Origin of the sequence: Paenibacillus phoenicis (assembly GCF_034718895.1) — a bacterium.
In the GTDB taxonomy this organism is placed as follows: domain Bacteria; phylum Bacillota; class Bacilli; order Paenibacillales; family Paenibacillaceae; genus Fontibacillus; species Fontibacillus phoenicis.
On sequence record NZ_JAYERP010000001.1, the window covers coordinates 4,491,714 to 4,549,082 of the forward strand.

53 protein-coding genes and 1 pseudogene (2 of these 54 running past the window's edge) are annotated in these 57,369 nt (G+C 54.8%); 42 read left to right on the top strand and 12 right to left on the bottom strand.

Annotation, left to right across the window (positions count from 1 at the left end; all coding sequences use genetic code 11):
• The 3 genes from U9M73_RS20985 to U9M73_RS20995 all read left to right on the top strand — a co-directional run.
• A protein-coding gene (locus U9M73_RS20985; protein WP_323078973.1) for an MDR family MFS transporter crosses the window boundary here: on the top strand, positions 1-516 show its final stretch. Its footprint begins 1,008 nt before the window's first position; 516 of the gene's 1,524 nt are visible here — the last part of the coding sequence; the start codon falls outside the window, past its left edge; it ends in the stop codon at positions 514-516.
• A gap of 155 nt (positions 517-671) precedes the next feature.
• Complete coding sequence (locus U9M73_RS20990) at positions 672-1,013, top strand: hypothetical protein (RefSeq protein ID WP_009224084.1); 342 nt, start codon at positions 672-674, stop codon at positions 1,011-1,013.
• Positions 1,014-1,038: 25 nt separating this feature from the next.
• Positions 1,039-1,212, top strand: coding sequence for a hypothetical protein (locus U9M73_RS20995; RefSeq protein WP_260071806.1), 174 nt, complete (start codon positions 1,039-1,041; stop codon positions 1,210-1,212).
• A gap of 161 nt (positions 1,213-1,373) precedes the next feature.
• On the opposite strand, the gene U9M73_RS21000 is transcribed toward U9M73_RS20995, so the two are convergent.
• Positions 1,374-1,841: a MarR family winged helix-turn-helix transcriptional regulator gene (locus U9M73_RS21000; RefSeq protein WP_009224086.1), complete on the bottom strand. Its 468-nt coding sequence runs from the start codon at positions 1,839-1,841 to the stop codon at positions 1,374-1,376.
• A gap of 266 nt (positions 1,842-2,107) precedes the next feature.
• Here U9M73_RS21000 and U9M73_RS21005 point away from each other — a divergent pair, with 266 nt between their 5' ends.
• The 9 genes from U9M73_RS21005 (at position 2,108) to U9M73_RS21045 (ending at position 12,536) form a co-directional block, all read left to right on the top strand.
• Positions 2,108-3,448 carry an MFS transporter gene (locus U9M73_RS21005; RefSeq protein ID WP_260071805.1) on the top strand — a complete coding sequence of 447 codons (1,341 nt, stop codon included), beginning with the start codon at positions 2,108-2,110 and terminating at the stop codon, positions 3,446-3,448.
• 10 nt (positions 3,449-3,458) lie between these two features.
• Positions 3,459-3,839, top strand: coding sequence for an ATP-binding cassette domain-containing protein (locus tag U9M73_RS21010; protein WP_260071804.1), 381 nt, complete (start codon positions 3,459-3,461; stop codon positions 3,837-3,839).
• A gap of 336 nt (positions 3,840-4,175) precedes the next feature.
• Positions 4,176-6,038 (top strand): 3D-(3,5/4)-trihydroxycyclohexane-1,2-dione acylhydrolase (decyclizing), encoded by a 1,863-nt coding sequence (gene iolD / locus U9M73_RS21015; protein ID WP_323078978.1) that lies wholly within the window; start codon positions 4,176-4,178, stop codon positions 6,036-6,038.
• Between the two features lie 28 nt (positions 6,039-6,066).
• Entirely contained in the window at positions 6,067-6,984 is a 918-nt protein-coding gene (gene iolE, locus U9M73_RS21020) for a myo-inosose-2 dehydratase (RefSeq protein WP_323078979.1), read from the top strand.
• On the top strand, positions 6,981-7,997 hold the full coding sequence (gene iolC, locus U9M73_RS21025) for a 5-dehydro-2-deoxygluconokinase (RefSeq protein WP_009224091.1): 1,017 nt from the start codon (positions 6,981-6,983) through the stop codon (positions 7,995-7,997). Before iolE ends, iolC begins: the two co-directional genes overlap by 4 nt.
• A 48-nt stretch (positions 7,998-8,045) precedes the next feature.
• Positions 8,046-9,497: a CoA-acylating methylmalonate-semialdehyde dehydrogenase gene (locus U9M73_RS21030; RefSeq protein WP_323078980.1), complete on the top strand. Its 1,452-nt coding sequence runs from the start codon at positions 8,046-8,048 to the stop codon at positions 9,495-9,497.
• Between the two features lie 29 nt (positions 9,498-9,526).
• Positions 9,527-10,576 (top strand): inositol 2-dehydrogenase, encoded by a 1,050-nt coding sequence (iolG, locus tag U9M73_RS21035; RefSeq protein WP_009224093.1) that lies wholly within the window; start codon positions 9,527-9,529, stop codon positions 10,574-10,576.
• 4 nt (positions 10,577-10,580) lie between these two features.
• Positions 10,581-11,417 (top strand): 5-deoxy-glucuronate isomerase, encoded by an 837-nt coding sequence (gene iolB, locus U9M73_RS21040; protein WP_009224094.1) that lies wholly within the window; start codon positions 10,581-10,583, stop codon positions 11,415-11,417.
• Positions 11,418-11,507: 90 nt separating this feature from the next.
• Entirely contained in the window at positions 11,508-12,536 is a 1,029-nt protein-coding gene (locus U9M73_RS21045; protein WP_323078982.1) for a LacI family DNA-binding transcriptional regulator, read from the top strand.
• 117 nt (positions 12,537-12,653) lie between these two features.
• Here the strand turns inward: U9M73_RS21045 and U9M73_RS21050 are convergent, their stop codons facing one another.
• The gene (locus U9M73_RS21050; RefSeq protein ID WP_323078984.1) at positions 12,654-13,922 is read right to left on the bottom strand and encodes a BaiN/RdsA family NAD(P)/FAD-dependent oxidoreductase; all 1,269 of its coding nucleotides are present in this window, start codon (positions 13,920-13,922) and stop codon (positions 12,654-12,656) included.
• A 129-nt stretch (positions 13,923-14,051) separates the two neighbouring features.
• Between U9M73_RS21050 and U9M73_RS21055 the strand changes: the two genes are divergently transcribed.
• The 3 genes from U9M73_RS21055 to nadE all read left to right on the top strand — a co-directional run bounded on the left by U9M73_RS21055 (position 14,052) and on the right by nadE (position 17,420).
• Positions 14,052-15,749, top strand: a complete 1,698-nt coding sequence (locus U9M73_RS21055) for a two-component system sensor histidine kinase NtrB (protein WP_009224097.1) — start codon at positions 14,052-14,054, stop codon at positions 15,747-15,749.
• A 143-nt stretch (positions 15,750-15,892) separates the two neighbouring features.
• The gene (locus tag U9M73_RS21060) at positions 15,893-16,327 is read left to right on the top strand and encodes a BrxA/BrxB family bacilliredoxin (protein ID WP_009227056.1); all 435 of its coding nucleotides are present in this window, start codon (positions 15,893-15,895) and stop codon (positions 16,325-16,327) included.
• A gap of 283 nt (positions 16,328-16,610) precedes the next feature.
• Complete coding sequence (gene nadE / locus U9M73_RS21065) at positions 16,611-17,420, top strand: NAD(+) synthase (RefSeq protein WP_009227057.1); 810 nt, start codon at positions 16,611-16,613, stop codon at positions 17,418-17,420.
• A gap of 679 nt (positions 17,421-18,099) precedes the next feature.
• Here the strand turns inward: nadE and U9M73_RS21070 are convergent.
• Positions 18,100-19,017, bottom strand: a complete 918-nt coding sequence (locus U9M73_RS21070) for an IS1595 family transposase (RefSeq protein WP_323078985.1) — start codon at positions 19,015-19,017, stop codon at positions 18,100-18,102.
• Positions 19,018-19,629: 612 nt separating this feature from the next.
• On the opposite strand from U9M73_RS21070, the gene U9M73_RS21075 reads away from it, so the two are divergent.
• From U9M73_RS21075 to U9M73_RS21090, 4 genes are read left to right on the top strand one after another with little or no spacing between them, the layout of a single operon-like run.
• A complete protein-coding gene (locus U9M73_RS21075) occupies positions 19,630-20,265 on the top strand; it encodes a YIP1 family protein (RefSeq protein WP_157273559.1) in 636 nt (211 codons plus the stop codon).
• A gap of 29 nt (positions 20,266-20,294) precedes the next feature.
• Entirely contained in the window at positions 20,295-21,362 is a 1,068-nt protein-coding gene (locus tag U9M73_RS21080; RefSeq protein WP_260071312.1) for an efflux RND transporter periplasmic adaptor subunit, read from the top strand.
• Positions 21,359-22,048, top strand: coding sequence for an ABC transporter ATP-binding protein (locus U9M73_RS21085; RefSeq protein ID WP_009227061.1), 690 nt, complete (start codon positions 21,359-21,361; stop codon positions 22,046-22,048). The genes U9M73_RS21080 and U9M73_RS21085 overlap by 4 nt, the downstream gene beginning before the upstream one ends.
• Entirely contained in the window at positions 22,045-23,241 is a 1,197-nt protein-coding gene (locus U9M73_RS21090) for an ABC transporter permease (protein WP_260071313.1), read from the top strand. The genes U9M73_RS21085 and U9M73_RS21090 overlap by 4 nt, the downstream gene beginning before the upstream one ends.
• 82 nt (positions 23,242-23,323) lie before the next feature.
• On the opposite strand, the gene U9M73_RS21095 is transcribed toward U9M73_RS21090, so the two are convergent.
• Positions 23,324-24,229, bottom strand: a complete 906-nt coding sequence (locus U9M73_RS21095; protein WP_323078988.1) for an AraC family transcriptional regulator — start codon at positions 24,227-24,229, stop codon at positions 23,324-23,326.
• Positions 24,230-24,507: 278 nt separating this feature from the next.
• On the opposite strand from U9M73_RS21095, the gene acpS reads away from it, so the two are divergent.
• Complete coding sequence (gene acpS / locus U9M73_RS21100) at positions 24,508-24,915, top strand: holo-ACP synthase (RefSeq protein WP_260071314.1); 408 nt, start codon at positions 24,508-24,510, stop codon at positions 24,913-24,915.
• Positions 24,916-24,927: 12 nt separating this feature from the next.
• The gene (mutY, locus tag U9M73_RS21105) at positions 24,928-26,157 is read left to right on the top strand and encodes an A/G-specific adenine glycosylase (protein WP_260071315.1); all 1,230 of its coding nucleotides are present in this window, start codon (positions 24,928-24,930) and stop codon (positions 26,155-26,157) included.
• A gap of 931 nt (positions 26,158-27,088) precedes the next feature.
• On the opposite strand, the gene U9M73_RS21110 is transcribed toward mutY, so the two are convergent.
• Together U9M73_RS21110 and U9M73_RS21115 are read right to left on the bottom strand one after the other, a co-directional pair.
• A complete protein-coding gene (locus tag U9M73_RS21110; protein ID WP_260071316.1) occupies positions 27,089-27,301 on the bottom strand; it encodes a hypothetical protein in 213 nt (70 codons plus the stop codon).
• Between the two features lie 35 nt (positions 27,302-27,336).
• Complete coding sequence (locus U9M73_RS21115) at positions 27,337-27,951, bottom strand: superoxide dismutase (RefSeq protein WP_260071317.1); 615 nt, start codon at positions 27,949-27,951, stop codon at positions 27,337-27,339.
• 355 nt (positions 27,952-28,306) lie between these two features.
• Here U9M73_RS21115 and U9M73_RS21120 point away from each other — a divergent pair, with 355 nt between their 5' ends.
• The 7 genes from U9M73_RS21120 to folE all read left to right on the top strand — a co-directional run bounded on the left by U9M73_RS21120 (position 28,307) and on the right by folE (position 33,222).
• Complete coding sequence (locus tag U9M73_RS21120; protein ID WP_009227068.1) at positions 28,307-28,747, top strand: GNAT family N-acetyltransferase; 441 nt, start codon at positions 28,307-28,309, stop codon at positions 28,745-28,747.
• A 116-nt stretch (positions 28,748-28,863) separates the two neighbouring features.
• Positions 28,864-29,475, top strand: coding sequence for a signal peptidase I (gene lepB / locus U9M73_RS21125; protein WP_397376628.1), 612 nt, complete (start codon positions 28,864-28,866; stop codon positions 29,473-29,475).
• 24 nt (positions 29,476-29,499) lie between these two features.
• Positions 29,500-29,940, top strand: coding sequence for a ribonuclease HI (rnhA, locus tag U9M73_RS21130; RefSeq protein ID WP_009227070.1), 441 nt, complete (start codon positions 29,500-29,502; stop codon positions 29,938-29,940).
• Positions 29,941-29,993: 53 nt separating this feature from the next.
• Positions 29,994-31,184, top strand: a complete 1,191-nt coding sequence (queG, locus tag U9M73_RS21135; protein ID WP_323078995.1) for a tRNA epoxyqueuosine(34) reductase QueG — start codon at positions 29,994-29,996, stop codon at positions 31,182-31,184.
• A gap of 27 nt (positions 31,185-31,211) precedes the next feature.
• A complete protein-coding gene (locus U9M73_RS21140) occupies positions 31,212-32,246 on the top strand; it encodes an HD-GYP domain-containing protein (protein ID WP_009227072.1) in 1,035 nt (344 codons plus the stop codon).
• A 97-nt stretch (positions 32,247-32,343) separates the two neighbouring features.
• On the top strand, positions 32,344-32,586 hold the full coding sequence (locus U9M73_RS21145; protein ID WP_009227073.1) for a YneF family protein: 243 nt from the start codon (positions 32,344-32,346) through the stop codon (positions 32,584-32,586).
• A gap of 42 nt (positions 32,587-32,628) precedes the next feature.
• A complete protein-coding gene (gene folE, locus U9M73_RS21150; RefSeq protein WP_009227074.1) occupies positions 32,629-33,222 on the top strand; it encodes a GTP cyclohydrolase I FolE in 594 nt (197 codons plus the stop codon).
• Between the two features lie 185 nt (positions 33,223-33,407).
• Here folE and U9M73_RS21155 read toward each other — a convergent pair whose 3' ends face one another.
• Both U9M73_RS21155 and U9M73_RS21160 read right to left on the bottom strand, forming a co-directional pair.
• Complete coding sequence (locus U9M73_RS21155; protein ID WP_323078997.1) at positions 33,408-34,850, bottom strand: Fe-Mn family superoxide dismutase; 1,443 nt, start codon at positions 34,848-34,850, stop codon at positions 33,408-33,410.
• Between the two features lie 68 nt (positions 34,851-34,918).
• Positions 34,919-35,950, bottom strand: a complete 1,032-nt coding sequence (locus U9M73_RS21160) for an alpha/beta hydrolase (RefSeq protein WP_009227076.1) — start codon at positions 35,948-35,950, stop codon at positions 34,919-34,921.
• Between the two features lie 238 nt (positions 35,951-36,188).
• Between U9M73_RS21160 and U9M73_RS21165 the strand changes: the two genes are divergently transcribed.
• Entirely contained in the window at positions 36,189-36,929 is a 741-nt protein-coding gene (locus tag U9M73_RS21165; RefSeq protein ID WP_009227077.1) for an IclR family transcriptional regulator, read from the top strand.
• A 907-nt stretch (positions 36,930-37,836) separates the two neighbouring features.
• On the opposite strand, the gene U9M73_RS21170 is transcribed toward U9M73_RS21165, so the two are convergent.
• The 3 genes from U9M73_RS21170 to U9M73_RS21180 are packed head-to-tail and all read right to left on the bottom strand — an operon-like array spanning position 37,837 to position 40,991.
• The gene (locus tag U9M73_RS21170) at positions 37,837-39,459 is read right to left on the bottom strand and encodes an alpha/beta hydrolase family protein (RefSeq protein WP_323078999.1); all 1,623 of its coding nucleotides are present in this window, start codon (positions 39,457-39,459) and stop codon (positions 37,837-37,839) included.
• 35 nt (positions 39,460-39,494) lie between these two features.
• The gene (locus tag U9M73_RS21175) at positions 39,495-40,598 is read right to left on the bottom strand and encodes a DUF1648 domain-containing protein (protein ID WP_009226931.1); all 1,104 of its coding nucleotides are present in this window, start codon (positions 40,596-40,598) and stop codon (positions 39,495-39,497) included.
• A 6-nt stretch (positions 40,599-40,604) separates the two neighbouring features.
• Complete coding sequence (locus tag U9M73_RS21180; RefSeq protein WP_036646601.1) at positions 40,605-40,991, bottom strand: GntR family transcriptional regulator; 387 nt, start codon at positions 40,989-40,991, stop codon at positions 40,605-40,607.
• A gap of 145 nt (positions 40,992-41,136) precedes the next feature.
• Between U9M73_RS21180 and U9M73_RS21185 the strand changes: the two genes are divergently transcribed.
• Positions 41,137-41,463 (top strand): GNAT family N-acetyltransferase, encoded by a 327-nt coding sequence (locus tag U9M73_RS21185; RefSeq protein WP_323079000.1) that lies wholly within the window; start codon positions 41,137-41,139, stop codon positions 41,461-41,463.
• Between the two features lie 189 nt (positions 41,464-41,652).
• Here the strand turns inward: U9M73_RS21185 and acnA are convergent, their stop codons facing one another.
• The gene (gene acnA / locus U9M73_RS21190) at positions 41,653-44,370 is read right to left on the bottom strand and encodes an aconitate hydratase AcnA (protein ID WP_009226934.1); all 2,718 of its coding nucleotides are present in this window, start codon (positions 44,368-44,370) and stop codon (positions 41,653-41,655) included.
• 234 nt (positions 44,371-44,604) lie between these two features.
• Here acnA and U9M73_RS21195 point away from each other — a divergent pair, with 234 nt between their 5' ends.
• The 12 genes and pseudogenes from U9M73_RS21195 to U9M73_RS21250 form a co-directional block, all read left to right on the top strand.
• Positions 44,605-45,609: an amidase domain-containing protein gene (locus U9M73_RS21195; protein ID WP_036646604.1), complete on the top strand. Its 1,005-nt coding sequence runs from the start codon at positions 44,605-44,607 to the stop codon at positions 45,607-45,609.
• Positions 45,610-45,663: 54 nt separating this feature from the next.
• Positions 45,664-46,758, top strand: a complete 1,095-nt coding sequence (locus U9M73_RS21200) for a D-alanine--D-alanine ligase (RefSeq protein ID WP_036646606.1) — start codon at positions 45,664-45,666, stop codon at positions 46,756-46,758.
• A 55-nt stretch (positions 46,759-46,813) separates the two neighbouring features.
• Entirely contained in the window at positions 46,814-47,134 is a 321-nt protein-coding gene (locus U9M73_RS21205) for a hypothetical protein (protein WP_323079002.1), read from the top strand.
• Between the two features lie 20 nt (positions 47,135-47,154).
• Positions 47,155-47,364, top strand: a pseudogene (locus tag U9M73_RS21210) (UV DNA damage repair endonuclease UvsE); the annotation flags it as partial.
• Positions 47,365-47,467: 103 nt separating this feature from the next.
• The gene (gene fabI / locus U9M73_RS21215) at positions 47,468-48,238 is read left to right on the top strand and encodes an enoyl-ACP reductase FabI (protein WP_016313531.1); all 771 of its coding nucleotides are present in this window, start codon (positions 47,468-47,470) and stop codon (positions 48,236-48,238) included.
• Between the two features lie 202 nt (positions 48,239-48,440).
• Positions 48,441-49,310, top strand: coding sequence for an inositol monophosphatase family protein (locus U9M73_RS21220; RefSeq protein WP_085278673.1), 870 nt, complete (start codon positions 48,441-48,443; stop codon positions 49,308-49,310).
• A 73-nt stretch (positions 49,311-49,383) separates the two neighbouring features.
• Positions 49,384-49,632, top strand: coding sequence for a hypothetical protein (locus U9M73_RS21225; protein ID WP_016313529.1), 249 nt, complete (start codon positions 49,384-49,386; stop codon positions 49,630-49,632).
• Positions 49,633-49,749: 117 nt separating this feature from the next.
• A complete protein-coding gene (locus U9M73_RS21230) occupies positions 49,750-51,009 on the top strand; it encodes a stalk domain-containing protein (RefSeq protein WP_323079007.1) in 1,260 nt (419 codons plus the stop codon).
• Between the two features lie 272 nt (positions 51,010-51,281).
• On the top strand, positions 51,282-53,600 hold the full coding sequence (locus U9M73_RS21235) for a glycoside hydrolase family 65 protein (protein WP_323079009.1): 2,319 nt from the start codon (positions 51,282-51,284) through the stop codon (positions 53,598-53,600).
• Positions 53,597-55,966 carry a glycosyl hydrolase family 65 domain-containing protein gene (locus tag U9M73_RS21240; protein ID WP_323079010.1) on the top strand — a complete coding sequence of 790 codons (2,370 nt, stop codon included), beginning with the start codon at positions 53,597-53,599 and terminating at the stop codon, positions 55,964-55,966. Before U9M73_RS21235 ends, U9M73_RS21240 begins: the two co-directional genes overlap by 4 nt.
• Positions 55,967-56,012: 46 nt before the next feature.
• Entirely contained in the window at positions 56,013-56,645 is a 633-nt protein-coding gene (gene pgmB, locus U9M73_RS21245) for a beta-phosphoglucomutase (protein ID WP_323079012.1), read from the top strand.
• Between the two features lie 229 nt (positions 56,646-56,874).
• Positions 56,875-57,369 carry the 5' portion of a sensor histidine kinase gene (locus U9M73_RS21250; RefSeq protein WP_323079014.1) on the top strand. Its footprint extends 1,335 nt past the window's final position, so only the first 495 of its 1,830 coding nucleotides appear in the window; the start codon lies at positions 56,875-56,877; its stop codon lies off the right edge, out of view.

The following is a 57,369-nucleotide window of genomic DNA, read 5'->3' on the forward strand; positions in this document are numbered from 1 at the left end:
ATCATCGCCCTCGGTGCGTTAGGATTGGCTACGATCCAAGGCGGAACGCCGATCTGGCCGCTGTTGATTTATAACGCGCTGTACGGGATCGGGTTTGGTTTTTCGTTTACCGTATTTACGATCATCTCCCAATCCTCCGTTGGTTATAACCTGCGCGGCGCCTCTACGGCGCTAAATTCCTTCGTCAAATCGATTGGGCAGACGATTGGGGTCACCGCCTTTGGTACCTTGATTAATCTGCAGATTGTTGCCCAGACGAAGAATGGCACGGCGGCAGGGATCCCGATCTCCCAGGATGATATCGACCAGCTGCTGTCTCCGGAAAAAGTCCACTCGCTCGCCCCCAAGCTATGGAGTGAGCTAAAGGATGTACTGGCACAAAGCCTGCATACGCTGTTTATCGTGATGGCCGTGCTTGGCATCGTTGGCATCCTATGCGCTTTCGGGCTGCGTAACCAGGCACCGGAGCAGGAGGAGGGCGCCGAGGCGGGCGAGCCCTCTATAGATAGAGCTTAACTTCATATGGGGTTACAGCGGGCGGTCCCTTCATGGGACGGCCCGTTTTGCTTTTTGGCGGACCTTGGGTAGCCGCGGTCTACAGTCTCTTTTGCATCAAACGGTATAAAAAAGCCTGCCTCTCCGCACCTTAACAGGAAAGGGGAGGTGTAACTATGAACAAGGTCATGAACGTTGACCAACACACGCTCGTCAACGCTTGGCAGAAGCAGCTGCCGGAATACTTGAACCCGGGAGACTCCGTACAGGTGCAAGCTGATGGGGCGGACCCCCAGGGGCTGCGGATTCATATCAATGCGGCGGGACATCAGCTTTATTCCTTCGATTTTCAATGCTCTTATATGGACCCGCGCGAGGTTCGTGTCGAGCTGGTAGATGTGGAGCGGGATGGGCAGGCCATTGCGGAGAACAGCCAGGAAATTCAGGAGTTAACCGGAGACTATGTCCGTCATATTCATGAATGCGCGCAAGCTTTGGCGCCGCTGACGAACCCTTAACAACGAGAAAGCGAGGACCTATGCGATGGCACGAAGCAAATCGGGAATCGATAAAAATTTGACGAATGTCGTAGAGGATCTGGACCGGACCCCGGTCAACGCACACCAAGCCCAGCAGATGCAGCAAAAGGTGAATGACCGCCGGCACCGCGACATTAACAACCGCGACCACAACAAGGATATGGATCCGACCCATTAGGGTTTGGAGCATTCCATAAAAAATCACCTTATCGGGTTCATGGTCCTGAGATAAGGTGATTTCATCACTCTATTCTATGTAAGGGAATTCTCACGGATCTCCCGAAGTAGGCTGTATCCAGGTTCATCATGCCGACGATCCATGGAAACAGCCTATTTGTTTTATTTCCGCAACAACGGGGCAAGCTTCTCGGCTTCACGGCCCATTTTCTTCAGCAATTCGATCATGACCTTCTTCTCCTCATCCGTCAGCCCGCTCAGCGCGTGGTCAATCCGCTCCGCATACTCCGGATACAGCCGGTCCATCAGCTCTTTGCCTTTAGGTGTCAGATTGGCATAAATTACACGACGGTCGCGCGGGCAAGGCGTTCGGTGCAGCAAGCCGGCCGCTTCCAGCTTATCGATCACATACGTCACGTTCCCGCTTTGCAGCAGCAGCTTCGCGCCGATTTGTTGAATCGGCTGAGAGCCTTTGTAATACAGGACCTCCAGAACGGCAAAGGCCGTAGGATTAAATCCTTGGATTTTGCTCCCCATGACCGCATGCTCGTTGACGCTCTTAAATGATTTGGCAAAAACCCGGTACAAATGCAGTGACAAATCCGTTCCGCGTTGTTCGGTGGTCATCATGTGCATCCCGCCCTTATTTTATATTTGTGAATCTTTGAACTTGATCGAGTACTTGTAATCTTAAACCACCTTAGATTTAAAAAAAATATAATTTATCACAATTTGCGTCTTTTTTGTATGGAAATAAATGTAATTCTCTCTGCCTTAGGACCACAAAAATTTCATTCTGCGGCGCAGGGACGGAATCGGCCCCGAGACGGATGGAATCCCCCTTCCGTTTCATTAAGATAACTTCATAAATCAAAGCGGAGTAGGGGATGTCGAAGATGAGAAGATTGGGGAAAGGTTTGGCCAGCCGGGAAACTTCCGGCCTCTTGCGAAATCGTGCTTATTTAGCGCTGTTATCGGCGCAGTTGGTATCCAACATCGGCGACTGGTTGTATTTGCTCGCCTTGCTGACGATGGTTGGCTTGAAATGGCAGGCCACGCCTTGGGAAATTACAATGGTCTCGCTTTGTATGGTGTTGCCGGTATTGTTGGGCGGACCGTTGGCGGGCATGCTGGCGGACCGATTTGAACGCAAAAAGCTGATGGTCTTCTCCGACCTTGTGCGGTTTGGGGTGCTGCTCGGCTTCGTGTTCGTAACGGAGATCTGGCAGGTGTACGTCCTGTTAATCTTCAAGGGAATCTTGGACGTCATCTTCTCCCCGGCCAAGAACGGGAAAATTAAAGAGATTGTACCGCATGAGCAGTTGGAACAGGCCGTTTCCTACAGTGCGATCATTGAACAGGGCACCAAAATTATCGGTCCGGCTCTGGGCGGGATGCTGACGGCGGCATTTAGCGTAACCGTATGTTTTGTGGTGGATGCGGGAACCTTTCTCGTTTCGGCGCTCTTGTTAACCAAGGTGCCGGGCAAGTTGCGGAGCGTTGCAGCATTGTCGAAACCGGCGGAAGGGGAAGCCGGGGAATCAGCGGCATCCGGGAAACAGAAGCGGGGGTTTTGGGCAGAAATGGCGGCCGGCATCAAAATCATCGGCGGAATTCCGCTGCTTGCCATTGCCACATTGATCCTGTGCGCGTGTTTGCTCGTTCTGCAGATCGCCGATTCGCAAGCCGTGGTTTTGTTCCGGGAGATCCCTGGGGTGCCCGATGACTTGCTGGGGTGGTGCATTACGTTTAGCGGGGTAGGCACCTTAACTGCGGCGTGGCTCACGCAGCGCCTCAAGATCACTCCGCTGTATAAAATGGGGATCGGCGGAGCCATGCTGGGGTTGGTGTTCGCGGCAGCAGGCTTTATCGTGAGCCGGGTCACGTTTACCGACGGAGTCATGGCGTTGATGCTGGCATTGTTCGCATTCGCCGGATTAGGCGCGGGGATGACGTTTATCCCGTTCCAGGTCACGCTGCAGCAGCGGACCCCGGAAGCGGTGACCGGGCGCGTTTTTGGAACGGTATCGAGCTTGACCTCGACCGCAACGCTGATCGGACCGTTGTTTGGCGGCTCGCTGGTGACCGCCTTTGGGCCGGAACCCGCCTTCATTGTATCGGGCAGCCTGATGGCCGTCATCGGCTTCCTGCTCTTGTCGATTGCCCCGGCCATTATGAAGCGGGACCGCGCCGCAGCTGTACCGGCAGTGGAGACTGTGGGAGCTGTGGAGGCGTAATGGAACGGAAGTGAATATTCATCAGGCGGGATACGAGTCAGGGATGGCCGCCATCAAACAAATTTCGCTCGAAGTGAAGCCCGGTGTTCTTACCGGGCTGATCGGGCTTAACGGAGCGGGGAAGAGCACCACGCTGAAGGCGATTGTCCTGCTGCCGTTTGCGGACGCCGAGGTGACATTTCATGGCGGGGCGAACCATTATGCTTATATTCCGGAGCAGCCGGTATTTTACGATACGCTGACGTTATGGGAGCATTTGGGGCTGGCCGCCCGCAGCAAAACATCTATGACAACGATGGCGTCTAAGGCATCCACGGGCGTATTGCTCGCCAGATGGCTTGGCGGCTTCTCCCGTGAAATGGGCTTATCCTTCAGACGATGGAGATCGTAGGCGAGGGTAGCCCCCATTTAAATCATAGGATAGGTCATAAAGCGCTTTACTAGATCCGCGAAAAACAACCTGGTATTGTAATTCTGACGCCGGGTTGTTTTATTTTTTTGTTTGTCCGCGCTCGTCTCAAAAACCGCCGTTTCGACCGAGAAATTGAGAATTCCCGATTTTTCTAAACCTTTGTCGAGATCTACCCAAGCCCCAAAAAATGATTGCGCTCACTGCAAATTTATAGTAAAAAGTTAATTAAGCGCTTCACTTAATTTGAACATAGAAGTTTACGATAAATTGAAAGCGTTGTATTTTTAAGCGATTAATGAAAAGTGGGAGGGCAAAATGCGGACGATCCGGCTTACAATGGCACAAGCGTTGTTAAGGTTTCTGGACAATCAATACGTATCCGTCGACGGTGTCGAGACGAAGTTCGTGGCTGGGGTCATGGGCATCTTTGGCCATGGCAATGTAACGGGCATCGGGGAGGCGCTGGAACGAAGCCCAGGCAAGCTAGTATACGTGCAAGGCAAGAACGAGCAAGGCATGGCCCATGCGGCGATCGCGTTTGCGAAGCAATCGCGGCGCCGGCGCATCTACGCGTGCACGACCTCGATAGGTCCTGGCGCGCTGAACATGGTGACCGCAGCCGGGACGGCAACGGTCAATCGTATCCCGCTGCTGCTATTGCCCGGCGACAACTTCGCCTCACGGCAGCCTGATCCGGTGCTGCAGCAACTGGAAGCCGGCCACGACTACACGATCGCGGCGACGGATTGCTTCAAGCCGGTAAGCAAGTATTGGGATCGCATCGTTCGTCCGGAGCAGTTGATGACCGCAGCGCTGAACGCGATGCGCGTGCTGACGGACCCGGCAGAGACGGGGGCGGTGACGCTTGCGCTTCCGCAGGATGTTCAGGCAGAGGCTTATGATTACCCGGAGGCGTTTTTTGACAAGCGGGTGCATGTCATTGAGCGGCATCGTCCGTCTGAGGAGGCGCTCCGTCGGGCGGCGGAAGCCATCTCAGCCAAGCGCCGTCCGATCATCGTTGCAGGCGGCGGCGTGCGTTATTCCGGGGCGGAGGCTGAGCTGGCGGCATTCGCCGAGCGCTTTGGCATTCCGGTGGCGGAGACGCAGGCGGGCAAAGGCGTCCTGCCTTGGAACCATCCGCTTAACGTCGGCGGCATTGGAGTCACCGGCGGCCTCGCGGCGAATCGGCTCGCCCATCAGGCCGATCTCGTCATCGGCGTCGGTACGCGGTATTCCGACTTTACGACCGCATCCAAGTCGGCGTACCGGGAAGACGCGCTGTTTGTGAATGTGAACGTCAGCCGGCTGGACGGCGTCAAGCTGGACGGGATCCCGCTTGCGGGAGATGCGAAGGCAACGCTGCCGGCGCTTGCGGAAATTTTGGCGGCGGCGGGGTATGCGTCAGCTTACGGCGAAACGGAGATCGAAGCGCTCAAGGCCGAGTGGGATCGGGAGGTCGACCGGTTATATGGGCTGGAACGCGAAGACGGGCTTGCGCAGACACGTGCGCTTGGGGTGATCAATAAGACGATCGGCGACGAAGCGGTTATCGTATGCGCAGCGGGCAGTCTGCCCGGCGACCTGCAGCGGCTGTGGCGGACGTCCCGGCCGGATACCTACCATATGGAATACGGCTTCTCCTGTATGGGCTATGAAGTGAGCGGCGCCTTTGGGGTCTCGCTGGCGGCGCCGCAGCGGGACGTATACGCCTTGGTCGGGGACGGCAGCTATTTGATGCTTCACTCCGAGCTGCTCACCAGCTTGCAGGAAGGCCGTAAAATCACGGTCCTGCTGTTTAATAACCACGGCTTCCAATGCATTCACAACTTGCAACGCGAGCATGGAAGCGACGGATTTGGCAACGAATTCCGTTATCGGGAGGCCGGCACAGGCCGCTACACGGGCGAGGTGCTTCCCATCGACTTCGCCGCGCACGCCCGCAGTCTTGGTGCAGCTTCGTATAAGGCAGCGAACACGGAGGAGCTGCGCGAGGCGCTTCGCCTGGCCCAGGCAGAGACGCGGACGACGCTGATCGAGATCGCGGTGCTGCCGGGCACCAACACGGAGGGCTACGAGTCCTGGTGGAACGTCGGCGTCCCCGCCGTCTCGACGGGCGAGCGGGTTGTGAAGGCCCACGAAGCCATGAACGAGCGCATTCGGCAGGCAAGAGCTTATTAATCGAAACCGGCAACGGGGAGGGATGAGGATGGGAGGTTTTTCTTTTCGCTTAGGGGCGCATCCGATTAATTGGGTGGGGGAAGACGTCAAGGAGCATGGAGCGGACACGACGTACGAACAAATCCTGGATGATATCCAAGCGCTGGGCTTGACGGGAACGGAGATGGGGAGAAAATATCCAACCGAGATCGGCGTGCTGAAGCAGGAGTTGTCCAAACGCGGCATCCAACTGGTCTCGCAATGGAAGTCGGTGCTCTTCTCTGATCCGGCTTATCGGGAGCAGGAACTGGAGGCATACCGGAAGCATGTAAAGTTTCTGAAAGAGATGGGGGCTGAGGTGATAAGCACGTGCGAAGTTGGCGGTTCACTGCACTTTGATCCGCGACGAACGCCAAACGAGCGGAACGTTATTCCTTTGGACGATGCGGGATGGAGCAGCTTGGCTGAAGGTCTTAACGCTGCCGGCCGCATCGCCCGCGAGTACGGGCTGAAGCTGACCTACCACCACCATGGCGGCACGGTCATCGAAGGGCCCGATGAGATCGACAAGCTGATGGAGCTGACCGATCCGGAATCGGTGTGGCTGCTGTTTGATACCGGGCACGCGCTGTACGGCGGGGCGGACCCGCTGACAGTGCTCCGCAAGCATTACGACCGCATCGCCTACGTTCATCTGAAGGACGTGCGCGACGACAGGCTGCGTAAGCTAAAAGAAGCCGGCTCCGACTTCATCACCTGCATTCGTGAAGGCGTATTCACGGTTCCGGGCGACGGCTGCATCGATTTTGGGACGATCATCGCTGAGCTGGTCAGCCGCGGTTACAGCGGTTGGGCCATGCTTGAGGGCGAGCAGGATCCGGCGGAGCATCCGCCGCGGGAATATGCAGCGAAGGCGCTTGCCTATCTGCACTCGCTGATTCCGACTGAAGGAGGGGACCCTTCATGACAACGTTGGTTTCGCTGTTCCCGGAGAACCGGAGGTTTGACCTCACGGCGCTTGGACGGCTATGTATTGACCTTAACGCGAACGAAATTAACCGCCCGATGGAGCAGACGGTGACGTTCACCAAGTATGTTGGGGGTTCGCCCGCGAATATTGCCATCGGCATGAGCCGGCTTGGCCGGCGCGTCGCCTTCATCGGTAAATTGGCCGACGATCAGATGGGCCGATTTATTCGAACGTACCTGCGCGATAACGGCATCGACGACAGCGGCGTCTCGACGGACCACACCGGCGCGGTCACCGGGCTTGCGTTCACGGAAATCAAGAGCCCTACGGATTGCAGCATCCTGATGTATCGGGATAATGTGGCCGATCTGAAGCTTGGCCCGCTGGAGGTGAATGAATCGCTGATTGCGGAGAGCAGAGCGCTCTTGATCTCGGGTACAGCACTGGCCGCAAGTCCGTCTCGGGAGGCGGTATTCGTCGCCCTGGAGTATGCCCGGGCTCACGGGACTCCGGTCGCTTTTGATATCGACTATCGGCCTTATACCTGGAAATCGCCGGAGGAAACGGCGGTGTACTGCCACCTTGTAGCGGAGAAAAGCGACATCATCCTCGGGACGCGCGAGGAATTCGACAGCATGGAGCGATTCGAGCAGAATTCCGACCGCAGTGACCGGTACACCGCTGCCAAGTGGTTCGATCGCGGTGCGAAGCTCGTCGTCATCAAGCATGGCAAGGAGGGGTCCATCGCCTATACGGAGGATGGCCTGGAGCATCGCGCTCCGTCGTATCCAGCAAAGGTCATCAAGACGTTTGGGGCCGGCGATGCCTATGCTTCCGGCTTCCTTCACGGACTAATGTCCGGGTGGGATGTCGCCCGGAGCATGGCTTTTGGCGGGGCGGCAGCAAGTATTGTGATTTCGAGTCACAGCTGTTCGGACGCGATGCCCACTGCCAAAGCGGTGGAGGACTATATTCAGCGCTGCGAGCGCGGGGAGATTACAGCCGGTTAACTTGAGAGGCAAGTGGGCCGGCCTATAGAAACGGGGAGAACATGCGCTATGAACTCAACGACGCTAAACAACTGGATCGGCGGACAATGGGTTAAGTCCGCATCCGAACTAACGGAGGATGTCTACAACCCGGCAACAGGCGAAGTATTGGCGAAGGTGCCGTTGTCTACGCAGGCTGAGGTGGATCAGGCGGTTTCGGCTGCGGCCGAAGCTTTTACCGCATGGAGCCGGACACCGGTTCCGCGCCGTGCACGGGTGTTGTTTAAGTACCAGCAGCTGCTTGTGGAGCATTGGGATGAATTAGCCCGCCTGATTACGCAAGAGAACGGCAAAAGCTTTAACGAGGCGCACGGCGAGGTGCTGCGCGGCATCGAATGCGTCGAATTCGCCGCAGGCGTACCTTCGCTGATGATGGGGAAGCAGCTGCCGGATATTGCCTCGAACCTGGAATCCGGCATGTACCGCTACCCGCTCGGAGTTGTCAGTGGCATCACGCCGTTTAATTTTCCGATGATGGTGCCTTGCTGGATGTTCCCGCTGGCGATTGCGTGCGGCAATACGTTTGTGCTCAAGCCGTCCGAGCGGACGCCGCTGCTGGCGAACCGGCTGGCTGAACTGTTCCATGAGGCTGGCCTGCCGCCTGGCGTGCTGAACGTCGTACACGGTGCGCATGATATTGTAAACGGCTTGCTGCAGCATCCCGGCGTCAAGGCGATCTCGTTTGTTGGCTCACAACCGGTGGCGGAATACGTGTACAAGACCGGTGCGGCCAACGGCAAACGCGTTCAGGCATTGGCTGGGGCCAAAAACTATACGATCGTAATGCCGGACGCGGATCTTGACCTTGCCGTCAAGGAGATTATCAGCGCGGCGTTTGGCTCTGCTGGCGAGCGCTGCATGGCTTGCGCCGTTGTCGTTGCCGTTGGCGACATCGCGGACGAACTTGTCGCCAGACTGTCTGAAGCTGCGGACAGGATCAAGATCGGCAACGGTCTCGACGAAGGCGTGCTCCTTGGCCCGGTTATCCGGCAGTCGCACAAGGAACGGACGATTCGCTACATCGAAAGCGGCATTACCGAAGGCGCCGTGCTCGTTCGGGATGGCCGCGAAGATGCGGCGGCAAGCGGCGAAGGCTTTTTCCTCGGGCCAACGATCTTTGATCAGGTGAATGGCGAGATGGCGATCGGCAGAGATGAGATTTTTGCGCCGGTGTTGTCGGTCATGCGGGCGAAGACGTTGGAGGAAGCGATCGAACTCGCCAACCGCTCGGAATTCGCGAACGGGGCTTGTCTGTTCACGAGCAGCGGCGCCAACGTTCGGACCTTCCGGGAGACCATTGACGCTGGGATGCTGGGCATTAATTTGGGCGTGCCTGCACCAATGGCGTTCTTCCCGTTCTCCGGTTACAAGAAGTCGTTCTACGGCGACTTGCATGCGAACGGCACAGACGGGGTCGAATTTTATACGCGCAAAAAAATGGTGACCGCTCGCTGGTTGTAACCAAGCTGAAGTTAAGTGGGAGGAACGACATGGATAAATTAAGAATCGGCGTCATCGGCGCCGGGAGAATCGGCAAAATTCACGTGGGTAATCTCAAAAGACTGCCGCAAGCAGAGGTCATCGCGATCAGCGACTTGTATGCGGACGCCGAATTGGAGAAGTGGGCACGGGAGAGGGAGATTCCGCTCGTCACGAACGACAGCGACGCGATGATTCATCATCCCGACATCGATGCGGTATTCATCTGCTCGTCCACAGACAGCCATGTTCCGCTCATCAAGAGCGCTGCGAGAAACGGTAAGCATATTTTTTGTGAAAAGCCAATCAGCATGGATATCCGTCAGACGGAGGAGGCGCTGGAGGAGGTGCGCCGTGCCGGCGTGAAGCTGCAGGTGGGCTTCAACCGCCGGTTCGATCACAATTTCCGCCGCGTCCGCGAGCATGTCGAGTCGGGGGCAATCGGTGACGTACATCTTATTAAAATTACGTCCCGCGATCCGAGTCCACCTCCGGAAGCCTACATCGCGGTATCCGGCGGCATCTTCATGGACATGATGATCCATGACTTCGACATGGCGCGCTATTTGTCCGGCAGCGAGGTGGTGGAAGTGTCCGCGCACGGCGGGGTGCTGATCGATCCCGCTTTTGCGAAATACGACGATGTGGATACGGCGATCGTGACGCTGCGCTTTGCTAACGGCGCGTTGGGCGTGATCGATTGCAGCCGTCAAGCGGCGTACGGTTATGACCAGCGTGCGGAAGCGTTTGGCTCGCTTGGCGCGGCATACGCCGACAACGACTACGCCAACACGGTGGAGCTTAGCACGTCGTCAGGCGTGCAGAGCGATAAGCCGTTATACTTCTTCCTCGAGCGCTATAACGAGGCGTACATCCTGGAGACGCAGCAATTTATTGACTGCGTGTTAAGCGGCACACCGGTTCCGGTTGACGGTGAGGACGGCTTGCAGGCGGAGCGGATCGCTCGGGCAGCGAAGCTGTCGCTTCAGGAACGGCGGATCGTCAAGCTGTCAGAGCTGGATGTGGCCGGATCGATCCATGCTGAACGCGAAGGGAGATGAGAAAATGCCAAATCTAATCGTTCGTCCTGACAAGGGAGCGTCGGGCGAGCTCCCGCTGCTGTCGGTGACGCCGGAATCCGCCGGTTGGAGCTATGTAGGCTTTGACGTGTACCGGCTGAAGCCTGGGGAGAAAATCGAACGGAGTACAGAGGATCGGGAATACTGCCTGGTGATTTTGGAAGGGAAGGCCCACGTATCAACGGCAGAGACCCGGTGGGAGGCGGTTGGCGAGCGGATGAGCGTATTTGAACGCATTCCCCCGTATGCGGTCTATGTGCCGGGCGGCAATCGGTACGAAATTGAAGCGGTGACCGAGTTGGAGCTGGCGGTCTGCCATGCGCCGGATCGGAATGGCGGCCATCCGGCTCGCCTGATCGGGCCAGAGGATATGGACAGCGAAGTCCGGGGAGAAGGGGTGACGCAGCGATATATTCACCATATTTTACCGGAACAGAAGCCTGCGGACAGCTTGCTCGTTGTCGAGGTGTTTACGCCTCCGGGGCATTGGTCCAGCTATCCCCCGCACAAGCATGATCAGGATGCCCTGCCCGATGAAGCGTTTCTGGAGGAGACATATTATTACCGGGTGAACCCGCCGCAAGGTTTTGCCGTTCAGCGCGTGTATACGGACGACGGCTCGCTTGATTCAACGCTGGCGATAAAGGATGGGGAGACGGTGCTCGTGCCAAAGGGCTATCATCCGGTGTCTGCGCCTCCGGGTTACGACGTCTATTATCTCAACGTCATGGCCGGTCCCGTCCGCACCTGGAAGATCCGCAACGACCCGGACCACGCATGGACGCTCGAACCGGCAGGCATGCGCAAGACTCAACCCGATTGAACATTTGCAAAGGCAAATGAATCATCGGATAATAGCACAATAGAGAGCGGTAACGCTCGGACTACTATCCGATAATGAATGAGGTTGTTTATGAAAGGGACTACGATTTACGACGTTGCCAAGGAAGCGGGCGTGTCGATTGCGACCGTCTCCAACGTCATTAACGGCAAAGGCAACGTGGGCAAGAAGAAGCGGGAAGAAATCTTTAAGGTGATGGACCGACTTCAATACAAGCCAAGCGTCATCGCATCCGCTTTGATGGGGAAGAAGACGTATACGCTGGGACTGCTGATTCCCGATGTGTCGAACCCGTTCTTCTCCGAAATCGCCCGGGCTGTGGAAGATATGGCCCATGAGGAAGGGTACAGCGTCATTGTATGCAGCACGGATAATAACGACGAACGCATCGAGAAATACATCAAGCTTCTGGAACAAAAAAGCGTGGATGGCCTGCTGATCGGCACCGGCGCTGAAAATGCCAACATTATTGCGCAACTGTCCGAAAATTCCGTTCCGATCGTGATGATCGCCCGGGAGACGCCGGATATCACTGTGCATCGTGTATTGACGGACGACTTTAAAGGCGGTTCGCTGGCGGCGGGTCATCTTCTACAGCTCGGGCACGAGAACGTTGCGATCTTGTTGGAGAACGCTAAGTTCAGCAGCAGTAAGGAGCGCGTGAGAGGGTTCCGATTTGCGCTGTTCGAGGCCGGCAAGACGCTGGACGACGAGCGGATTGTTGCCTGCCAATCCACGATCAAGGACGGCAAGCGGGCGACGACGATGCTGCTTCGCGGGCCCAATCCGCCGACAGCCATCTTCTGCTGCAACGATATGCTGGCGATCGGCGCGTTGCAGGCGGCTAGGGAATGCGGCGTCCGCGTCCCGGAGCAGCTGTCGATCATCGGCTTCGACAACACGATTTTGTCAACAGTCACGAACCCGACGCTGACCACGATTGCCCAGCCAACGGACGAAATGGCGAAGCTGGCCTTTGGCTTGCTTCTCTCTTCGCCGGACGAAGGGAGCGACGACATCAAACAACGAATCGTTATGGAACCCAAGCTGATCGTCCGGGAATCCACGGGACCTGTACAACACGAAGCTGCCGGCCGTTGAGGCCGGCTCGCCGCATCGAACTGGCAGAAAGATTAGATGAACAACTGTCTAAATGATGGCAAACGGGACGCAGGCGGGATAAACCCCGCAGCGTCCCTTTTTCGTTGTTCCGGTCGGTTAACGCCCTATACTCAGCGCTGCGTTGCGGCCGGCGGTATACCCCGTGGCGAAAGCAGCAGTAATGTTGTATCCGCCGGTATAGCCGTGTACGTCCAGAATTTCGCCGCAGAAATAAAGTCCTGGCATCAGCTTCGATTGCATTGTTTTAGGATCGATTTCCTTTATATTCACGCCGCCGCCCGTTACAAAAGCTTCTTCAATCGATAACGTACCGTAGACCCGAATCGGGAAACGCTTAACCAACTGGGCGAATTGCAGCCACTTTTGCTTCGGAATGTGAGCGTAAGTCAGGTGAGGATCTAATTCGGCTTTTTGCAGCAGGATTGGGATGATTTTCTCAGGCAAATACGCTCTTAATACGTTTTTAATTGATTTTTTGGGATCTTGTTCAGCAAGCTTCAGCGTTTCGTTGTAGACTTCATCCTTGCTTTTATCGGGAGTAAAGTCAACGGAAACTTCAATATTCCCCGTGCCGAACTGCTTTAGAGCTTTGACAACGAACTGACTGCACCGTAAAGCAATTGGTCCTGAAATCCCGAAGTGCGTAAACAGCATATCGCCATGATGCTCGATCAGCTTCTTCCCCTTAGGATTCCATACGGAAAGGGATACGTTTCTTAAGGACAGCCCTTGCAGCTCCTTGCTTTGAATAAAAGGTTCATTCGAAGTGAGCGGAACTTCTGTTGGAAAAAGTTCAGTAATCGTGTGGCCGGCTTTCTCTGCCCAGGCATATCCGTCACCGGTCGACCCGGTTTGCGGGACGGATTTCCCTCCAACAGCGACAATCACCGCATGGCTCTCCAGCACTTCTCCGGTTTTCAGCTTGACGCCGACGGTTCGACCATTGTCGTAAAGAACTTCCGCTACGGGGCTATTTACCCGGATTTGAACACCTTGGGAGCGTACTTTGTTGATCAGCGCATCTACCACGGTCTTGGCTTTATCGGAGACAGGGAACATCCTCCCGTTGTCTTCTTCTTTGAGCCTAATCCCGAGTCCTTCAAAGAAAGCGATAATATCCTTATTGCCGAACGTGGTTAAAGCGCTGTAGAGGAAACGGCCGTTTCCGGGGATAAACTGGATGAGCTCGTCCAGCTCCTTGGCATTGGTGACATTACATCTTCCGCCGCCGGAGATGCCCAATTTACGTCCTAACTTGTCTCCCTTGTCCAATAAAAGAACTTTAGAACCCTGCTCACTTGACGCAATGGCGGCCATCAGCCCGGAGGGGCCGCCGCCGATGACGATGACATCTGCTTTTTTCATGTAATATCCTCTCTATTTGTACTATTCTTACTATTTTATAAACCATGAATTATTGTAAAACTTTGTCGGCTATGATTTAATCGAAACTAGAGTCGTATTTTTGTATTCTTCCGCCAGAGGAGGGAGAACGTGGATGTTGTTAAAGAGATCCTGCTTCAAGTGCTGATCGCCAGTTTGCCTGCTTTTCTGTTTCCGTTGACGTTTGAGAAAACAAATTGCTGCTGGCCTCACAACAACCGTAGCGCCGAGGGACATCCCTATGCCGTAGGCTTAATGTATACCTGCTTCACCAGCATGTTGCTTTGCGATATTTTTGCCTCGCGGTTATGGGAAGTTTCCCCTTTAAATTTCGGGATATTGCCCCTGTTTGCTCTCATGCTGTATGGTCGGCTCCGGGACGGGGTTACTTTGGCTCTGCTGCAGATCATCCTTCATCCTCTGTTTGCAGTAAATTACACCCTTATCGGGTTTATCATGGAGACGGGAATTCTCCTGTATCCTTTTGTTCTGCTCACTTCCCGCTATTTCAAAAGAACCGGTCGCCAGGGCAAAGTAGCCATCCTCTCTCTCTACTTTATGGGCGGGGAGACGATGATAGGTATGTCTCCATTTTTGACCGGAAGCCTATCATTCCATTCAGACCTCAACGCTATAACGAATGGATTCATTAATGTGTTAGTGACGATGCTGGTCGGCAGCTTGTTCGTTTACATGATCGAAAGCACCTTGGAGAAGGAGAAGCTGCGCGGCCAAGTGATGCAGCTGTCGCGCGAATACTTCCGCGAAGCGGAGAAGCTTCAGCAAATGATGGACGCCGCTCCGCTAGGTATCGTACTGCTGGATCAACAAGGTTATATTATATCGATAAATGAAACGTTTCTCCAACTCTATCGGACGTACCAAAAAGAGCCGAACGAATCGCGACGCGAGGATCTGCTGCTGCGCCGGTTGAGCGATGTGCTCAGCGGCGTGCCGATTGAGTCCATCGCCTCCCGAGTCGAGCAGTCGCTCGAAGGGCAAACGAAAGTGACCGACTTAATCAAAGCGGATAATCATATTTATTTTACCAGTACGTCTCCGATTCAAAAAAGCAAATCCAACGAAGTGATCGGTGCGGTAGCTATCGTTCAGGATATCACCGAACTGGAAACGCTGCGGATGGAGCTGAACCATGTGGAGCGGCTTAGTCTGGTGGGTCAGATGGCTGCCGGGATCACGCACGAAATCCGCAATCCGATGGCGGTGGTGCGGGGCTTTCTGCAGCTCATGCGGGAGAAGAGCCCGCCAACGCTTGATCATTATTACCGGATCGTGATGGAGGAGCTCGATCGGGCCAATGGCATCATCAATGACTTTCTTTCTCTGGCGCAGAATCGTCCAGTTGAAAGTGAGAAATGCCATCTCCACGACATCATCAAGGAGCTGACGCCGTTGCTTTGGGCAGATGCGAACCTTCGCGGCCAAACGATCGAGGTCAAGCTGGATGATTCCATGCCGGAATTGTTGCTGAATGCCAAGGAGATTAAACAGCTGATCTTAAATCTGTCGCGTAATGCGATGGAGGCGATGGCTGAGAAAGGGCAGCTTACGCTTGAGACCAGAGTGACCGATCAGGGTGGACTGCTGGTGGTCAGCGATACAGGACCCGGGATTCCTTCCGGGCAACGGGAGAAGCTGTTCGAGCCATTTTTCACGACAAAAGCGAAGGGAACAGGGCTGGGGCTGGCGTTATGCCTTAGCATCGTCGAACGCCACGGTGGCAAAATTACCGTCGATTCGACAGAGGGTCAAGGCACAACTTTTACCGTTCTTTTTCCACTCTCCTAAGCCGGGGTTGGGCCATTTGACGTCGATAGGCAGAGTTGCTTTCCTTCCCTATGAATGTATAATTAAATTAATCTGGCTAAGAGCGAGGCGATTGCGAGAGCTCAAAATAGAGCCATGTGATTATGCATAAGGAGTGATGGGTAATGTCGATGTCATTTGACCAATATATGAGAGACATGGTACAACCGATGAGAGACGAATTAACCGTGCTGGGGATTCAAGAGCTGCGTACGCCGGAGGAAGTAGAAGAGAAGCTGCCAAACGCGAAAGGGACTGCGCTGGTCGTTGTCAATTCCGTCTGCGGATGCGCAGCGGGACAATGCCGCCCGGGCGTAGCGAAGGCGTTGCAGCATGACGTGACACCGGACCACCTGTTTACCGTGTTTGCGGGTCAAGATAAAGAAGCAACGGCGAAAGCACGCGAATACTTCGCACCGTATCCGCCTTCTTCGCCTTCGATCGCATTGATGAAGGACGGCGAGCTCGTCCATTTCATCGAACGCCACCAAATTGAAGACCGTTCGGCTGAAGAAATCGCCGCTGATCTGACCAGCGCGTTTGACCGCTTCTGCCGGTAAGCTGTAGCGATCTCCGATCGATAGCAGCAGCGGATCAGCCAGCTGACCTTGTAGCAGCCAGCCGTTCCGCCAGCGGATGAAGCAGCATCTAATCTGCCTGCCGACCTGGCGACAGACGATCCTTAAGCTGATCCAGCGACGCAATCTGCAGCCGACGAATGGCCGCTGATCTGACAGTTGCTTTCGCCCCGCCATCCAGCCTGTCTGGATGGTTCGGGGCGTTTTTCGATTTAGGGCATACTACTTACATAAGGTGTTATATATTGGATGTGGAGGGATTTAGATGAGTTTGCAGCAGGAAATCATTAAGCGGTTTGGGGTTAAACCCGTCATTGACGTGGATGAGGAAATTCGCCGGCGGGTCGACTTTTTGAAGGAGCAGGTCAAAGCGGCGCGCACGACCGGCCTATTAATCGCGATCAGCGGCGGGATTGACAGCGCAGTAACCACCGGCTTGTGTAAACGGGCGACGGACGAGCTGACGCAGGAAACCGGCCAACCGTACATGACGTTGGGCGTGTTCCAGCCATACGGGAAGCAGGAGGACATCGAGCACAGCTACGAGGTGGCCAAGGCGTTTGGACTTAAGCATACGGTAGAGACGAATATTGAGGAAGCCGTAGACGAAATTGCCCTCGAAGTCGAGCACGGCTTGAAAAATATCGGGCAATCCCGTCACCTCAGCCCGCAAGGCAAAGGTAACGTGAAAGCGCGGACGCGGATGGTCATGCAATATGCGCTGGCTTTTGAGCTGAACCTGCTCGTTGTGGGCACCGACCATGCGTCCGAGGCGATTACCGGCTTTTACACCAAATGGGGCGATGGAGCCGTTGACGTTACGCCGCTCAGCTCGCTGAACAAACGCCAGGTTCGCCAGCTTGCCGTCCGCCTCGGCGTGCCGCAAAGCGTGATCGACAAGGCGCCAACCGCCGGCCTGTGGGAAGGGCAAACAGATGAGAAGGAGCTCGGAATCAGCTACGAAGATAACAGCGATTATCTGGAAGGCAAGCAGATCGATCCGGCCGTCCAAGAGCGCCTGGAGGCCTTCTACCGCAAAACCGAGCACAAGCGCAGCCCAATCCCGGGCATTTAATTAACACATAGATGATAGACGCGGGCCCGGGCAAGCTGCCCGGAGCCCGCTTTTTTCTAGGGTAACATAGTACTTTTTCCGCTCTCTTTCTATGATTATCCCGTTGCATCAGGCAGTGAGTGAGAGAAAGAAGCAAATATGCACGGTAGAAGTAAGATGTTGCAAGAAAAACGATAAGTACGGTTATATGCGACAGGGGGAACAGTGTTCATCGTTCATCGTTCATCGTCTCTCTGCCGCCCCCTTTTTGATGATTATCCCGTTGAATCAGCTCGTGGGAAATAAGAAGGAAGGGAACACGTCCAATAGCAAAAAAGATGCTGCGAGAACTTCGAGGGGCAGGATATAATTTGCGACAAAACCCCGGTACGGACATATTTCGCAAACACGCCTTATCGCAAATAAGCCTTATTGCAAATTGCCTTATACGGATAAAAACTACGTCAACACGTATTATATGGATAAACTACGTCAACACCGCCTTGTACGGATACATCCCCACAATGCGCATTAGTATGGATATCATGTGAATGGTCGATCAGCTGAGCTACGAAAGTCAGGTGGGAGGCTCCTAATTTGTGTTTTTCAGCATTCCGATTAGCACTTCTATCATTGCCTCTTAGTAGCCTCTTAGTATCTCGATTAGTAGCTTGATTAGCGGCTCGATTAACACTTCGATTTACGCGGCTGCTGCAAAGAACGGCTTCTTATGGTGTGCGTTCTGATGACTTGCGATTAATTGGCGGTAAGGGATCGCTGGAATGGACACGCACATCTGAAGCATATTATGACGCATTTCTTCCTCGGAAGGGGACATGCGCAGATGGCGGCGGACGGTGTATTCATTCAAATACGCCTGCAAATGTGTTAGCCCCAAGGCAATATACGTGCGCTTAAGCGAGTTCCACGCCGCTCTTACTTCTTTCCGCAAAGGCAAATACAGCCGATAAGCCAAATGGAACGACTGAACGGTGGAGGTATGGACATCGATATGATCATGGATGAACGCGGCGAGATCATGCCGGTCGGCACGTTGTCCTCTTTTATGCGATATCAGCTGGATCTTCACCCGCTCCGGCTCGCCATATTCCGTGACCGTGCAGCCGGCTACAACCGCGGTGGCATATGGCTGAGCAGCCGGATGATAACGCGACGAATCATACGCATACTGATCGCAGTTTACTTTCACGTCTCCAGAGAGCAGTTCCCGGGCATCGCATTCGCCGAGGGTATGACGGATTTTGTGCAGCATGAGCCAAGCGGTCTTGTAGGTAACTTCAATGACCTGACTCAACCGCAGCGCCGAGATGCCGTCGGGAAGCAGGAACAATTCGAGGGCTCGAAACCACTTCACAAGGGGCAGATGGGTTCTTTCAAAAATCGTGCCGACCAAAGGCGATGCCTGATAGCCGCATCGTCCGCACTCAAACAAAGGAAGGCGTCGGGAGGACAGGCGGGTGCACTCCGTATAAGCACAACGCGGGCAAACAAATCCGTTTGGCCACTTCATAGTGATGATCGCCTCAATGCAGTCCGCCTCACTTTGAAAACGGCTGCTGACAGGTTGAAGCAGCTCCGTATTCATACCTAACTCCATGTCCGATTCCTCCAATTCAAATCCTCTAACTCAATAAACACGAATGTACGTTCTCTTTTTTTCATTATACCAAACATACGTTCTATTTACAAGAAAAAAATCCCAGAAAGTCATTCTTATCTTTACGGAAAAGGAAAGATCAGCTCCCCGGGGACCTCATTTCACTCCCGTCCATGGATCTCTCAATTCTGAGCAAAAGGGATAATTGTGCAAAGTGGAGCAGCAAGAAGATCTCCTTCCCCGATCCCCCGTTCTGAACAAAAGGGATAATGGCGAAAAGAGTGGCGCGCGAGAAGGGCCCAAGGGGCAGGGGAAGCCAAGGGACGCCAGGGGACGTAAAGGGACGCCGATCTTTTACAATTTGAGTGAGCTTGGGCTTAGGTCCAGCAGTGATCCTAGTCTGTGGCGGAAATGGGACAGGAGGGTATAATGGCAGGGAAACCTAGCGAGCTTCCTATGGATGTGGTGTTCACGAGCTCTAGCATGAGTTGTAAATTGGGCCTAACTTGAATCTCTTTGCGACTTTGTTCGTATATATAACATAATTCTAGTCTTACATTTTATATGAAATGGAATGATGTTGGGAGATTTGAGGAGGAGGAGGGAGTTTCTATGAAAAACGTATTTACGATTTTTACAGCTCCGGTGGAAACGTTTAGGCGGGTGCGGGAGAGTAAGACCGCTTGGCTCTTTGCGCTTGCGGTGATGATCCTTGTCTCCGTTGTCGTGATCTACATGCAGATGCCGGTGCTGGAGAAGGAATTTCAACGGCAGATCCAAAGTCAACAGTTGGATGCCGCGATGCAGGCGACGTTTATGGCGACAGCGAAGACGTCTGCTTACGTGATGGGCGTAGTGATGCCGATTATCACGATTTTCGTGACAGGCCTGCTGTTGTTGCTGCTGAATTTAGTCGTGCGCGGTGAAGGCAAATACATGCAGTTTGTTTCCATCGCTGCTTATTCCGCTCTGCCGGGGCTGTTAGGCAGCTTGATCACGGGAATTATGATCATGACGATGGACGTGCAGTCCGTCACGGATGTTTCGCTGAGCTTGGGGGCCTTTATCTCCGATAAGTCCAGCCCAATGTACCAGTTCTTATCCTTGATCAATCCATTTTCGATTTGGGGGCTCGTACTGTATATTATCGGCTCTTCGGTCATGATGAAACGGCCTTACAAAACGGTGGCAGGTTGGATTATTGTAGCATGGCTCGTGTTATCGCTGGGATCGCTGTTGCTGGTTTAAGTCCGGAATTATACATAACAGGATAGGTGATGGACTTGTTGAAGAAAAAATGGTTTTGGGGCGCCATCGTCGGTTTGGCGGTCATCGCGTTGGTCGTTGCCAACCTGATTGGGTTGAATCGGGCAACTGAAGTGAAGGTTACCGCCGTAGAGATGGGCAAAATCGTCGAGCAAATCTACACGAACGGCAAGCTGGAGCCGGGACAGACGACCTCGGTGTACGCTCCGGCAAGCGGATTGGTGGAAGCGGTAAAGGTGAAGTCAGGCGATACGGTCAAGAAAGGGCAGGTTCTCCTTACGCTGAGCATGGAGCAAGTGCGGGAGCAACTGGAGAAGGAACGGATTAATCTGCAATTGACCGAAGCGGAACGACTGGCGGCCAAAAAGCAGCATTTTGAAAGCTTCAAGCAAGCGCGTCTCGAAAACCCGGACCTCGAACCGGAGGAGTTGGACCTTACCACCTATGATTTGCGTATTCGTTCCAGTCAGCTGACGATCCAATCCCTGGAGAAGCAGCTCGCCAATCAGCAGGTGCTAGCCCCAGCCGACGGCGTTGTCACCTCACTTGCGGTAAACGCAGGTCAAATGCTGGCCGAAGGCAGCGAAATCGCAACGATTGCCGATGTGAGCCGGCTTAAAGTAAGTGCATACCTGAATGAGCTGGATGCAGGCAAGGCGGAGCAAGGGATGAAGGCCGTGGTTACCGGTGAGGCTTTTTCGGACAGTTATGAGGGCAGTATCTCGTATTTGGCTCCTACGGCGGGGGTGACCGATCCAACATCCAAGGATACGTCGGTGGAAATGGAAGTCAGCCTGAATCAAGTATCGCCGGAGCTTCGTCCGGGGTATAACGTCACGGTAGAGATGGAGATTCCCGATAAGGAGCGGCTTCTTGCGCCAATCGACGCGGTTCAGTACGACGGTGAGCAGGCATACGTCTTTAAGGTTCAGGACGGTGTTGCCGTTAAGGTGCCGGTTACAACGGGGAAGGAAGGCGAGGATCAAATTGAATTGGTCTCCGGGGCGGCCGCAGGCGATCTGGTCGTGGTGGAAGGCGGCGACAAGCTGCAGGATGGCGCTAAGGTGAAGGTGAAATGATTACACTCAAAGGCATCACCAAAATATACAAAAACGGTCCCCTTGAGGTACAGGCTTTGACCCCCATTGATCTGCACATCGAGAAAGGCGAGTTCGTGGCCATCATGGGCTCATCAGGCTCGGGCAAATCAACGTTGATGAACATTATCGGCTGCCTGGACGTCCCGACCTCCGGCAGCTATGAGCTGGACGGAGCTCCGGTAGAGTCGCTGAGCGAGGAGGAGTTGGCACGCGTACGGAACCGGAAAATCGGGTTCGTTTTCCAGAGCTTTAATCTGCTGGGCCGGCAAACCGTGCTGCAAAACGTCACGCTGCCGATGATGTACGCCGGCATCCCCCGGGAGAAGCGCAACGAGCGGGCACTTGAGCTGCTTCGCAGGGTTGGGCTGGCTGAACGGGTTAAGCACCGCCCAAACGAGCTTTCCGGCGGTCAGAAACAGCGGGTGGCGATCGCCCGGGCGCTGACGATGAACGCACCGATCTTGCTGGCCGATGAGCCTACCGGGAACCTAGATACGAAATCGTCCTATGAAATCATGGATTTGTTCAAAGAAATTCACGCCGAAGGGACGACGATCGTGCTCGTTACCCACGAACCGGACATCGCCGAGCATGCCGACCGGATCATCACGTTTGGGGACGGACGGATCCTAAGCGACAAGCGTAAAGGGAGTGTTGGCGGATGAGCATTTGGGAGAGCATCCTTGTTGCCCTGGACAATCTCCGAATGAACAAGCTGCGTTCCTTCCTGACGATGATCGGCATCGTTTTTGGCGTCGCTGCGGTGGTCACGGTTGTGTCTATTGGCCAGGCTGGACAAAGCTCGATTATGTCGGAGATTTCTAACTATGAGGATGGGTATTTTCTGATCTATCCGAACTATAACAACGGAGAACCCGAGGACAATACCTATTTCCGGCAGCGTGAATTGGCAGAGATTCGTAAGCTCCCGGGGGTCCGTTACGTTTCGTCGTCGTCTTCCTATGGGATGACCGGTAAGCTTAAGAAGGAAGAGCTGCAATTTAGTATCACTGGGACGACCTCGGATTCGCCTAAAATGCAGAAAATCGATGTGGTGGCGGGCAGGTTTTTTAACTCACAAGAGGAGCGGGCGCGTCAAAAAATCCTTGTAGTTGAGGCCAAATATGCCAATAAAGCGTTTGGTTCCCCGCAAGGGGCAATCGGCCGGAAAATCCAATTATCCGGAGGGATGTTCCGGATTGTTGGGGTGTACAAGGCGCAGGAGAGCCTCATGAGCAGCTTTGGCGGAGAGCGTTACTCCGCTTACACACCGATTACGGCTATGCTGGACGGGGAAGGGGCAAGCGATCGCTTAAGTATGCTCGAGATTCTGCCCACATCGCCGGAGAGAATGGATGAAACGGTGGAGACGGTCAAGTCCTGGCTTGCGGACCGGAAAAACGTAAGCAAGGATGCTTATGTCACGGAATCGGCAAGGGATGCGGAACAAATGATAAAAAGCACGTTCTCCATCCTGCAAACGATCATCGGTTCTATCGCCGGCATCTCCCTGCTTGTCGGGGGGATCGGGGTCATGAACATCATGCTGGTCTCCGTCACGGAACGGACCCGGGAAATCGGGATCCGCAAAGCGATTGGCGCGACGCCGGGGACGATCATGCTCCAGTTTATGATCGAAGCGGTCATCCTCTCGTTTATCGGGGGCACGATTGGCGCCCTGTTAGGGTTATTGGCGGCCTGGGTGTTCGCTTTGATCTCGGGGTGGCCGTTTGTCATCTCGATTTGGGCGATTTTGCTGGCCTTTGGATTTTCGGCTGCGGTGGGTATTTTCTTCGGCTTGTACCCAGCCAACAAAGCCTCCAAGCTGCACCCTATCGAATCGCTGCGTTACGAATAACAAAACAACCCGGTTCTCCGTTGGGTGGAGCCGGGTTGTTTCTTTTTGTTGCGGGTTACTATGATGTTGTGGGGCAACGGGGTTACGCCTTTGCTCCGGATGGCTGAACCGGGATATAAATGTCGATCTGTTTACCTTCCTTCGGCCAGCAGCGTTCATCATACCATTCAAAATCGGGCGCAGCCACTTGCTCGTAGCCGGACGTCGGGAACCAGCTCGTAAAGATTTCGTCCCATGTCTGCTGAATGGACGAGGAGAAATCGGCTTCACCTGCTGGCGGAGTGGTGAAGATCGCATAGGTTTGCGCTGGGACCCGATACTCGGTGAGTCCTTCCTGAACCTCGGTTGTTTCGTCGACTTCAAAGCCGATGATATAGCGGAACGTGCCGTCTTCATCGAGGGCGGTGCAGACGCCGAGTTCAACATTTGGATGGAGTTTGCCGGGGACGCGGGAGCCCCATTGTTCACGCATATAATTTTGCCAGAACGCTGGAATGTCCTTGTGATTTTGTCCATCCTCCGTTTTTGTTTGGATTGCGAAACCCAGGATGCGCTTAGCTGGAATCTGTTCAATACGGTATTGCATGACATAATCTCCCCAATCATAAGTAATTTGAGCAACGAAATCTCGAAGCGGATTGGCCCTGGGTACCAGGTATGGCGGGCGGCCGCGGCGGCGGCATTCCGTAGGCAGGATTCCGTACATTTTCCGGAAGGCCCGGGTAAAGGCCTCATGGGAACCAAAGCCGCAGCGCAGCGCGATGTCGACTATCTTCAGATCAGAATGTGCCAGGAGTTCGGCTGCTAGAGACAATCTGCGCTTTCGGATATAAGACGTCATCGTCTCGCCGACGAAAAACAGGAACGTGCGATGAAAATGGTATTCCGAGTAAAACATCGCCTTGGCCACCTCAGCCAACGTGAGCTCCTCGCCTAGCCGTTCTTCGATATAATCGATGCTTTTTTGAATGGTGTTGATTTGATTCATAACTGCCTCCAGACCGGTCTATGGTTCAAGTATAGCGGACCGAAAAATTGGCTTCTTGATCATTCTTGCGGTTGGGAAGATAAGCTAGCTTCAGCATAGCATAGGGGAAGGGGAGGAGCAGTGCCGCTTGTCTCCCGTTTGGCCGGTGATTTGTCAATCCCTGTGGCAAGACTCGCGCCTCCCCCCGTTCCCTGCTACAATGGGGGAAGCGACCGTTTATGGGCTTGACTCGGACGGGGCGCATGGAGAGAAGTTTTTGAAGGAAGAAGGGCTGCCTGTTGATTTTCGGAATCGGACATGACATCGTCGAAATCCAGCGCATGGAGCGCTTGTTAAACAAGTCGATCGGCGAACGGCTGCGCCGGCGGATCTTAACCGTGGCGGAGCTGGAGCTGCCTGGACAAGCTGCCCGACCGGCGGAGTTCTTGGCGGGGCGGTTTGCGGCGAAGGAAGCCGTCAGCAAGGCGTTTGGCTGTGGCATCGGTCAGGTGCTAAGCTTTACTGATATCGAGATTTTGCCCGATGCGCACGGGAAACCGTTTGTGACGCTGACGCCGGGAGCCTGGGAACGACTTGGTCTGTCTGGTGTCGGCCGACCGGAGGGCAGCGGGTATACCATACATCTTAGCATTACGCATGAGCGGCAACTGGCTTCGGCCTTTGCCGTGGTGGAACGCGTGGAATAGAAGGAGAGCAGGATGCGGGGAAACAGGGAAACACGGGTATTTTTCAGTACAGAACTGCTTAGTTGGTATGAGCGGTCGAAGCGGGACTTGCCTTGGCGCAGGCATCGCGATCCTTATTATATTTGGGTGTCGGAAATTATGCTGCAACAGACGCGTGTGGATACGGTGATTCCGTATTTTCAGCGGTTTATCGAGCGGTTTCCGACGATTCGGGATCTGGCAGAGGCGCCGGAGGAAGAGGTGCTGAAATGCTGGGAGGGCCTTGGCTATTATTCGCGGGCCCGCAATCTGCAGGCCGCGGCCAAGCAGGTGATGGAGCGGCACGGAGGGATCGTGCCGGATACCAAGGCGGAGGTATCCGCCTTGAAGGGGGTTGGCCCGTATACGACCGGGGCGATCTTGAGCATTGCTTTTAACCGCCCGGAACCGGCGGTGGACGGTAACGTCATGCGGGTGCTGTCGCGCTACTTCCTCATCGAGGAAGACGTCGCGAAGGCTGGGACACGCACCCTCATGGAGGAGCTGGCCGCGGAGCTGATCCCGGAAGGGCGGGCCTCCGATTTTAATCAGGCTTTGATGGAGCTGGGCGCGCTTGTCTGCACGCCTAAGTCGCCGCAATGCCTGATCTGTCCGGTGATGGCCCGCTGCGCCGGCCGGCTCGAAGGCGCGGAGGAGCGCCTGCCGGTCAAGAGCAAGGCGAAGCCGCCGCGGCCGGAGTACCGGCTCGCCGCCCTCGTCGAAGGCGGCGGGGCGCTGGCCGGCCGCGTGCTCGTGCGCCGGCGGCCGGACACGGGGCTGCTCGCACGGATGTGGGAGCTGCCCCACATCCCCGCCGACGCCGTGCCGGGCGAAGGCGCCGGCCTCCCCGACGGCCCGGCGATGGACCGGCTGGCGGCGGCACTGGCCGCCGCCGGGGTGCCCGCCCGGCCGGGCGGGGCGTTGCTGAACGCGGAGCACACGTTCAGCCATATCCATTGGAATCTCCGCGTGTTTCGTTTTGACGCGGAGATTCCAATGGAGGCGGCCGGCCGCGGCGTAGGGCCCGCGGCCGTGGCCGAGACCGCCGCGGCGTATGACGCGGCGGGCGGCGCCGACTCGGCGGCCCGGCCACAGGCCTCGGACGCCGGGGCCGCCGCCGATGACACCGCAGCCGAGTACCGGTGGATCACTCGGGAAGATATGGATAACCTGGCGTTCCCGAACGTGTTCCTGCGTATTCTGAATGGGTACTTTGGCGCTTAATGCGCCGAAGCCTCCAGGAAGCAGGGTGCCTAACAGCACGCGATACACGCAATAAGTTAATATTGTTCTGAATCAAAGGGATAGATCAATCCCCATAAGCAAAATAGCGGTACTTTTTACCGTTATACTGCCCAGTAGGCTAGTCCCCTCACATATGGCCACCCCCTAGCCGAGGAAGTCCATTACACTGGGCGGCTTGTTTGTAAAGTGTGCAGGATGGAACGTTCATGTGGAGCGCTAAAGGGACTGGACAGCACGGTGAAACAAGGGTAAGAGACTAACTAATTTTATAGAAGTGCGCGGTTTGAGGTAGGGGGAACTTGTTTGCACGATGGGTGCGTTAGGAGGATAGCTCCAAAAGTCAATAAGTCTACTTCTAGCCGACGTCTTCGTAGAAGGATAGCGGTAAAAATTGGCCTTATTGCGAGCGCCAACGCTTGTTGAGGCGCTAATCTGGCCCGATAAGGCCCTAAATTACCGCTATTTGCGGCGAAGCACGTCCCCGGGAGTAAATAGCGGTAAAAATTGGCCTTATTGCGAGCACCAACGCTTGTTGAGGCGCTAATCTGGCCCGATAAGGCCCTAAATTACCGCTATTTGCGGCGAAGCACGTCCCCGGGAGTAAATAGCGGTAAAAATTGGCCTTATTGCGAACACCAACGCTTGTTGAGGCGCTAATCTGGCCCGATAAGGCCCTAAATTACCGCTATTTGCGGCGAAGCACGTCCCCGGGAGTAAATAGCGGTAAAAATTGGCCTTATTGCGAGCACCAACGCTTGTTGAGCCGCTAATCGGGTCTGATAAGGCCCTAAATTACCGCTATTTGCGGCACAGCCCCATCCGTGAACAAAATAGCGGTACTTTTTACCGCTATCCGGCCGCCACACCACAACAAAAGGAAGGCGCATCTCACGCGCCTTCCTTTTTTCCATTACATCATACGGTTCTCCACGGATTTCATGTGGTTCTGGGTATCGGGCTCGCGATGCTCTTCGTCCGAGACTTTGCCGAGGTCGGGGGTGGCTCCGCCGCCGGTGACGCTGTGGGCGAAATTCGTGAATTGCTGCTTATGCGCATCCTCGGCGTGTTTGGCGGCGAGAAGCTCCTCCGGGTCATTCGTCAATTTACGCTTTTGCTCTGCCATAGATGTATCCTCCTTCGTGAGTAATGAACGCAGCGTTATTTCTTCGCAGCCTCATACCGGCGGTTCACTTCGTCCCAGTTGATGATGTTCCAGAACGCGGCGATGTAATCCGGCCGTTTGTTTTGGTACTTCAAATAATACGCGTGCTCCCAAACGTCCAGGCCAAGAATCGGCGTTAAGCCTTCGAAGAGCGGGCTGTCCTGGTTCGGCGTACTGGTGACCGCGAGCTTGCCGTCCTTGCCGACGACCAGCCACGCCCAACCGCTGCCAAACCGGGTGGTCGCCGCTTTGGTAAATTCCTCTTTGAATTTATCGAAGCCGCCGAGGTCGCTGTCGATAGCAGCAGCTACAGCGCCGGTGGGCGCACCGCCGCCGCCGGGGCCGATGACCTTCCAGAACAAGCTGTGGTTGGCATGTCCACCGCCGTTGTTGCGTACGGCCGTGCGGATGCTCTCCGGAACGGCATCCAGGTTGGAGATCAGCTCCTCCACGCTTTTGCTCTGCAGTTCCGGCGCGCTTTCCAGCGCAGCGTTCAAGTTGGTGACATACGTGTTATGGTGCCGATCATGGTGGATGATCATCGTTTGCTCATCGATATAAGGTTCCAGTGCGTTTGCCGGGTAAGGCAAAGCAGGCAATTCATGTGCCATGGTCGTTCTTACCTCCCGTTAATAATAAGATCCCGCTTCGTCATCCGAGTGTTAAGGAAGTCATCAGCTCCCCGCCGTTAACACCCGCATAACAATCCTATTATTGGTAGTGCATAAAAATATATGCATAAATGTGAGTCATAACAGGGGCGTTTGTAAAAGTTCATAATTGTAACCGCTTAATTCAAAGCGCTTTCATAAGAAAATTGATGTATTTGGGAGATATCTATGGTTTAATGGACAAGGAAGCTGTTTTTTTCTCGTTTTTGTCTGGAATCAAATATTCGGTTGATGTAAATCAGGGGGTTATGTTTTACATCGGCCTATCTTGCGTGAAGAAAAGGGAGATCTTAGCATGCTTATTCGTTCCTTTCAGTTGAGTGATGTAAATCAAGTGATGGAGCTATTGCAGTTGGCCTTATCGGAGGATTGCTACGAAGACACCAAGTGCGCGTTTGCCAGACAACTTTCTTGGGATTCTGAGCTGATTATGGTTGCAGAAGTCGAGGAAGAGATCAAAGGGGTATTGATCGGGACGATCGATCAGAATACGGGATGCATTTACCGCATGGCCGTACACCCTGATTACCGCCGGCGCGGCGTCGGCCGCAACCTTGTGACCGCGATGGAACAACGGTTCCAGCAGCGGAATGTCCGTCGGATTATGGTCGCCGGAGATGAACACAATAAAGCGATCATGCCGCTCTACGAGGCGATGGGCTATGGGGCAGGCAAGTTTTTGGAAGCCTTCCAGAAGCTTGGTATCGCAGCCCGGACGCTGACGGGATCCAATTGATGAAACTTCCCAAGACAGAAATGGGAAATGTTGAAGCATATCTTCCATCCGTTGCAAATGGGTGAAGGATGTGCTTTTCTATTTATATAGATTGTTTAATTTTGATGAGGTGCAGGATGGAACCGGTCATGGATTCGGAGCAAAAGGCAGCGTCAGATCCCGAACGCTCTGCTAACGAGCTGCAAGCGGAAGCCACGCAACCGCGGTGGGCCGCAGAACTGTGGGAGATGCTGAAGACGATCGTTATCGCCTTTGTCATTATGCTGCTGTTAAACCTATTTGTTTTTAACTTATCAATGGTGAAGGGACAATCGATGCAGCCTACCCTGGAAGAGCAGGAGCGGCTGTTCGTGGATAGGCTGGTGTATCGGTTTCATCATCCGAAGCGCGGTGAGATCGTCGTGCTGAAGGATCCTAGTGTGGATGCCGACCGGAAGCCTTTTCTGGTGAAGCGAATCGTGGCGGTTCCCGGGGATACGGTTGAAGTGCGAGACGGCCAACTGTTCATTAACGGGCAGCCGTTGGACGAGCCATACACCGACTCGGTAATCGAGGACGGCGACATGCCGGAGCTGAAGCTGGAGGCCGGACATTATTTCGTGATGGGCGATAACCGCCACGCCGGACGAAGCAAAGACAGCCGTTATTTTGGCAGCGTGAAGGAGAAATGGATCGTTGGCCGCGCCGAATTCGTTTTTTGGCCGATTACGAAGATCCGTAGTTTATAAGCCGTTTGCTTGGGAGGATGAACAGTGAAGGAAGTGACGATTTATACGGACGGGGCTTGCTCCGGGAATCCCGGTCCAGGGGGATGGGGCGCGGTGCTGATGTTTAACGGGCATCGGAAGGACCTGTCCGGCGGCGAAAAAATGACCACCAACAACCGCATGGAAATCCAGGCGGTCATTTCGGCGCTTAGTCAATTAAAGGAGCCTTGTCAAGTTAAGGTATACAGCGACTCCGCTTACGTGGTCAACTGCTTTCAGCAGAACTGGATTCGCGGCTGGCTCAAGAACGGTTGGAAGAACAGCAAGAACCAGCCCGTCGAGAACCGCGATCTTTGGGAAGAGCTGTGGCGGCTCATGGGCATTCACAAGGTGGAGTACATCAAGGTCAAAGGACATAGCGACAACGAGCTGAACAATTATTGCGACCAGTTAGCACGGGAAGCGATTAAGCGTTTATCTTCGTAAAAAAATACAACAGACAACCATTATGGCAACATGAACAGGAAGGAGGGGGACACATGTCTATGGCGGAAACCGGCATGACGCGTTTACCGGAAGGAGACAATCGCTGGGCGCAGCTGAAGCGGGAGATTCAGGAAGCAGCTGCGGAGTTCGGGATCGACGATATCGGCTTTGCCAGCGCGGATCCGTTCTTGTCGCTGAAGGCGATTTTGCAGGACCGGCGCGATAAAGGCTATGAATCCGGCTTTGAGGAGCCGGATCTCGACAAGCGGGTGTACCCGGAATTGTCGCTTACGGAGCCGGCTTCATTGATATCCATCGCGGTAGCCTATCCGTCGAAGCTGGAGAATCCCCCGAAGTCAGCGCCCGGCGAGCGGCGGGGCATCTTGGCCCGCTCTGCTTGGGGGCGGGACTATCATCAGGTGCTTCGCGAAGCGATGGCGAAGCTGGAAGCCTTCATCCGCGAGCGCGTACCCGAAGCGCGGATCGAGAGTATGGTCGATACCGGGGCATTGGTAGACCGGGCGGTGGCGGACCGGGCAGGGATCGGCTTTAAGGGGAAAAACTGTGCGATCATCTCCCCCAAGTGGGGCTCGTGGATTTACCTCGGCGAGCTGATCACCAACGTGCCGTTTCCTCCGGATACGCCGGTGGAGGAGGATTGCGGTGAGTGCACCAAATGCATCGACGCGTGCCCGACGGGAGCGTTAGTTGGCCCCGGTGAGTTGAACGCGCAGCGGTGCATTTCTTTTTTGACGCAAACCAAAGGGTTTCTGGACGAAGAATTTATGGTGAAGATGGGCAACCGCCTCTATGGTTGCGATACCTGCCAGATTGTCTGCCCGAAAAACAAAGGCAAGTCCTGGAATCATCGGCCTGAGCTGGCTCCCGATCCCGAGACCGTTAAGCCTCTGCTGCTGCCATTGCTGGATTTAAGCAACCGTGAGTTCAAAGAACGTTTTGGCGACAGCGCCGCGGCCTGGCGGGGCAAAAAACCGATCCAACGCAATGCGGTCATCGCGCTTGGCAACTTCAAAGATTCGGCTTCCGTGCCGAAATTAATAGATATACTGCTTCATGACCCGCGGCCAGAGCTAAGGGGAACTGCAGCTTGGGCGCTTAGCCGAATCGGAGGCAAGGAGGCCGAGGAAGCAATCGACCGGGCGCTTGACGCCGAGCAGGAGGAAGAAGTGCGGGTTCGGCTTCGGGCGGCCAAGCAGAAGCTGCAGGCTTCCATCGGAGACTGATATCCAGCAAGGGGGATAACACAAAATATGCGTTTCATCAGTATCGAGGATATCGAACCGGGGCAATATTTAGGTAAAACGGTGTATTCCGCCAACGGCACCGTGTTGTTGTCGGCAGGGGTTCAGCTTACGGTTTTTATGATTAACACGCTTAAGCGGATCGGTGTGACAATGTTATACATTAAAGATCCGGAATTCGATGATATCGAAATTGAAGATGTGCTCAGCGAGGCGACCAAGCAGGCGATGTTCCGGGAAATGTCCGAAACGTTGCAGGCTATTCGCTCCGGCAAGGATTGGAGCGCGCGCAAAATCAACGCGAGCGTGGATTCCCTGCTGACTGACGTGTTGAACAACAAAGAGGTATTGCTGCAGCTCACCGACATTCGGACAGCGGACAATGCCGCTTATCTTCATGCGGTGAACGTCAGCTTGATCTCTTCGATGATTGGACTGAATTTGGGGCTCGGGTATTCCCAACTCAAGGATTTGGCGATTGGCGCGCTGCTGCACGATATCGGCAAATCAGTGGAACTGCCGGAAGGAGCCAATCCAAAAGACCCTAAAAACCACCATACCTGGAGGGGTTACGAGCTGCTCCGCCATAAACGCGAATTTAATCTGTTGATCGCCCATACGGCATTGCAACACCATGAGCGTCTGGACGGCAAAGGAATCCCGCGGGGAATTGCCGGGGACGAGATCCATCTGTTTCCGCGTATCGTCGCCGTCGCGAATATGTACGACAATTTGATCAGCGGCGCAAGCAAGGACGGGCGGGTCTTGCTGCCGCATGAGGCTTGCGAGCATTTGATGGCTTGCTCGGAACAGGAGCTGGACCACGAGGTGCTGGTGGAGTTTATGCGCATTATCTCCGTGTACCCGAACGGAACCTCAGTTCGTCTTGGGACGAAGGAAACCGGCGTGGTGGTCAGACAACACCGGGGATTACCGGGCCGGCCTGTTATTCGGATCGTGCGGGGCACCGGCGATGAGCTGGACGTGAATGAGGTTGATCTCGCGACTGAGACAACGTTGTTTATCGAGGCGGTTTTGGCGTGAATCCTTGAATCGCGTGAGGCTGGATGCTATGATATTTGGAGTGTGCAAGCCTTACAAGCGAAAGGCAGCACGATTATGATTCAGGGGTGGCTGAAACATGGATATCGTTATTCCAATTATTACTTTAATCGTCGGTCTGGTTGGCGGTTTTGTGATCGGGGTCTTTTACCTCCGCAGACAGTTAACGAAGATGCAAAACGACCCGCAAATGCTGCAGAAGATGGCGAAGCAAATGGGGTATAACCTGAACAGCAAGCAGATGCAGCGTGCGCAGCAGTTGATGAAGAATCAAGGCGGCCCATTGCCGGGGGCGGGACGAACGACGAAGAAGAGAAAATAAAGTAACGTTTCGCCATACTCTATGAAAGGAGGGGCGCTGAAGATGTCCGGATTGAAAGATTACGTCAATACACGGGTAGGCGATCATCGGGAGCAAATCGAATATCATGTTCGGGAAATCCTGAAATTGATCGGGGAAGACGTGAAACGCGAAGGGCTGCTCGAAACACCGGCCCGGGTGACGCGGATGTATGAAGAGATTTTTGCCGGGTATGAAGTCGATCCTCGGGATGTGCTGGGAGTTACCTTCGAGGAAAACCATGAAGAGCTTGTCATTGTGAAGGACATCGTCTATTACAGTCAATGCGAGCATCATATGGCGCCTTTCTTCGGCAAAGCCCATATCGGATATATTCCAAGCGGTCGAATCGCCGGGCTCAGCAAGCTGGCCCGTTTGGTAGAAGCGGTAACCCGACGCCTGCAGGTGCAGGAGCGGATTACCTCGCAAATTGCCGACATCATGGAAGAGGTGCTGCAGCCGAAAGGCGTGATGGTTGTCGTAGAGGGCGAGCACCTGTGCATGTGCTCTCGCGGCGTCAAGAAGCCAGGCAGCAAGACCGTGACCTCGGCCGTACGCGGAAGCTTCCGGAAGGATGCGGCTTCCCGGGCGGAGTTCCTTTCGCTCATCAAAGATTAGCCTTTATCAAAGACCTTTGGTTTCGAGTACAAGCCTCGTGAACCAAAGGTCTTTTTATAGTTCTTATTATTGGTACGGACACGTTGTACAGCAATTAAATAACACCATCATTATTCTGTTACTAGCTCTTATCCTCTTCAAAGTGAGCAAAAGAAAGTGAACCATAATAACAAAATGGCAGTCGTTTAAAACGGCTGCCATTTTAGTTTTTTCGCGGCTTCGTACCGTTTGGCGACGGCGGGCCAATAGACGACGTTCCACCAATCTTTGATGTAGTTGGCGCGTGCGTTTTGATGCTTCAGGTAATACGCATGCTCCCAGACGTCCAGCGGCAGCAGCGGAACGACGTCCCATTGCGACAGGTTCTGGTGCTTCTCCGCTGTGAGGATCTCCAGCCGGTGAGCGCGCGGGCTCCACACCAGGATGGCCCAGCCGCCGCCTTCGACTTTGGCAGCTGCTTCAGAGAACTGTTTATGGAACGCGTCGTAGCTGCCGAAATCGCGTTTGATCTGCTCCAGCAGCTCGCCTTGCGGTTTGCCGCCGCCCTTCGGATTCATAATGTCCCAGAAAATCGTATGCAGGTAATGTCCCGCACCGTTAAAGGCCAGCTCCCGCTCCCAATGCTTCACCAAATCAAAATTGCCGGATTTCCGCGCCTCCTGCAGCTTGAGTTCCGCTTTGTTCAAATCGTCAACATACGTCTTGTGATGCTTGTCGTGATGAATGCGCATCGTCTGTTCATCGATGTAAGGCTCCAGCGCGTTGTATGGATAAGGCAGCGGAGGGAGCGTATGTCCGCCGATCGGGACGGAGTGTTCCGGTACGCGCGCCGTAATCGCTTCCGCGTTGTTGTCAGCGGCTGGTTCTTGGCGGAGGCTGAGCTCATCCTGTTCCTGCACATGCACCTGCACGACTTCTGCTGCAAGGGTGGCCTCGGACACGTCCGCCGCTCCTGGCACGTCTTGCTCCTCGGGCGTGTTTGCTGCTTCGGAGGCGTCCGCTCTGTTTTGCTCGGCGGAGGTGGTTGCGTCCGTTTCGGCCGTCAAGTCCAGTTGCTCGGACGTGGTGAAGGCTGTTAACTCCTGCGGCTCTTCTTCGTTGGCCGAGTCGAAAGACGCTTGTTCGCGGTATATTGGCTGCCCAGCAGCCGCGTGGTAAGGATCGGGATACGGCGGCGCTCCGGCCATGCTGCCGGCGATTTCTCCCGGCCGATTCAGCCGCTCAAGCACCTCAAGGAAATACGCCGATTCCCGGATGATGTGCAGCAGCACCACGGGAGCCAGCGGCACCGACTTCACGGCCGCGCTATGCTTCAGCATGTACTCCAGATGGCGGATAAATTCCTGCGACTGCTGACACGAGGCTCGCAGAAGCCGTTCCGTCTGGCGGATGATCTCTGGACTCGAGGCGGCGTGAGGTGTGGCCAAGGCGTATTGCAGCAGCTTGTCAGCTGCGGCCTCCGTCCCTTCAAAGATCGGCTTCCATTCCTCCAGCAGCCGAACGTAATCGGCCTCCAGGCGGGGAACAATCGCCTGAATGACTTCCGTGTGCTCCGCTTCTTGTTGCTTCCAGAAACGGATTTCCTCCAATATGCGCACAGGCAAAAAAGGCCCGTATACAAACAACATTCGGCCTACCTCCTCAGGGATAAGAAGTACATTACTACCAGCTTATTGGTGAGGAGGGTTGGCTTATGCTATTCGGATGCGGACCCGGTTTGAATATTCGTTTTTTGGGAGGCGAGCTTGATCTGGCCCAGGAACAACGACACTTTACGCAGATATTCCTTCGGATGCTCGCGGAAAATCAACTCATGATGCGCGCCGTCTACGATCCATACGCTAGAAATAGGGTTCGTTTGGTTGGCCGCCAGTTTCTCAGCGATGGGGTAAGGCGCTTTCTCATCCTCGGTGCCGTGGATGAACAGGATCGGGAAGGGATAATCTTCCGATTTGACCTGGGTATACGGAATTTGCCGCAGGCTGGTACCGTTTAACACCGGAAGCAGCATACCGATAATCTCCAGCGACGGATGGCGCGGCAGGTCGATGTGCTGGCGGATGTTGTGGTACATCGTATCCGGCTCCAGCAGGAACGTGCTGTCGAGAATCATGCCGTCGATGTCCGGGCTTTTTAAACCGGCTTGCAGTGCAGTGCCGGCCCCCATGGAGAAGCCCCAGACGATGATCTCTTGGCTGCCCAGTTGTTTGGCAACCTGGATCGCTCCGAGCAGCTGCTGGGCTTCTTTTTTGCCGCCGGTGGCGACCTCCTTGCTGTTCTCCGCAGCAAAGCCGTAATCAAACATCAGGACATTAAAATTCAGACGATGGGCAAAATTGGCCAGATCATACATCGGAATCCAGTACTCCTCGCGGTTGGCCCCATACCCATGGCTAAATACGATCGTTTTGACGGAATCTTCCGCCGGAATATACCATCCTTGCATCATTCGGCTCCCGTCAGCCGCGGGGAAGGTGATGTTCTGGTAATCCAAATTAATAGACAGCTTCGGATTGGAATAAAGCGGCGCCACCTTGGGGTTGGAGAGCACCCAGGCGATATAGCCGTGCAGCGAGATAAAGCAGAAGATCAGGAAGAACAGCACGGATAATAAGAGGGCAATGATAATGTTTTTGATGCTGATGTGCCGGGCTGTTGCCGCGGGAACATCGCCGGAAACGTACGCCGAAGGAGGCAAGGGAAGATCATTTCGACCGGTGTGGCTCATACGCTTCCCTCCCATTACTAGATTATATGATTGAAATTTGGACTGTTTACAATTGAAGAAAACGCTTTTAATGGAGGGGGATCGAAGAAAATGTCGAAATAACACGATTCCCCTGAATTTAATCGTAAGTCGATCCCTGTTGAATGTCAATGGAAGGTGTTTCATTGACGGAATTTCGCTTCTTTCATATAATTTATGTAACCGAGTTTCATATAGTGAAACCTAAGGAGGATGCCGGATGGAAGACCGGAAGCTGACGGTGCGCGCGGTTGAGCGGGCTTTGGATATATTGGGATGTTTCACAAAAGCAAGCGATCTGGGGCTGACGGAGATCGCCGCCGAAATCGGCCTGCATAAAAGCACGGTCCATCGCTTGTTGACCACGCTGGAGGAGCGGGGCTTTGTGATCCGTGATCCTGCTACGGAGAAGTACCGTCTCGGCCTGAAGATCTGGGAGCTGTCGACCCATATGTCCCACAGCGACGATCCCGCTGTGCTGCTGCTGCCGCAGATGGAGCGGCTGCGCGACCGGCTCGGCGAGACGGTCAGCCTTTATTTACGTGACGGCATTGAGCGGATACGGATTCAGGCGGTGCAGAGCAACCAGGCCATCCGCCGGGTCGCGCCGGTCGGGGCGCGGCTGCCGCTGTACGTGGGCGCGTCCAGCAAGGTGCTCGTCGCCTACTCGGGCGAAGAGGTGCTCCAGGCGGTGCTGGACAGCCCGGACTGGCCGCCGACGATCGATAAGGCGGCCTATGTGGCGCAGCTGGAGGATATCCGCAAGGCGGGATATGCCACCAGCTACGAGGAGCGGGAGCCGGGGGCGTCCGCCGTCTCCGCGCCGATATTTGACCGGACAGGGAAGCTTGCAGCCGCCCTGTCCGTGTCGGGGCCGGTCAGCCGCTTGACGCTGCAGCGGCTGGAGGAATACGGGCCGATCCTGGTGGAGGCGGCCCGGGAGATGGGCATGCTGATGTAGGCGCGCCTGGCGGCAGCCGCGATCATCATGCCTTGCATGGCCAAAACGCCTGCGCGAGGGGGAACCCTGTGCAGGCGCTTTTTGCGTTGTTATTGGAATCACGATAACTCCGAAATGGCTTCAATAGGGCTTGAAAAAAATGTGCTTTATTTTATTAAAAATGCAACATTGCTCCTTTTTTTAATTCTTTATGCAACGCCAGTGCCACAACAGGCGAAGCTTCCAGCAATAAGGCCACTTTTTACCGCTATATACTCACGGAGATTAAGCTTCGCTGCGAATAGCGGTAATATATGGCCTTATTGGGCTCGATAAACGCCACAACAGGCGAAGCTTCCAGCAATAAGGCCACTTTTTACCGCTATATACTCACGGAGATTAAGCTTCGCCGCAAATAGCGGTAATCTTTGGCCTTATTGGGCTCGATGAACGCCCCGGCAGGCGTAGCAGCCCGCGATAAGGCCACTTTTTACCGCTATATATTCACGGAGATAAGCTTCGCTGCGAATAGCGGTAATATATGGCCTTATTAGGCCCAATATACGCCACAACAGGCGAAGCAGCCAGCAATAAGGCCACTTTTTACCGCTATATACTCACGGGGATGAAGCTTCGCCGCAAATAGCGGTAATCTTTGGCCTTATTGGGCTCGATGAACGCCCCGGCAGGCGTAGCAGCCCGCGATAAGGCCACTTTTTACCGCTATAAGAGCACAAGGACGAAGCTTCGCCGCAAATAGCGGTAATCTTTGGCCTTATTGGGCTCGAAAAACGCCACAACAGGCGAAGCAGCCCGCGATAAGGCCACTTTTTACCGCTATATATTCACGGAGATAAGCTTCGCTGCGAATAGCGGTAATATATGGCCTTATTAGGCCCAATATACGCCATAATAAGTGCAACGCGGCTTACTTGATCCCCTGAACCCAAGCTGCAATATCGTCGATGATCTCCTTGGAGACGTTGGACGGTTGGGCGTACTCGGCGCCGATCGAGAGGCCATCCACTTTGGCCAGCAGGTGGTTGACCTGCGGATACGATTTAAACGCGACGTCTTTGCGGTTTTGCAGCGCGGTTTTCCAGCCTTCAAATTGCTTCATCGTCACTTGCCAATCGTTCTCGCCTTGCAGGATCAGCATCGGAACGGATTGCTGCTTGGCGAACTCGGCCGGCACGTAGTTTTTCTGCTCAAACCACCAGTACGCCGGTTGGGTCGGGAATTGCTCCGGCATATGGTCAACCGTATACTGCGGGTCGTTGACCATCGCGGCGATCGACGTATACATCGCAGCTTGCTGCTCGTAAGGCGCCGGGTCCAGGCCGAGCTCCTTCACACGGCTGACGAGCTCCGCTTGCTGCTCAACCAACACATCGGCGAATTTGCCGCTTGGTCCGGACAGCAAGATTGTCCCGGCGATGTCGCCGCTGGTATCGCCTGCGATGATCAACGGCATCGCATAACCGCCTTGGCTATGGCCGACGACAAAGATGCGGGAGGCATCGATCTCCGGTGTCTGTTTCAATAACGCGACCGCCTTCAGGGCATCGTCGACCGTCTCTTTTTTCAGCGTAAACTTCGAATCGGCGGCCACTTTAAAGGTATGCTCGTACGTGACTTTGTCGTACCGCAGAACGGCGATGCCTTGCGCAGCCAGGCCCACCGCCAGGTCACGGAACGGCTTGGCGCTGCCGATCGCCTCGTCCCGATCGTTGGTTCCGGAGCCGTGCACCAGCACAACGGCAGGGAACGGGCCGTTGCCCACAGGCAGCGTTAAGGTGCCCGGCAAGGCCATGGCGCCTTCCCCAACGGTGACTTCCCGCTCAGTATAAGCGGCGGCATCTTCGTAGGCAGGCTTTTGGTAGGCCGAGCTGGCAGCGGCAGCGATATACATATCGTCGATCTCACCGGCGGCATTCAGCCGCAGCGTTAAGTTCACAGGAACTGCGGCCGTTTGAAAGGCGTACGTTACGTTGCGGTGGACGGTATTGGACGTTTCACTCTTGGATGGAGTGCCAACCACTTTGCCGAACACCGCTTCATAATTGGCCCATAGCTGGTTCAGCAGGGAAGCCGGAAGGTAAGAAGATGCAGAGGCGCTGACGTATTTCGCCGCTTCGGCGCCGTTACCGGCAAGCAGCGCTTTCAGGAACAAGTCGGCGGAGTCCGCAGCTTCCGCATCCGTCTGCGCCGATTCATTTTCCCCAAACACCTCAACCAGCCATTTGGCATCGACCAGCGCCCGGCCGTTCGTTATACGTACAGGCTCCCCTAAAATAGTACGTTTCCCGTCCACCAACGCTTCCGACGAATCGAGGGTCAGCTCCAGCTTATGTCCGTCCTTGGTGATGAGGATGCTGCGGCTTTCCGGCAGCCAATCTACTTGCGCGCCAAAGTCTTCGGCCGCTTTCCGTACAGGGATGAGCGCAGTGGCGCTTTGCTGAGATGCCAGAGCGGATGCTGGCGGAAGTGCCAGACTAAGGGTGAGTGCAACAGCGGCGGCATGCTTGAATAGTTGGGATCGTTGGGTCATTTCATTTTCCTCCTTAAATATCAAATGAGCTTCATCTATTTAGTAAGCCAGGCAGACCAGGCGATGACGACCAGAATGCCCAGCAGGGTGAGCCATGATATCGGATTTGCGAAGTTCATCGTCCAGCCGATCCCGGTTCTTTTCTCCACAAAAAGAGTTGGGTCCTGCGGATTAAAGTAAATCGCTCCCAGCTTCCAGTAACGGTCATCGTAAACCGGCGCGGCGCTTGCATTGCCGGGGACACGCCCGCGTCCGATTCGGCTGCCGCCTTGGCCTGTCGTAAAGGTCAGCACCATGGCAAATAATACAATAAATACAGGGACGGCCAGGCTAACCATCGTGATCACGCTGATATCCATGGGACGAATCATGTTAACTTGAATGAACGAAAACATCAGGATCAACGCCAAGGATGAGGCTACTGTGAAGACGGACCATCTCCGGCGGAACGCGGCGTTTTGACGGAGCGAGCGCTCTGGATCGGAGGTCCGGAGCTGTTGTTTGCTGTGATGGATCGACCAATTCACAAACCAGAACAGCAACGTTAAGATGATCTGCATCACGTTAGGAAACAACACGATGCGATAAGATTTAGCGGCACTGCTGACCACTTGACCCGAAAAATCGAACTTCATTGCGACCGTATCAGGGATAGACGCGTATTGGCTCAGGGTCAGGGCTGCACTTACGACAATGATGACGGCGTGGATCAGAAACCACTTGCCGGATAATGCCAGCCTTTGCCGGCGAAACCCGGTGTCCACCGCAATCAAGGCCGGAGAGTCCGGAGCGGCGGGCAGGGACGGGCGGAGTTTTTTCATCCGGAAGTAAAACGCTAGATGGAGTCCCGTGGAGATCACGAGGACCACTCCGAGATAAATGGCAAACAGGATACCCTGCTCATTGCCATTCTTGTTCCACAGGCTCACGAAGCAGGCAATCAGCAGGAGTGAATAGATGGTTCCGCTGATGGAGGCATACAGCCTGCGCAGCCGCCGCACCGGTTCGCTCCAGTATTGCTCCTCGCTAACGGATACGCCGAAGCTTACCGTCTCCCGAGTTAAATAAGGCATCAAGGCTAAGGACGCCAGCAAGGGCAAAAACATCAACAATAAGAGAAATGTAGATAGTAGCTGCATTTCGGTTTACTCCTTTCGAGAAATCTCTTGGTGGATTTGCTCTACAATCCGAAGCAGTTCTTCCTTCTCCATCCCGCGGCAGATGGCTTCGGCCACGATCGGACGCAGCTCGCGCCGCTGTTTCTCGCGAAATTCCGGCGTAATCGGCGGCATGGCCACCGGATCGACGACAACGCCTTTTTGGCGGTGGACTTGGATGTAACCTTCCTGCTTCAGAATCGTATAGGCTTTGTTCACCGTATGCAGGTTAACGCCGATATCGGAAGCCAAGCTGCGTACGGAGGGCAAGGGTTCGCCCAGTTGAAGCCGTCCGCTGGCAATCCCTTCGATAATTTGATTAACCAGTTGTGTATAAATCGGGACCTCCGATTGTAAATCCAACTGAATGATCACGGACAGGCATCTCCTTTTTGTTCTAACTGTTATACATTAACTATAACAGATAGTTTGTGTGGTGTAAAGTGCTGCAGGAGCGATTGATTGACGGGTACCTGAAATCATGATTAGATGATCCTGACCATGAATGGGGGAGTTATAGGTGTCGGATCAGACGGAGGGGCGTTTGACCGGATACTTCAGCTGGTATTCAGCGGGTGGGGTGGAGGCGAACATCAATGCCATGGTGCATCCGCAGCAGCGCCGCCAAGGTATTTTCCGAACTTTGCTGGAGGCGGCGGCAACGGACATGCGCGAGCAGGGGATTCAAGCCTGCCGATTTAAAGTTCCGGCGGATTCGGATGCCGGTCAACATACCATGGAGCATCTTGGCGCCCAGTTTGACAAATCGCAGTACGCAATGGAGTTTCTCGCTTTACCGAGCGATGAGATCAGGAACCCGAACCTCGCGCTTCGCCGGAAACGCTGAAGGATTTCGGATTTATGGTGCGCTGCTCCACACAAGCGTTTGGCGATTCGGAGGAGTGGACGCTGCGTTATTTCGGTAATACCCGGGAGATTACTACACATGTAAGCTAAAAGCATGGCCATAAGATGAAAAAAACGAGTTCCCTTCACACACCGTGAAGAGAACTCGTTTTTGATTTGAAGCGTTGATTTACGCGTTTGCTGCGATCATTTGACGCAATACGGTTTGCAGGATGCCGCCGTTGTGATAGTAATCCACATCGACCATGCTGTCGAGGCGGGCAATCACCGTGAACTGGAACGTGCTTCCATCCTGGCGGGTTGCCGTTACGGTTAATTCTTGACCCGGCTTCACGTCGTTGCTCAGGCCTTCGATATCAAACGTTTCGGTGCCGTCGATGCCTAGCGTTTTCCAGCTTAAGCCTTCCTTAAATTGCAGCGGCAGTACACCCATGCCGACCAGGTTACTGCGGTGGATCCGTTCGAAGCTCTCCGCGATAACCGCTTTGACACCCAGCAGGTACGTGCCTTTCGCTGCCCAGTCACGGGAGCTTCCGGTACCGTATTCTTTGCCGGCAATGACAACGAGGTTTTGGCCTTCAGCTTGATATTTCATCGAAGCGTCGTAGATCGACATCACTTCGTCCGTCGGCAGGTATTTCGTTACGCCGCCTTCCGTACCTGGCGCCACTTGGTTGCGGATGCGGATGTTGGCGAACGTGCCGCGCATCATGACCTCGTGGTTACCGCGGCGGGACCCGTAGGAGTTGAAGTCTTTGCGTTCAACTCCATGCTCTGTCAAATATTTGCCCGCCGGACTGCTTGGCGAAATGTTGCCCGCCGGAGAGATATGGTCGGTCGTTACCGAATCGCCGAGCAAGGCCAGCACACGTGCACCGCGGATGTCTGCAATGTCGGACAAGCCTTCGCCAATCTTCTCAAAGAACGGCGGATTTTGGATATAGGTCGATTTCTCATCCCACTCGTACAGCTCGCCTTGCGGAACCGGGATGGAATTCCAGCGTTCGTTTTGCGTGAAGACATTCTCGTATTTGCTGCGGAACATCTCCGGACTCATCGATTGGCCGATCACTTCCTTAATTTCTTGGGAAGAAGGCCAGATGTCCTTCAGGTAAACCGGCTTGTTGTCGCGGTCGTAGCCGATCGGATCGTTTTGCAGGTCGATATTCACCGTACCCGCGAGCGCGTAAGCAACGACCAGCGGCGGAGAAGCCAGATAGTTCGCTTTCACCTGTGCATGGACGCGGCCTTCAAAGTTCCGGTTCCCCGAAAGTACCGCCGCAACCGTCAGATCGTTATCGGCGATCGCTGCGCTGACTTCGTCCGGCAATGGACCGGAGTTCCCGATACAGGTTGCGCACCCGTAACCGGCAACGTGGAAGCCAAGTGCTTCGAGCGGCTCGATTAAGCCGGCTTTTTGCAGATACTCCGTTACCACGAGGGAGCCTGGGGTCAAGCTGCTCTTCACGTAACCCGGCTTGGTCAGACCGCGTTCAACGGCTTTCTTCGCCAGCAGGCCAGCGCCGACCATAACGCTTGGGTTGGAGGTGTTGGTACAGCTCGTAATCGCCGCGATAACGACGGCGCCAGTTTTCAGTTCGCTGGTTGAACCGTCCGGATGCTTCACCGGTACGGACTGCTCGATCTTCTCTTCGGTCAGGCCGTAACCGCCTTTCTCAACCGGCGTGCGGATGATGGAGTTGAAGCTCTCTTTCATCGCAGTAAGCTCGATGCGGTCCTGCGGACGCTTTGGTCCGGCCAAGCTTGGTACGACGGAGCCAAGATCCAGCTCGATCAGATCGGTAAATACCGGATCCGGCGTATCGTCCGTGCGGAACATGCCTTGCGCTTTGTAATAGGCTTCAACCAGCGCGATTTGCTCTTCGGAGCGGCCGGTGCTGCGCAGATAAGCGAGCGTTTCCTTATCTACCGGGAAGTAACCGATCGTTGCACCGTATTCCGGGGCCATGTTTGCCACGGTCGCGCGATCGGCAAGGCTGATGTTGGTCAGGCCTGGGCCATAGAATTCCACGAATTTGCCGACAACGCCTTTCTTCCGCAGCATTTGCGTAACGGTCAGCGCCAAGTCGGTGGCCGTAGCGCCCTCAGCCAGGCTGCCGGTGAGCTTAAACCCGATAACTTCCGGAGCGACAAAATAGAGCGGCTGCCCCAGCATGCCCGCTTCGGCCTCGATCCCGCCAACGCCCCAGCCAACGACGCCAAGACCGTTGATCATCGTCGTATGGGAGTCGGTGCCTACGAGCGAATCTGGGTAAACGAACGTTTCGCCGTTTACGGTCTTCGTAGCGGCCACAGATGCCAGATACTCCAGGTTGACCTGGTGAACAATCCCGGTAGCCGGAGGTACGGCGCGGAAGTTGTTGAAGGCGGTTTGCGCCCAGCGCAGGAAGCGATAACGTTCTTCGTTGCGCTCAAACTCAACCTTCATGTTGTACTCAAGCGCATCTGGGGAACCAAACGCGTCGACCATGACGGAGTGGTCGATGACGAGGTCAACCGGCACGAGCGGGTTGATTTGTTTCGGATCCCCACCGGCTTTCTTCACGGTGTCGCGCATCGCGGCGAGGTCGACGACGACCGGTACACCGGTGAAATCCTGCAATACGATACGAGCGGGGATAAAAGGAATCTCTTTATTCTCATCGCGGCCCTCGCTCCAACCGGCGATTTGCTTCACATGTTCTTGGGTGATCGCTCTTCCGTCATATTGGCGGACAGCGGCTTCAAGCAATACTTTAATGGAGAACGGAAGTCTGGAAATCTTCCCCAGACCTTGCTGCTCAAGAGCTTGCAGGTCATAGTAGCGGTAGCTCTTGCCGCCGACCTCCAGCGTACGGGCAGCGGAGAAAAAATCGTTCGCTGACATGAATGAACCTCCTTGATTGTAGTTTCACTAGATGAAACATTATTTCAAAAATTCCTGATTTAAGTATACCTTTCCTACCGTGGGGAGTAAAGTACTTTTTGTACCTGATTTAGGCTCGTTTGGGCTGTATCGGTGCGGTTGAATGGGCTTTCAAGCCTAGGCCGGCCAGGTGTAAAACATACTCCCTCCCAGGCGTTCATATAATGGCTAATAGTGAAAAGGAGGCGTGGACGTATGGCGGAGGAATGGAAGAAGACGTTATCGGTTTATGTAAACGAACAGAACCAGGACGAAGTGGACTATCGCACGCCTAGCGGAGGCACGGTCGTAACCGATGTGGATTATCTAATGCGGCGGGGTGAGCGGAAGCGCAGACTGGAGAGCTGGTATCGCCTTCGGGGAGCCTCGCCGCTGCGCTGCGAGACCCGGGCCAAGCTGGTGCGTGAGATCGAGAAGCGCGAGGGCGAGATCGAGGTCGATCTGCAGCTGTCCCGCAAAATATACTATGAAAAAGGCGGAGCCCGCCATCAGGAGGAGCGAATCGAAAAGCAGCGCCTAACCTTGGCGCGCGACGGTTCCGGCTGGATCGTCAGCAAGGTGGAACAGCCGGTGCCTGAGCGGCATCCGGTGATGGTGCTCCCTGATCATAATGAAGAGGAAGCGGCGGGGAGCAAGGGAGCTGTGCCGCGGCCGTTTTTGAACCACGAAGTTCTCGGGATAGGCGGCGCACGCAGCATCGCTTACCGTCGCGAGGAAGCCGTGATATACGCTGATCGGTGGTGGGACAGCTTTAATCCGGAATTCGCCGCCTTTGAGGTGGATTGCACGAACTATATCTCCCAGTGCCTCTTTGCAGGCGGAGCCCCAATAAACTATACTGGAAAAAGAGAATCGGGCTGGTGGTACAAAGGTTATGTCGGCGGACGGGAGCTGTGGAGCTACAGCTGGTCAGTGGCCAATGCGTTAGCGCGCTATCTCGGCCAGAGCCGAACCGGACTTCGCGCCGAACTGCTCGAGCGTCCGGAGCAACTCCAGCTTGGCGATGTGATCGCCTACGACTGGGACGGCAACGGCACGTTTCAACACAATACGATCGTGACCGCGTTCGACGCTGGCGGCATGCCGCTGGTTAACGCCCATACGACGCCAAGCAAGCACCGTTATTGGGATTACCGGGATTCCTACGCCTGGACCGAAAAGACGGTGTATCGTTTTTATCATATCGCGGACCGCTTCTAGAGTTGAGTTCAATGAAGGTTCATTGAACTACATATTTAAGGAAAGAGGTTGCTCATGGGACAGGACAGAATTACCGTAGGCCTCATCTACGGGGGTAAATCAGGAGAGCATGAGGTTTCGCTGCAGACGGCCTTCGCCGTATCTAAGGCGTTTAATTTTGACAAGTACGAGTTACTTCCTTTTTATATCGATAAGCAGGGCAAATGGAAGGTGGGCGAGAAGCTGCACGCGCCGTTTGCCGCACTGGAGGAGCTGAAGCTTGAGGAGAGCAAGGGCGATACGGCTGCTGCGATGGGGCTGTTGTTCAGCAAGCTGTCGACGGGCCAATCGGAAATTGACGTAGTGTTCCCGCTGCTGCACGGCACCAACGGCGAAGACGGCACGATCCAAGGGCTGTTCGAAATGGCAGATTTGCCATACGTAGGAGCAGGCGTACTGGCTTCCGCGGCCGGGATGGATAAGGTCATCATGAAGAAGCTGTTCGCCGAGGCCGGACTCGAGCAATGTGCGTACTGCTATTTCACCGCATCCGAGTGGGAGCGCTCAAGCCACACGCTGATCCAGAGCATCGAGGAGAAGCTTGGCTATCCGTGCTTTGTCAAACCGGCGAACCTTGGCTCCAGCGTAGGGATATCCAAAGCGCGAAACCGTGAGGAGCTGCTGTCCTCCGTGGCGCTGGCCTTCCGTTATGATTTGAAAGTGATCGTTGAGGAATTTGTGGACGCCCGCGAAGTGGAGGTCGGGGTGCTCGGCAACGATGAGCCGCTGGCCTCAGTACCAGGAGAAATCGTCTCCTCAGGCGAATACTACGATTATCAAGCCAAATATTTGGATGGAAAATCGCAGATGCTGATTCCTGCGCCGATCGATACCGAATTGGCTGAGCGCATCCGGGAACTGGCGGTTAAGGCGTTTAAAGCGATTGCCGGCAGCGGGCTGTGCCGGGCTGATTTTTTTGTGCGGAAGTCGGATCATAAAATTTGGATTAACGAAGTGAACACGATGCCAGGCTTCACGCCGTTTAGCATGTATCCGCTCTTGTGGCGCGAAACCGGAGTGGCTTATGAGGTGCTGCTGGATCGCTTGATTGAATTGGCGCTGGAGCGCTATGAAGCCCGGCAGGCGTTGGAATTCGAAAGCGGCATTTAGTCAGCGGCGGCGATTGCCGCCCGGACGGCCGGCTGAATGAAAGGAAGGGGTAACGGTGGGGTTTCAAACGGAATTCAACTCAGTGTGTAAGTTCAAGAAAGAGCAGGAGCTTTACGAACTGTTGGAATACGGCAAGGGCAAAATGCTCAAAGAAGGGCTGCGCGTGTTCCCGACAGGACAGAAGGTCATCGCGTATTCACCGGATAACAAGGCGGTGGCGATCGTGAAGATCACCGCTTGTGTTGCCGAGATCAACTTCAATGGAGAGGAAGTTACTTCGGTTGAGCTGGAGCTGATCCGTCCGCTGACGGAGGAGGAGTCTGCCGTGCAGACCGCTCTGGCGCACGAAATGTTCTTCGGAGATCCAGACATTTAACGACCTCGAGACCCTGGAGCAGCGATCGGCGCGGACACGCCGATCACGTTATCGTCCTTCCTTTGCTTGAGTTTCTGCGCAGCATCGCTCCGATCACCGATCGGGTGGACGTGATGCTGGAGGCGAAGCTTAAGGACGGGGCGCTATTTGCATTAATGGAGGATTTGGCGCGATATCGGGAGGAAGGCGTGGAGATTTTGGATGGAGCAAGCGTGCGCATCCAGCCGTAATTTTCGTGGACAAGCCCGCTGAACGCTGGTTCTCTTGAAAAATGAAGGGAAATACGGTAAGTTGTACAAAATGAAGGTGTATTTAATATAGAGGAGGATTTTCATGGGTGATTTGTTAGCGGGGAAAAATGTGATCGTGATGGGGGTTGCTAACGAGCGCAGTATCGCATGGGCAATTGCGCAAAGCTTGGCAGAGCAAGGTGCCCGTCTGGCATTTACATATGAAAGTGAACGCGTAGAAGGCCGGGTCCGCAAACTGGCCGAAACGATTCCAGGTTCGTTGATTCTGCCGTGCAACGTGACGGTAGATGAGGAGATCGACCGACTGGCTGACACACTGAAATCTGAATTTGGCGTTCTGCATGGTCTGGTGCACAGTATTGCGTTTGCCAAAGGTGAGGATCTGGCGGGTGAGTTTATGGACACGTCCCGTGAAGGTTTTGCATTGGCTAACGACATCAGCGTCTATTCCCTGGTGGCCGTATCGAAGCGCTTGTCGCCGCTCATGACGGAAGGCGGAAGCATTATGACGATGACGTATATGGGATCGGAGCGCGTAATGCGCAACTATAACGTAATGGGCGTGGCAAAAGCCGGACTGGAAGCATCGGTACGTTACTTGGCTAACGACCTTGGGCCGAAGAACATCCGCGTTAATGCGATTTCGGCTGGACCGATCCGTACATTGGCTGCGAAGGGGATCAGCGATTTCAACTCCATCCTCAAGCAAGTTGAGGAGAAAGCTCCGTTGCGCAAAACGACGGACACCGCTGAAGTTGGCGACACGGCGATGTTCCTGATCAGCCATCTGTCCCGCGGAATTACCGGAGAGGTCATTTTTGTAGACGGCGGGTATAATATCGTAGGTGCATAACGTAAAGACCGCTTGCGGTTAGTCAGCAAAAAGTTCGTTTCCGGTAGGGCACATTCCCTGCGATTGGACACGGACTTTTTGCATATAAAGTAAAGCGGCTTTCGTTTGATTTCCAAGGCGGGCAGGCGAAAGGACGCAACTTTGCATATTTCAAGACGTATAGTTTTTAGGGAGTAAATTATCAGTATAAGATGAAAGTAGAGTGAATCGATTGGAATCGAATCCGAAAGTTCCATATGTGGTAGGCAGCAAGAGTCCGACGGCCGTAGCGATCAACTGCGCTGCGAAAGCAGGAGAATGGATTAAGAGCCGGCTGGGGGACTACCGTGATCTGAATACGAAGCAATCGCCTCAGGATTTGGTAACGGATGTGGATAAGGGTGCGGAAGCGATGATTCGCAAGCTGATCTTGACGCATTTTCCAGATCATGAGATCCTTGGCGAAGAAGGTGTAGCCCCAGGAGCGGCGGCATCTGCTGCAGCGCTGAAGCAGGGGAGCGAGTCGGAGTATTTGTGGATCGTCGACCCGGTGGACGGAACGACCAATTTCGTGCACGGATTTCCGTTTTTCTGCGTATCGATAGCGCTGGCATATAAAGGGGATGTCATAATCGGAGTAATATATGACCCAATTCGCGACGAGATGTTTGTGGCAGAGAAAGGCAAAGGCGCCTACATCCACGGGCAGAAGTCGAAGGTGTCCAACGATGCAACATTGTCCGGCAGCGTGATTGCGGTAGGGTTTAACCCGGACCGGGATTTTGCTTTGCCGGTAAATATGCGCGGTTTGAACGCGTTGTCTGGACAAGTGCGCAGCCTGCGCGCTGCCGGTTCAGCTGCATTGCATTTGGCGTATGTTGCTGCGGGACGGCTTAGCGGTTATTATGAGGTTGGATTGAACGCTTGGGACGTTGCGGCGGGTGCACTGATCGTAAAGGAATCCGGAGGAATAGTGACGGATACCGCGGGCAACCCTTATCACATCGGCGTACGTCATTTGGTTGCCAGCAATGGCAAAATTCATGACGAACTGCTTGGAGTTATCCGGGCTGCCGACGCGACGGGCCTGTAAAAGAAATAAAATTTTGATTTAGATTTGGCGACAGCAAATGCTTAATCCATATTTACCGGAAGGAGTGTCCAGGATGAGCGATAGCAAGGATTTGGAACGCGAGCTCAGCGAGATGCTGACGGAAGGGGAATACGGCAATGAGAAAGAACGCCGTGAGGAGGAACGCAGAAGATTGTCACCGAAGTACGAAATCCGAATTCAGACCACGTTGGATCCGATTGTGGAGGAGACGCTGAATTACCGGAAGATGGCCAAGGAAGTCGATGGCCGTTATGATGAGTATTTAAAAAGGACCGGGCGCGCGGAGAATAAGCCGGAATAGCACAGAGTGCGCAGCATTCGCCGGTGTAAGATGCAACAACGAGACCTGAGGCCAACAGCGAAAAACCTCAGGTTTTTCGCGCTATTATACTTATTTTTATCCAAGGAGTTGAATAGCTTGAAGCATCCTCGTATGAACAAGGTTTCCGCCGTTGCGGGAGCGCTCGCCCTCATTCTTATCTTGGTCAGCGGCATCGCTGCAAAACCAACCCAAGCTGCGCCAGCGGTCGATGACTACCTGATCGTTGCGCTGGGCGATTCCATTACAGCCGGGTACGAGCCGGGCATGACTGAGCAGAGCGTCCCTTACGGCTTCGTGGAACGTCTTAAAGAACAGGGGCTGTTCCATGCACGGACGTCTGCCGTGAATTACGGTATTCTGGGTCTGACCAGCGAAGGTTTGAAAAATTACGTGACCGCCATCCAGAAGGGGGTACCGGTGGCTGGCGCAGACATTCAAGCGAACTTGCCGGATCCTCGCATTGCTTCCTTTGCGTCGGGGGTTGCTCAAGCAAAGGCTGATCTGCAGAAAGCTGATTTGATCACGATTACGATCGGCGGGAATGACCTGCTGAAACTGCTTCCGGATATGAAAAACATCTCGCTGGATCAACTCCGCGCCCAAGGCGATGAGGTGTTGACGCATTATGGCGACAACCTGCGCGAAATCGTCCGCATCTTGCAGGAGTTGAATCCTTCGGCGCAAATCGTGATTGCGGACCAATACCAGCCGGTGCCGAAGCTGGCCGGCACAGCGATCTACGATGAGCTGCAGCAGCTCGCCGGTAAGTTTACCGGGATCGTGGATGGCATTGTTGCCGATCACGCTGGGGATGCGAAGCCGGTCAAAGCAGCCCATGTAGCAGCGGCTTTTACGGGGCGGGAAATTTCGCTGACGCATATTTTCTCCGACACGGATATCCATCCGAACCAAGCCGGATATGAGGAAATCGCCAAGATTTTCGCTGAATCGGTTTGGGGCAGCTATCAGACGACAACCGCCAAGACCGGTGGAGCCCCGATATCCGTTGTGGTTAAGGGCAAGGAGTTAAACACGCCGTATCCGCCGATCTTGAAGAACGGGCAGACGTTCGTGGCCATTAAGGAAATCACTGATGCGATTGGAGCGCAAAGCAAATGGGATTCCCGCACCTCCACTGCGACGGTTACCTATGGCAGCCGGACGGTTGTGATCCCGATTGGCGCGAAGCAAATCAAAGTAGATGGAACGCCGGCGACGACCGCAACTCCAGCTTTCTTGCAAAAGGTCGGCAAAGAGAACAAAACCTATGTTCCGCTCGCTTTGCTCGTGCAGGGGCTTGGGCTGGATGTTCAATACAGCAGCAAAATGAAGACGGTATTTATCAACGAACTTTAATATTAAAATAGTTGGCCGACAAATCGCCGGAGCGTGGAGAACGCTCCGGTTTTTTTGTGTTGCGGCTGGCGCCAGCCCCCCAGATGTATATGGCTGCCGGCTTCTCTCGATATTATCCCGATGAGTCAGGGGGAGTGAATGAAAGGGATGCCAAATCCGTATGATCACACATAAGCTCCTTAGTCCTGGACATTTGGCCACAAAGGGCGTTCCGCTAAGCTAAGTGGGAGAGGTTTATTTTAAGGGATACACATAAAAGGAGATGGCGGAACATGCCGAAAATCGCGGACAAATATTTACAGGTCGACCCCTGGAAGGTCGTGGAGGTAGGTTTTGATCCGGGGCGTAACCGGGTCAGCGAGTCGATTTTTTCACTGGGGAATGAATATATGGGGGTCAGAGGCTACCCGGAGGAAGGGTATAGCGGAGATACGCTGCTGGGCAGCTATTTCAATGGGCTGTTTGAGGAGAGCCCGGTGACGGCTCATTACAAGGGGATTATTAAATCGCTGCGCTTTATGGTGAACGCGGTGGATTGGCTTCATACGCGGATTACATTGGATGGGGAAACGCTGGATCTGGCGGTGAGCCGGTTCAGCAACTTTCGGCGGGAGCTGGATTTTCGCACAGGAATCTATACCCGGGAGTTCGTGTGGCATACCGCCAGCGGGAAAGACGTCCAGATTACGTTTGAACGCCTCGTCAGTATGAAGGTGTCCCATCTTGGGGCACAGCGGATGACGTTGACGCCGCTCAACTTCACTGGTTCGATTCAAGTGCAAACCGGCCTGAACCTGAAGGTGATCCATGAGGATCAGCAACGGTGTTATTGGAAGGAGCTGAAACAGGGGGAAGCAAAAGATATCGAAGGAACCGGGATCGCGGGGATTCTAGGGGAGACGGTGAACACGGGGAACCGGTTGTTTTCCGGATTCCGCGTAGTTGCACCGGACGCCGTTACGGACGAGTTAGTGCAGGAAAGCTGTTACATCGGCCGGGCGCTGACCTTGAAGCTGGAACAGGGCAAGCGCAGCACGCTGGATAAACTCGTTGTGAACGTGGCTGAGAAAGACCGTACCACGCCGGACGATGACCTTTGGCTGCGAGGGATCGAGCTGACAGCTCGGCACACCCAGGCGGGGTTTGATGCGGCGGCGGCCGACCAACGGGCGTATTGGAACCAGGTGTGGGCGGAATCGGACATCGCGATCGAAGGCGATCCGGAGAATCAGCAGGGGATCCGCTTTTGTATTTTTCAACTGTATCAGACTTACCACGGGGATAACCCCGGCTTTAACATCGGTGCAAAGGGGCTGACCGGCGAGGCTTATCGGGGGCTGGCTTTCTGGGATACGGAGTCGTATTGCTTGCCGTTTTATATTTTTAACAATCCGAAGGCAGCGCGGAGCTTGCTCGAATTCCGTTATCGGACGCTTCCTGAGGCGTTGAAGCGGGCCAAGGAGCTGGACTGTGAAGGAGCGTTTTATCCGATTGCTACCATCGACGGAACGGAAAGCTGCGATCTGTGGCAGCACTCCAATCTGCAGCTGCATGTCGGCACGGCGGTAGCGTACGGGTTGCGCCATTATGTGAAAATTACGGGTGACAAGGCGTTTCTGTACGAAAAAGGCGCGGAAATGCTGATCCAAATCAGCCGTTTTTACGCGTCACGCGGCCAGTGGGGGCAACAGTCGGGCAAATACGGCTATTTCGGCGTCATGGGCCCGGATGAATTCCAGCTGATGGTGAACAACAACTGTTATATCAACCTGATGGCCAAGAAGTTGTTCGAATATACGCTGGAGGTGCTGGAAGCGATGCGGAGCGAGGCTTTCGCCGCTTATGACGAGCTGGCAGCACGGCTTGGCCTGACGGAGGAAGAGCAGAAGGATTGGCAGAACAAGGCGCAGCATATGAAAATTCCGCGGGATGAACGGACGGGGATTTTTGAAGAGCATGATGGCTTTTTTGACCTGCCGCATCTGGATATTCACGCCATTCCGGTCACGGAGTTCCCGCTGTATTCGCATTGGTCGTATGATCGACTCTACCGTTACGACATGATTAAGCAGCCGGATGTGCTGATGTTCATGTTCCTGTACAGCAGCGAATACTCGCTCGAGGAAAAACGCGCTAACTACGATTATTACGAGCCCCGCTGCATTCACGAATCGTCGCTGTCGCCGTCGATCCACTCGATTTTGGCGGCGGAAATCGGACGTTCGGATGAGGCGTATAAGTTCTTTGAATTTGCGACCCGGTTAGACCTGGACAACTATAACCGCAATACGCGGGAAGGCTTGCATACCACGTCAATTGCGGCAGCTTGGATGAACATTGTGTACGGGTTCGGCGGGATGCGGTCCGATGGGGAGTTGCTTGCGCTGAATCCAAGTATCCCTGAACGGTGGGAAAGTTACCGGTTTATGGTGACGTATCGCGGCACGAAACTGCAAGTTGAAGTGGACCAGAATCAGGTTAGCATCCGTGCGATGTCCGGCGGCGTGGCGGAAATTTTGGTGTATGGCAACCTGGTCAACATCGATGAAGCCGGGATTCGGTTGCCGCTCCGAAAGGCGGTCGTTCAATGAGCTGGATCGTTAGAGAAAGCGGGTTTGACCCGGAGCGGATCGCACATCACGGCAATAAGTTTATGATCGGGAACGGGGTTCTTGGTTACCGGGGGACGTTGGAGGAGTTCAGCAAAAGTGAGCTGACCGCAACGATCGTCGCCGGCCTGTACGACCAAGTTGGGAGCAAGTGGCGTGAGCCGGTGAATGCCCCTAACGGGCTGGAGACGAATGTTTTTTGGAACGGCACGCGGCTAAGCGTGTTGGAGGCCGGAAATGTGGCCACAGGGGATAGCGCAGTGAAGAGCGAGAGTGCAGGCGGAGAGCGCGATCGAAGCAGACCAGAGCTTGTGGCTCACGAGCAGTCGCTGAACCTGCGTCAGGCGGTACACCGCCGGCGGTCGGTTTTTCGCACAGGGGATGGCGCAGAGGTCACGATCACTTCGGAGCGGTTTTGCAGTGCGGCGCGCACGGAGCTGATCGTATGCCGCTTCACCGTGGAGAGCAGCCAGGATGGCGAGCTGACGATCGTCACCGGCATTAATGGCGACGTCTGGGACATCAATGGCCCGCATCTTGTGCGGATGGAGAGCGGAGCGCATGCGGCAGGGGATGACGCAACCTGGGAGGTCGTGTCACTTACCGCTTCGACGCAGGAGCTCGGCTTGCCGATTACCGTAGCGGAAGCGGCAGAGGTTGCGAGCGGCGGGGAGCATGAAGTTTTACGCGAGGATCTATCCATCCGCCGCCGGATCCACGTGCGTTGCCGGGCCGGGGAACCGGTCGTGCTCGTAAAAGCTGTCGCCGTGGTGGCCGGACTGGAAGGGGAAACGGCTAACCAGGTTCAGGCGGCAGCGATCCAGTCGGCCCGGGAAGCGCGGCAGCTTGGTTACGATCGGCTGCTGAGCGAGCACGCCGAATATTGGGAGCGCAAGTGGAGCGCCTCCGACATTATCGTTGTAGGCGATGACGAAGCCCAGCTGGCATTGCGCTATAGTATGTACCAGCTCCATATCATTGCACCGGAACGCTCGGAGAAAGTGTCCATTCCGGCTCGCGGGTTGTCCGGTCAGGTATACAAGGGCGCGGTGTTCTGGGATACGGAGATGTTTATGCTGCCGTTCTTCCTGTATACCCAGCCAGAGGTGGCACGGAACCTGATGATGTACCGGGTGCATACGCTGGGCGGAGCGAAGCGCAAAGCCGCCGAGTACGGCTATGAAGGCGCATTTTATGCCTGGGAGAGCCAGGAAACAGGGGAGGATGCCTGCACCTTGTTTAACGTCAATGACGTGTTCACCGGCCGTCCGATGCGAACCTATTTCCGCGATAAGCAGGTGCATATCAGCGCGGACGTGGCGTACGGGATCTGGCAGGTTTACGCGTTTACAGGCGATGACCGTCTGCTTTTGGATGGCGGGGCGGAGGTCGCGTGGGAGTGTGCGAAGTTCTTTTATTCGTATGGGTATTTCAACCCTCGGAAGCAGCGTTACGAAATCCTCGACGTTACGGGGCCGGACGAATATCATGAGCGGGTGAATAACAACGCGTTCACGAACCGGATGGTGAAGGAATGTCTGCGCATCGCTTTGGATGCCATGGAGACTCTAAAGCGCGGCAACTCCGAGCGGTATGAGCAGCTGCTGGCAGGCAGCCATATACAGCCGGAGCACATTCGCGACATGTATGAACGGTTGTACGTTCCAGAGCCGGATGCCCAAAGCGGGTTGATTGAGCAGTTTGACCGCTATTACGCGCTGGAGGACGTTGCGCTGCCGCAACTGAAATCGCGAATGCTGCATCCCCACGAATATCTCGGCGGGGGAAACGGACTTGCGACGACAACGCAAATCCTCAAGCAAGCCGATGTAGTGCTGATGCTGCACCTGTTTAAGGACGATTACGATCCAGCAATCAAAAAAGCGAACTGGGCTTACTACGAGCCGCGCACCGAGCACGGATCGAGCCTCAGTGCTTGCATCTATGCACTGGTGGCAGCGGATACGGGATCACCGGACTGGGGTTACCCTTACTTTATGCGGACGGCGACGATTGACCTAACCGGCGATGCCAAGCAATACGTCGGTGACTTGTACATCGGCGGCACGCATCCCGCTGCCAACGGCGGGGCGTGGATGGCGGCGGTGTTGGGATTTGCCGGCTTACGGTATGACGGAGACAAGGCGGTGCTTCGTCCGGCGTTGCCATCAGCCTGGCAGGCGATCGAATTCCCGGTACGCTTAGGCGGCGGCTCTTATCGGATCCGTGTCAGCCGGGAAGAGGTGGTCATCACGGCTCATGGCGATAATCCAGCTGGCCTGCGGTTTACCGTAGGAGAAGGAGAGCTGGCGGTAGCGCCGGGCCAGGAGGTTCGGATCCCCGTATGATACGGTCCGTTAGGAGTGCAAACGAAAGATTAAAGGAGAATCCATCATGTTAGAAACTATGAAAGGTGCGATCTTCGACCTCGATGGCGTGATCGTTGATACGGCCAAATACCACTATCTCGCCTGGCGGGCGCTGGCGCGACGGCTAGGTTTCGAGTTTACCGAAGCCGACAATGAGCGGCTGAAAGGTGTCAGCCGCATGGAATCGCTGCGCATCCTGCTTGAGGTGGGCGGTGTGGAAGCCACGGAGGAAGAACGCGAGCGGATGGCGGCAGAGAAGAACCGCGAATATGTCGAGTATATTTCCAAGCTGGAGCCTTCGGAAATTTTGCCGGGGGCGAAGGAGTATTTGCTGCAGCTGCGCGAGCGGGGCGTCAAGGTCGCGCTTGGGTCGGCGAGCAAAAACGCCGGGTTCATCTTATCCCGGCTGGGCATCGCGGAGCTGTTCGACGCGGTGATCGACGGCACCAAGGTGTCCAAGGCGAAGCCGGACCCGGAGGTGTTCCTCGCGGCTTGCTCGGCGCTGGCGTTGCCGCCGTCTGAATGCGTCGTGTTTGAGGACGCAGAGGCGGGCGTGCAGGCGGGCAAAGCCGCAGGCTGCCGCGTCGTCGGCATCGGCAGCCCGGACATCCTGGCTGAAGCCGATCGGGTCGTCAGCGGGCTGCATGAACTGGTGTAGTTGGCACGTTTGATCGCTTTGCACGAAACCCAATAAAGTCCCCCGGAAATTTCCGGGGGACTTTTTGTTTTTTTTAACTGGCAAGAATCCCAAAATCCCCTACACTAAGAAATAGGCAGGGGCCCGCCCATCCGCGAGAACAGGTGGAACCGCCACGATCTTCGTAGAAACGCGCATACTTGCCGGTTTTTAGAATTGCTATAGTTAAATTGCCGGAGGTGCAACACCATTGAAGCTAAAACTCAAGAACCCGCTAGCCAATTTGAACGTTAAACAGCAGATGATCCTCCTCTTTATTGTGATGGTCATTCCGTTATTTATTCTGAACGCCTACGGCAACTATAAAGCGGATCAAGTATTGAAGCGAAATGTCACCAACGCCTATATCGAGCTGAATAAGCAGAATTTCCGGCTCATTACCCGGGATATCGAGGCGATTAACAAGGTTACGTCAACCGTATTCCAGCATCCGCTGCTCCAGCAGCTGAACCCCAGCGGTGAAAGCTCAGAGACCGTCCTGGATCGGGTCAAAAACTACGAGAGGCTGGAGAACCTGCTGCTCAATTACTCGCAGGAAACCGATCAGCGGGAGCCGGTGTATTATTCGCTATACGTCTACGATCCGGACAACGCGTATTTCTTTGCCCCATATTATCCGGATGCGCGAAAGGCGGGCGTCTATTTTTTTCTCGAGAACGAGAAGCCGGAATGGTTTGATGAAGCC

What these genes read in the sequence shown, in the direction of transcription:
- U9M73_RS20990 (WP_009224084.1), top strand. Translation starts at nt 672, where the DNA reads ATGAACAAGGTCATGAACGTTGACCAACACACGCTCGTCAACGCTTGG.
- U9M73_RS20995 (WP_260071806.1), top strand. Translation starts at nt 1,039, where the DNA reads ATGGCACGAAGCAAATCGGGAATCGATAAAAATTTGACGAATGTCGTA.
- U9M73_RS21000 (WP_009224086.1), bottom strand. Translation starts at nt 1,841, where the DNA reads ATGATGACCACCGAACAACGCGGAACGGATTTGTCACTGCATTTGTAC.
- U9M73_RS21005 (WP_260071805.1), top strand. Translation starts at nt 2,108, where the DNA reads ATGAGAAGATTGGGGAAAGGTTTGGCCAGCCGGGAAACTTCCGGCCTC.
- iolD (WP_323078978.1), top strand. Translation starts at nt 4,176, where the DNA reads ATGCGGACGATCCGGCTTACAATGGCACAAGCGTTGTTAAGGTTTCTG.
- iolE (WP_323078979.1), top strand. Translation starts at nt 6,067, where the DNA reads ATGGGAGGTTTTTCTTTTCGCTTAGGGGCGCATCCGATTAATTGGGTG.
- iolC (WP_009224091.1), top strand. Translation starts at nt 6,981, where the DNA reads ATGACAACGTTGGTTTCGCTGTTCCCGGAGAACCGGAGGTTTGACCTC.
- U9M73_RS21030 (WP_323078980.1), top strand. Translation starts at nt 8,046, where the DNA reads ATGAACTCAACGACGCTAAACAACTGGATCGGCGGACAATGGGTTAAG.
- iolG (WP_009224093.1), top strand. Translation starts at nt 9,527, where the DNA reads ATGGATAAATTAAGAATCGGCGTCATCGGCGCCGGGAGAATCGGCAAA.
- iolB (WP_009224094.1), top strand. Translation starts at nt 10,581, where the DNA reads ATGCCAAATCTAATCGTTCGTCCTGACAAGGGAGCGTCGGGCGAGCTC.
- U9M73_RS21045 (WP_323078982.1), top strand. Translation starts at nt 11,508, where the DNA reads ATGAAAGGGACTACGATTTACGACGTTGCCAAGGAAGCGGGCGTGTCG.
- U9M73_RS21050 (WP_323078984.1), bottom strand. Translation starts at nt 13,922, where the DNA reads ATGAAAAAAGCAGATGTCATCGTCATCGGCGGCGGCCCCTCCGGGCTG.
- U9M73_RS21060 (WP_009227056.1), top strand. Translation starts at nt 15,893, where the DNA reads ATGTCGATGTCATTTGACCAATATATGAGAGACATGGTACAACCGATG.
- nadE (WP_009227057.1), top strand. Translation starts at nt 16,611, where the DNA reads ATGAGTTTGCAGCAGGAAATCATTAAGCGGTTTGGGGTTAAACCCGTC.
- U9M73_RS21070 (WP_323078985.1), bottom strand. Translation starts at nt 19,017, where the DNA reads ATGGAGTTAGGTATGAATACGGAGCTGCTTCAACCTGTCAGCAGCCGT.
- U9M73_RS21075 (WP_157273559.1), top strand. Translation starts at nt 19,630, where the DNA reads ATGAAAAACGTATTTACGATTTTTACAGCTCCGGTGGAAACGTTTAGG.
- U9M73_RS21080 (WP_260071312.1), top strand. Translation starts at nt 20,295, where the DNA reads ATGGACTTGTTGAAGAAAAAATGGTTTTGGGGCGCCATCGTCGGTTTG.
- U9M73_RS21085 (WP_009227061.1), top strand. Translation starts at nt 21,359, where the DNA reads ATGATTACACTCAAAGGCATCACCAAAATATACAAAAACGGTCCCCTT.
- U9M73_RS21090 (WP_260071313.1), top strand. Translation starts at nt 22,045, where the DNA reads ATGAGCATTTGGGAGAGCATCCTTGTTGCCCTGGACAATCTCCGAATG.
- U9M73_RS21095 (WP_323078988.1), bottom strand. Translation starts at nt 24,229, where the DNA reads ATGAATCAAATCAACACCATTCAAAAAAGCATCGATTATATCGAAGAA.
- mutY (WP_260071315.1), top strand. Translation starts at nt 24,928, where the DNA reads ATGCGGGGAAACAGGGAAACACGGGTATTTTTCAGTACAGAACTGCTT.
- U9M73_RS21110 (WP_260071316.1), bottom strand. Translation starts at nt 27,301, where the DNA reads ATGGCAGAGCAAAAGCGTAAATTGACGAATGACCCGGAGGAGCTTCTC.
- U9M73_RS21115 (WP_260071317.1), bottom strand. Translation starts at nt 27,951, where the DNA reads ATGGCACATGAATTGCCTGCTTTGCCTTACCCGGCAAACGCACTGGAA.
- U9M73_RS21120 (WP_009227068.1), top strand. Translation starts at nt 28,307, where the DNA reads ATGCTTATTCGTTCCTTTCAGTTGAGTGATGTAAATCAAGTGATGGAG.
- lepB (WP_397376628.1), top strand. Translation starts at nt 28,864, where the DNA reads ATGGAACCGGTCATGGATTCGGAGCAAAAGGCAGCGTCAGATCCCGAA.
- queG (WP_323078995.1), top strand. Translation starts at nt 29,994, where the DNA reads ATGTCTATGGCGGAAACCGGCATGACGCGTTTACCGGAAGGAGACAAT.
- U9M73_RS21140 (WP_009227072.1), top strand. Translation starts at nt 31,212, where the DNA reads ATGCGTTTCATCAGTATCGAGGATATCGAACCGGGGCAATATTTAGGT.
- U9M73_RS21145 (WP_009227073.1), top strand. Translation starts at nt 32,344, where the DNA reads ATGGATATCGTTATTCCAATTATTACTTTAATCGTCGGTCTGGTTGGC.
- folE (WP_009227074.1), top strand. Translation starts at nt 32,629, where the DNA reads ATGTCCGGATTGAAAGATTACGTCAATACACGGGTAGGCGATCATCGG.
- U9M73_RS21155 (WP_323078997.1), bottom strand. Translation starts at nt 34,850, where the DNA reads ATGTTGTTTGTATACGGGCCTTTTTTGCCTGTGCGCATATTGGAGGAA.
- U9M73_RS21160 (WP_009227076.1), bottom strand. Translation starts at nt 35,950, where the DNA reads ATGAGCCACACCGGTCGAAATGATCTTCCCTTGCCTCCTTCGGCGTAC.
- U9M73_RS21165 (WP_009227077.1), top strand. Translation starts at nt 36,189, where the DNA reads ATGGAAGACCGGAAGCTGACGGTGCGCGCGGTTGAGCGGGCTTTGGAT.
- U9M73_RS21170 (WP_323078999.1), bottom strand. Translation starts at nt 39,459, where the DNA reads ATGACCCAACGATCCCAACTATTCAAGCATGCCGCCGCTGTTGCACTC.
- U9M73_RS21175 (WP_009226931.1), bottom strand. Translation starts at nt 40,598, where the DNA reads ATGCAGCTACTATCTACATTTCTCTTATTGTTGATGTTTTTGCCCTTG.
- acnA (WP_009226934.1), bottom strand. Translation starts at nt 44,370, where the DNA reads ATGTCAGCGAACGATTTTTTCTCCGCTGCCCGTACGCTGGAGGTCGGC.
- U9M73_RS21195 (WP_036646604.1), top strand. Translation starts at nt 44,605, where the DNA reads ATGGCGGAGGAATGGAAGAAGACGTTATCGGTTTATGTAAACGAACAG.
- U9M73_RS21200 (WP_036646606.1), top strand. Translation starts at nt 45,664, where the DNA reads ATGGGACAGGACAGAATTACCGTAGGCCTCATCTACGGGGGTAAATCA.
- fabI (WP_016313531.1), top strand. Translation starts at nt 47,468, where the DNA reads ATGGGTGATTTGTTAGCGGGGAAAAATGTGATCGTGATGGGGGTTGCT.
- U9M73_RS21225 (WP_016313529.1), top strand. Translation starts at nt 49,384, where the DNA reads ATGAGCGATAGCAAGGATTTGGAACGCGAGCTCAGCGAGATGCTGACG.
- U9M73_RS21235 (WP_323079009.1), top strand. Translation starts at nt 51,282, where the DNA reads ATGCCGAAAATCGCGGACAAATATTTACAGGTCGACCCCTGGAAGGTC.
- U9M73_RS21240 (WP_323079010.1), top strand. Translation starts at nt 53,597, where the DNA reads ATGAGCTGGATCGTTAGAGAAAGCGGGTTTGACCCGGAGCGGATCGCA.
- pgmB (WP_323079012.1), top strand. Translation starts at nt 56,013, where the DNA reads ATGTTAGAAACTATGAAAGGTGCGATCTTCGACCTCGATGGCGTGATC.